The organism is Streptomyces sp. NPDC098789, assembly GCF_044759975.1.
Taxonomy (GTDB): Bacteria; Actinomycetota; Actinomycetes; order Streptomycetales; family Streptomycetaceae; genus Streptomyces.
In genome coordinates this window covers 59,272-115,386 of sequence record NZ_JBIWAJ010000015.1, presented here as the reverse complement: position 1 = coordinate 115,386, position 56,115 = coordinate 59,272, and the positions used below count along the sequence as shown (strand labels likewise).

54 protein-coding genes and 1 pseudogene (2 of these 55 cut by a window edge) are annotated in these 56,115 nt (G+C 71.7%); 30 read left to right on the top strand and 25 right to left on the bottom strand.

What is annotated here, in order from left to right:
* The 3 genes in view from zwf to tkt are tightly spaced (at most 35 nt apart) and all read right to left on the bottom strand, a layout consistent with a single transcriptional unit that may run on beyond the window.
* Positions 1–594 carry the start of a glucose-6-phosphate dehydrogenase gene (gene zwf, locus ACIQWR_RS27630; protein WP_354382306.1) on the bottom strand. Its footprint begins 939 nt before the window's first position, so 594 of the gene's 1,533 nt are visible here — the first part of the coding sequence; its start codon is at positions 592–594; its stop codon lies beyond the left edge, outside the window.
* A gap of 2 nt (positions 595–596) precedes the next feature.
* The gene (tal, locus tag ACIQWR_RS27625; RefSeq protein WP_404014775.1) at positions 597–1,715 is read right to left on the bottom strand and encodes a transaldolase; all 1,119 of its coding nucleotides are present in this window, start codon (positions 1,713–1,715) and stop codon (positions 597–599) included.
* Between the two features lie 35 nt (positions 1,716–1,750).
* Positions 1,751–3,853, bottom strand: a complete 2,103-nt coding sequence (gene tkt / locus ACIQWR_RS27620) for a transketolase (protein WP_404014773.1) — start codon at positions 3,851–3,853, stop codon at positions 1,751–1,753.
* A 280-nt stretch (positions 3,854–4,133) separates the two neighbouring features.
* Here tkt and ACIQWR_RS27615 point away from each other — a divergent pair, with 280 nt between their 5' ends.
* The 3 genes and pseudogenes from ACIQWR_RS27615 (at position 4,134) to ACIQWR_RS27605 (ending at position 7,490) form a co-directional block, all read left to right on the top strand.
* A complete protein-coding gene (locus ACIQWR_RS27615) occupies positions 4,134–5,075 on the top strand; it encodes a heme o synthase (RefSeq protein ID WP_399259176.1) in 942 nt (313 codons plus the stop codon).
* 24 nt (positions 5,076–5,099) lie between these two features.
* Positions 5,100–5,435 (top strand): annotated as a pseudogene (locus tag ACIQWR_RS27610) (hypothetical protein); the annotation flags it as partial.
* Between the two features lie 930 nt (positions 5,436–6,365).
* A complete protein-coding gene (locus ACIQWR_RS27605) occupies positions 6,366–7,490 on the top strand; it encodes an amidohydrolase family protein (protein ID WP_404014770.1) in 1,125 nt (374 codons plus the stop codon).
* A 1-nt stretch (position 7,491) separates the two neighbouring features.
* On the opposite strand, the gene ACIQWR_RS27600 is transcribed toward ACIQWR_RS27605, so the two are convergent.
* The 4 genes from ACIQWR_RS27600 to ACIQWR_RS27585 form a co-directional block, all read right to left on the bottom strand.
* Entirely contained in the window at positions 7,492–8,481 is a 990-nt protein-coding gene (locus ACIQWR_RS27600) for a heme A synthase (RefSeq protein WP_404014767.1), read from the bottom strand.
* Between the two features lie 4 nt (positions 8,482–8,485).
* Positions 8,486–9,643 (bottom strand): hypothetical protein, encoded by a 1,158-nt coding sequence (locus tag ACIQWR_RS27595; protein WP_404014764.1) that lies wholly within the window; start codon positions 9,641–9,643, stop codon positions 8,486–8,488.
* A 124-nt stretch (positions 9,644–9,767) separates the two neighbouring features.
* Positions 9,768–10,535, bottom strand: coding sequence for an ABC transporter permease (locus ACIQWR_RS27590; protein ID WP_404014761.1), 768 nt, complete (start codon positions 10,533–10,535; stop codon positions 9,768–9,770).
* On the bottom strand, positions 10,532–11,458 hold the full coding sequence (locus tag ACIQWR_RS27585; RefSeq protein ID WP_399259171.1) for an ABC transporter ATP-binding protein: 927 nt from the start codon (positions 11,456–11,458) through the stop codon (positions 10,532–10,534). Before ACIQWR_RS27585 ends, ACIQWR_RS27590 begins: the two co-directional genes overlap by 4 nt.
* Before the next feature lie 121 nt (positions 11,459–11,579).
* On the opposite strand from ACIQWR_RS27585, the gene ACIQWR_RS27580 reads away from it, so the two are divergent.
* The 11 genes from ACIQWR_RS27580 to ACIQWR_RS27530 all read left to right on the top strand — a co-directional run bounded on the left by ACIQWR_RS27580 (position 11,580) and on the right by ACIQWR_RS27530 (position 22,217).
* Complete coding sequence (locus tag ACIQWR_RS27580) at positions 11,580–12,371, top strand: formate/nitrite transporter family protein (protein ID WP_404014757.1); 792 nt, start codon at positions 11,580–11,582, stop codon at positions 12,369–12,371.
* A 110-nt stretch (positions 12,372–12,481) separates the two neighbouring features.
* On the top strand, positions 12,482–13,261 hold the full coding sequence (locus ACIQWR_RS27575; protein ID WP_404014754.1) for a helix-turn-helix transcriptional regulator: 780 nt from the start codon (positions 12,482–12,484) through the stop codon (positions 13,259–13,261).
* Positions 13,258–14,673, top strand: coding sequence for a Fe-S cluster assembly protein SufB (gene sufB / locus ACIQWR_RS27570; RefSeq protein ID WP_399259168.1), 1,416 nt, complete (start codon positions 13,258–13,260; stop codon positions 14,671–14,673). Before ACIQWR_RS27575 ends, sufB begins: the two co-directional genes overlap by 4 nt.
* Positions 14,674–14,742: 69 nt before the next feature.
* Positions 14,743–15,954: a Fe-S cluster assembly protein SufD gene (gene sufD / locus ACIQWR_RS27565; protein ID WP_399259167.1), complete on the top strand. Its 1,212-nt coding sequence runs from the start codon at positions 14,743–14,745 to the stop codon at positions 15,952–15,954.
* A complete protein-coding gene (locus tag ACIQWR_RS27560; protein ID WP_404014751.1) occupies positions 15,954–16,283 on the top strand; it encodes a non-heme iron oxygenase ferredoxin subunit in 330 nt (109 codons plus the stop codon). The genes sufD and ACIQWR_RS27560 overlap by 1 nt, the downstream gene beginning before the upstream one ends.
* 7 nt (positions 16,284–16,290) lie before the next feature.
* Entirely contained in the window at positions 16,291–17,058 is a 768-nt protein-coding gene (gene sufC, locus ACIQWR_RS27555) for a Fe-S cluster assembly ATPase SufC (protein WP_404014748.1), read from the top strand.
* A complete protein-coding gene (locus ACIQWR_RS27550; RefSeq protein ID WP_053681641.1) occupies positions 17,055–18,311 on the top strand; it encodes a cysteine desulfurase in 1,257 nt (418 codons plus the stop codon). Before sufC ends, ACIQWR_RS27550 begins: the two co-directional genes overlap by 4 nt.
* 31 nt (positions 18,312–18,342) lie before the next feature.
* The gene (sufU, locus tag ACIQWR_RS27545) at positions 18,343–18,804 is read left to right on the top strand and encodes a Fe-S cluster assembly sulfur transfer protein SufU (protein ID WP_053681643.1); all 462 of its coding nucleotides are present in this window, start codon (positions 18,343–18,345) and stop codon (positions 18,802–18,804) included.
* Positions 18,801–19,145 carry a metal-sulfur cluster assembly factor gene (locus ACIQWR_RS27540; protein WP_053681645.1) on the top strand — a complete coding sequence of 115 codons (345 nt, stop codon included), beginning with the start codon at positions 18,801–18,803 and terminating at the stop codon, positions 19,143–19,145. Before sufU ends, ACIQWR_RS27540 begins: the two co-directional genes overlap by 4 nt.
* Before the next feature lie 259 nt (positions 19,146–19,404).
* On the top strand, positions 19,405–20,826 hold the full coding sequence (locus ACIQWR_RS27535) for a DUF3616 domain-containing protein (RefSeq protein WP_404014743.1): 1,422 nt from the start codon (positions 19,405–19,407) through the stop codon (positions 20,824–20,826).
* Positions 20,827–20,888: 62 nt separating this feature from the next.
* Positions 20,889–22,217 (top strand): hypothetical protein, encoded by a 1,329-nt coding sequence (locus ACIQWR_RS27530; protein WP_404015050.1) that lies wholly within the window; start codon positions 20,889–20,891, stop codon positions 22,215–22,217.
* 254 nt (positions 22,218–22,471) lie between these two features.
* Here ACIQWR_RS27530 and ACIQWR_RS27525 read toward each other — a convergent pair whose 3' ends face one another.
* Positions 22,472–23,371 (bottom strand): GNAT family N-acetyltransferase, encoded by a 900-nt coding sequence (locus ACIQWR_RS27525; RefSeq protein WP_404014740.1) that lies wholly within the window; start codon positions 23,369–23,371, stop codon positions 22,472–22,474.
* A 233-nt stretch (positions 23,372–23,604) separates the two neighbouring features.
* Here ACIQWR_RS27525 and ACIQWR_RS27520 point away from each other — a divergent pair, with 233 nt between their 5' ends.
* A complete protein-coding gene (locus ACIQWR_RS27520) occupies positions 23,605–23,925 on the top strand; it encodes a DMT family transporter (RefSeq protein ID WP_399259162.1) in 321 nt (106 codons plus the stop codon).
* Positions 23,925–24,479, top strand: a complete 555-nt coding sequence (locus tag ACIQWR_RS27515; protein ID WP_404014737.1) for a TetR/AcrR family transcriptional regulator — start codon at positions 23,925–23,927, stop codon at positions 24,477–24,479. Before ACIQWR_RS27520 ends, ACIQWR_RS27515 begins: the two co-directional genes overlap by 1 nt.
* 37 nt (positions 24,480–24,516) lie before the next feature.
* Here ACIQWR_RS27515 and ACIQWR_RS27510 read toward each other — a convergent pair whose 3' ends face one another.
* Positions 24,517–25,392, bottom strand: coding sequence for a winged helix-turn-helix transcriptional regulator (locus tag ACIQWR_RS27510; RefSeq protein ID WP_404014734.1), 876 nt, complete (start codon positions 25,390–25,392; stop codon positions 24,517–24,519).
* A gap of 89 nt (positions 25,393–25,481) precedes the next feature.
* Here ACIQWR_RS27510 and ACIQWR_RS27505 point away from each other — a divergent pair, with 89 nt between their 5' ends.
* The gene (locus tag ACIQWR_RS27505) at positions 25,482–26,702 is read left to right on the top strand and encodes an MFS transporter (RefSeq protein WP_404014731.1); all 1,221 of its coding nucleotides are present in this window, start codon (positions 25,482–25,484) and stop codon (positions 26,700–26,702) included.
* 68 nt (positions 26,703–26,770) lie between these two features.
* On the top strand, positions 26,771–27,751 hold the full coding sequence (gene dapD, locus ACIQWR_RS27500) for a 2,3,4,5-tetrahydropyridine-2,6-dicarboxylate N-succinyltransferase (RefSeq protein ID WP_385776620.1): 981 nt from the start codon (positions 26,771–26,773) through the stop codon (positions 27,749–27,751).
* Between the two features lie 233 nt (positions 27,752–27,984).
* On the opposite strand, the gene ACIQWR_RS27495 is transcribed toward dapD, so the two are convergent.
* Complete coding sequence (locus ACIQWR_RS27495) at positions 27,985–28,239, bottom strand: hypothetical protein (RefSeq protein ID WP_399259157.1); 255 nt, start codon at positions 28,237–28,239, stop codon at positions 27,985–27,987.
* Between the two features lie 309 nt (positions 28,240–28,548).
* The gene (locus tag ACIQWR_RS27490; RefSeq protein ID WP_404014727.1) at positions 28,549–30,393 is read right to left on the bottom strand and encodes an endonuclease/exonuclease/phosphatase family protein; all 1,845 of its coding nucleotides are present in this window, start codon (positions 30,391–30,393) and stop codon (positions 28,549–28,551) included.
* 259 nt (positions 30,394–30,652) lie between these two features.
* Here ACIQWR_RS27490 and ACIQWR_RS27485 point away from each other — a divergent pair, with 259 nt between their 5' ends.
* Positions 30,653–32,287 carry a hypothetical protein gene (locus tag ACIQWR_RS27485; protein WP_404014725.1) on the top strand — a complete coding sequence of 545 codons (1,635 nt, stop codon included), beginning with the start codon at positions 30,653–30,655 and terminating at the stop codon, positions 32,285–32,287.
* 150 nt (positions 32,288–32,437) lie between these two features.
* Entirely contained in the window at positions 32,438–33,877 is a 1,440-nt protein-coding gene (locus tag ACIQWR_RS27480) for an alkaline phosphatase PhoX (protein ID WP_404014723.1), read from the top strand.
* Between the two features lie 137 nt (positions 33,878–34,014).
* Here the strand turns inward: ACIQWR_RS27480 and ACIQWR_RS27475 are convergent, their stop codons facing one another.
* The 4 genes from ACIQWR_RS27475 to ACIQWR_RS27460 all read right to left on the bottom strand — a co-directional run bounded on the left by ACIQWR_RS27475 (position 34,015) and on the right by ACIQWR_RS27460 (position 37,496).
* Positions 34,015–34,194: a hypothetical protein gene (locus ACIQWR_RS27475; protein ID WP_404014721.1), complete on the bottom strand. Its 180-nt coding sequence runs from the start codon at positions 34,192–34,194 to the stop codon at positions 34,015–34,017.
* A 114-nt stretch (positions 34,195–34,308) separates the two neighbouring features.
* Positions 34,309–35,493, bottom strand: a complete 1,185-nt coding sequence (locus tag ACIQWR_RS27470) for a TerD family protein (protein WP_404015048.1) — start codon at positions 35,491–35,493, stop codon at positions 34,309–34,311.
* A 151-nt stretch (positions 35,494–35,644) separates the two neighbouring features.
* Entirely contained in the window at positions 35,645–35,866 is a 222-nt protein-coding gene (locus tag ACIQWR_RS27465; protein WP_399259153.1) for a hypothetical protein, read from the bottom strand.
* An 85-nt stretch (positions 35,867–35,951) separates the two neighbouring features.
* Complete coding sequence (locus tag ACIQWR_RS27460; RefSeq protein ID WP_404014719.1) at positions 35,952–37,496, bottom strand: aldehyde dehydrogenase (NADP(+)); 1,545 nt, start codon at positions 37,494–37,496, stop codon at positions 35,952–35,954.
* Between the two features lie 134 nt (positions 37,497–37,630).
* On the opposite strand from ACIQWR_RS27460, the gene ACIQWR_RS27455 reads away from it, so the two are divergent.
* From ACIQWR_RS27455 to ACIQWR_RS27420, 8 genes are all read left to right on the top strand, one after another.
* Entirely contained in the window at positions 37,631–38,476 is an 846-nt protein-coding gene (locus ACIQWR_RS27455; RefSeq protein WP_404014716.1) for an IclR family transcriptional regulator, read from the top strand.
* 189 nt (positions 38,477–38,665) lie between these two features.
* Entirely contained in the window at positions 38,666–39,634 is a 969-nt protein-coding gene (locus tag ACIQWR_RS27450; protein ID WP_404014714.1) for a hypothetical protein, read from the top strand.
* A 47-nt stretch (positions 39,635–39,681) separates the two neighbouring features.
* A complete protein-coding gene (locus tag ACIQWR_RS27445; protein ID WP_404014711.1) occupies positions 39,682–41,085 on the top strand; it encodes a sensor histidine kinase in 1,404 nt (467 codons plus the stop codon).
* Entirely contained in the window at positions 41,082–41,744 is a 663-nt protein-coding gene (locus tag ACIQWR_RS27440) for a response regulator (protein WP_404014708.1), read from the top strand. Before ACIQWR_RS27445 ends, ACIQWR_RS27440 begins: the two co-directional genes overlap by 4 nt.
* A 62-nt stretch (positions 41,745–41,806) precedes the next feature.
* Entirely contained in the window at positions 41,807–43,264 is a 1,458-nt protein-coding gene (locus ACIQWR_RS27435; RefSeq protein WP_404014706.1) for a peptidoglycan D,D-transpeptidase FtsI family protein, read from the top strand.
* Positions 43,265–43,364: 100 nt separating this feature from the next.
* A complete protein-coding gene (locus tag ACIQWR_RS27430; RefSeq protein WP_404014703.1) occupies positions 43,365–43,916 on the top strand; it encodes a GNAT family N-acetyltransferase in 552 nt (183 codons plus the stop codon).
* 90 nt (positions 43,917–44,006) lie between these two features.
* Complete coding sequence (locus tag ACIQWR_RS27425) at positions 44,007–44,717, top strand: DsbA family oxidoreductase (RefSeq protein ID WP_404014701.1); 711 nt, start codon at positions 44,007–44,009, stop codon at positions 44,715–44,717.
* Between the two features lie 116 nt (positions 44,718–44,833).
* Positions 44,834–45,922 carry an aminotransferase class V-fold PLP-dependent enzyme gene (locus ACIQWR_RS27420; RefSeq protein ID WP_404014699.1) on the top strand — a complete coding sequence of 363 codons (1,089 nt, stop codon included), beginning with the start codon at positions 44,834–44,836 and terminating at the stop codon, positions 45,920–45,922.
* On the opposite strand, the gene ACIQWR_RS27415 is transcribed toward ACIQWR_RS27420, so the two are convergent.
* Positions 45,919–47,019: an aminotransferase class V-fold PLP-dependent enzyme gene (locus tag ACIQWR_RS27415; RefSeq protein ID WP_404014697.1), complete on the bottom strand. Its 1,101-nt coding sequence runs from the start codon at positions 47,017–47,019 to the stop codon at positions 45,919–45,921. The two genes, ACIQWR_RS27420 and ACIQWR_RS27415, sit on opposite strands and share 4 nt — an antisense overlap.
* Positions 47,020–47,083: 64 nt before the next feature.
* Between ACIQWR_RS27415 and ACIQWR_RS27410 the strand changes: the two genes are divergently transcribed.
* On the top strand, positions 47,084–48,178 hold the full coding sequence (locus tag ACIQWR_RS27410; RefSeq protein ID WP_404014695.1) for an amidohydrolase family protein: 1,095 nt from the start codon (positions 47,084–47,086) through the stop codon (positions 48,176–48,178).
* Positions 48,179–48,464: 286 nt separating this feature from the next.
* Complete coding sequence (locus tag ACIQWR_RS27405) at positions 48,465–49,418, top strand: SCO1860 family LAETG-anchored protein (protein WP_404014693.1); 954 nt, start codon at positions 48,465–48,467, stop codon at positions 49,416–49,418.
* A gap of 19 nt (positions 49,419–49,437) precedes the next feature.
* Here ACIQWR_RS27405 and ACIQWR_RS27400 read toward each other — a convergent pair whose 3' ends face one another.
* The 9 genes from ACIQWR_RS27400 to ACIQWR_RS27360 all read right to left on the bottom strand — a co-directional run.
* Positions 49,438–49,746, bottom strand: a complete 309-nt coding sequence (locus ACIQWR_RS27400) for a hypothetical protein (RefSeq protein ID WP_404014690.1) — start codon at positions 49,744–49,746, stop codon at positions 49,438–49,440.
* A 126-nt stretch (positions 49,747–49,872) separates the two neighbouring features.
* The gene (locus ACIQWR_RS27395) at positions 49,873–51,051 is read right to left on the bottom strand and encodes a protein-L-isoaspartate(D-aspartate) O-methyltransferase (RefSeq protein WP_404014687.1); all 1,179 of its coding nucleotides are present in this window, start codon (positions 51,049–51,051) and stop codon (positions 49,873–49,875) included.
* Entirely contained in the window at positions 51,048–51,185 is a 138-nt protein-coding gene (locus ACIQWR_RS27390) for a hypothetical protein (protein WP_404014684.1), read from the bottom strand. Before ACIQWR_RS27390 ends, ACIQWR_RS27395 begins: the two co-directional genes overlap by 4 nt.
* 295 nt (positions 51,186–51,480) lie before the next feature.
* Positions 51,481–51,720, bottom strand: coding sequence for a hypothetical protein (locus tag ACIQWR_RS27385; RefSeq protein WP_404014681.1), 240 nt, complete (start codon positions 51,718–51,720; stop codon positions 51,481–51,483).
* A 282-nt stretch (positions 51,721–52,002) separates the two neighbouring features.
* Positions 52,003–52,857: a helix-turn-helix domain-containing protein gene (locus tag ACIQWR_RS27380; RefSeq protein ID WP_404014678.1), complete on the bottom strand. Its 855-nt coding sequence runs from the start codon at positions 52,855–52,857 to the stop codon at positions 52,003–52,005.
* Positions 52,858–52,872: 15 nt separating this feature from the next.
* Positions 52,873–53,400 (bottom strand): DUF6879 family protein, encoded by a 528-nt coding sequence (locus ACIQWR_RS27375; RefSeq protein WP_404014676.1) that lies wholly within the window; start codon positions 53,398–53,400, stop codon positions 52,873–52,875.
* Positions 53,372–53,659 (bottom strand): hypothetical protein, encoded by a 288-nt coding sequence (locus ACIQWR_RS27370; RefSeq protein WP_404015046.1) that lies wholly within the window; start codon positions 53,657–53,659, stop codon positions 53,372–53,374. The genes ACIQWR_RS27375 and ACIQWR_RS27370 overlap by 29 nt, the downstream gene beginning before the upstream one ends.
* A 1,229-nt stretch (positions 53,660–54,888) precedes the next feature.
* The gene (locus tag ACIQWR_RS27365) at positions 54,889–55,752 is read right to left on the bottom strand and encodes a P22 phage major capsid protein family protein (RefSeq protein WP_404014674.1); all 864 of its coding nucleotides are present in this window, start codon (positions 55,750–55,752) and stop codon (positions 54,889–54,891) included.
* Positions 55,753–55,775: 23 nt separating this feature from the next.
* Positions 55,776–56,115 carry the 3' portion of a hypothetical protein gene (locus tag ACIQWR_RS27360; protein ID WP_404014671.1) on the bottom strand. 53 nt of this gene lie beyond the right edge of the window, so only the last 340 of its 393 coding nucleotides appear in the window; its start codon lies beyond the right edge, outside the window; the stop codon is at positions 55,776–55,778.

Here is a 56,115-nt window from a genome sequence, read left to right as displayed (position 1 = left end):
GAAGACCTCGTTGGGCGGGAAGACGTCGTGCACCAGCTGGTTGAGCTCCTGGGCACTGGTCAGGTCGTGGCCGAACGGCTTCTCGATGACCGCGCGCCGCCAGGAGCCCTCCTTCTGGTCCGCCAGCCCGTGCTTCTTGAGCTGGGCGACGACCTTGGGGAAGAACTTCGGCGGGACGGACAGGTAGAAGGCGAAGTTGCCGCCCGTGCCCTGCGCCTTGTCCAGCTCCTCGATCGTCGACTTCAGCGTCTCGAACGCCTCGTCGTCGTCGAAGTCGCCCTGGACGAACCGGCAGCCCTGAACCAGCTGCTGCCAGACCTCCTCGCGGAAGGGCGTGCGGGCGTGCTCCTTGACCGCGTCGTGCACCTCCTGGGCGAAATCCTCGTCCTGCCATTCCCGCCGGGCGAAACCGATCAGCGAGAAGCCCGGGGGCAGCAGGCCGCGGTTCGCCAGGTCGTAGACGGCGGGCATCAGCTTCTTGCGCGACAGGTCACCCGTAACGCCGAAAATGACCAGGCCGGACGGCCCCGCGATGCGCGGGAGCCGCCGGTCCTGTGCGTCACGAAGCGGGTTCGCTCCGTTCACAGACAAAATTCTCAGGCCTCCGTGGGGGCGAGGCGCTCAAGCTCCGCCTCGGTGGACTTCAGCAGGTCGTTCCAGGACGCCTCGAACTTCTCGACGCCTTCGTCCTCCAGCAGCTGCACCACATCGTCGTACGAGATGCCCAGCTTCGCGACCGCGTCCAGCTCCGCGCGAGCCTGGTCGTAGGTGCCGCGGATGGTGTCACCGGCGACCACGCCGTGGTCGGCGGTGGCCTCCAGGGTGCCCTCCGGCATGGTGTTCACGGTGCCGGGGGCGACCAGGTCCACCACGTACAGGGTGTCCTTGTACGCCGGGTCCTTGACGCCGGTCGAGGCCCACAGCGGACGCTGCTTGTTGGCCTGCGCCTTGTCCAGGGTCGCCCAGCGCTCGCCGGAGAACACTTCTTCGTACGCCTCGTAGGCCAGACGGGCGTTCGCGAGCGCCGCCTTGCCCTTGAGGGCCTTGGCCTCGTCGGTGCCGACGGCGTCCAGGCGCTTGTCGATCTCCGAGTCCACGCGGGACACGAAGAAGGAGGCGACCGAGTGGATCTTGGAGAGGTCCAGGCCGGCGGCCTTCGCCTTCTCCAGACCCGCCAGGTACGCGTCCATGACCTCGCGGTAGCGCTCCAGCGAGAAGATCAGCGTGACGTTGACGCTGATGCCCTTGCCGATGACCTCGGTGATCGCCGGCAGGCCGGCCTTGGTCGCCGGGATCTTGATGAGCGTGTTGGGGCGGTCCACCAGCCAGGCGAGCTGCTTGGCCTCGGCGATGGTCGCCGTGGTCTCGTGCGCCAGACGGGGGTCGACCTCGATCGAGACCCGGCCGTCCTGGCCCTCGGTGGAGTCGTAGACGGGGCGCAGGATGTCGGCGGCGTCGCGGACGTCCGCCGTGGTGATCATGCGGATCGCCTCGTCGACGGTGACCTTGCGGGCGGCGAGGTCGGCGAGCTGCTGCTCGTAGCCGTCACCGCTGCTGATCGCCTTCTGGAAGATCGACGGGTTGGTGGTGACACCGACCACGTGGCTCTGGTCGATGAGCTCGGCCAGGTTGCCGGACGTGATGCGCTTGCGGGACAGGTCGTCCAGCCAGATCGCCACGCCCTCGTCGGAGAGGCGCTTGAGTGCGTCTGTCATGGGAATTGCATCTCCTACTTGTCTTGTTACGGGCGTCAGCGCGCGGCGGCGGCGAGCGATTCCCGGGCGGCCGCGGTGACGGCCTCCGGGGTGAAGCCGAACTCGCGGAACAGCACCTTCGCGTCGGCCGAGGCACCGAAGTGCTCCAGCGAGACGATCCGGCCGGCGTCGCCCACATAACGGTGCCAGGTCAGGCCGATGCCCGCCTCGACGGCGACGCGCGCCTTCACCGACGGCGGCAGGACGCTGTCCTTGTACTCCTGGTCCTGCTCCTCGAACCACTCGACGCACGGCATCGAGACCACGCGGGCCGGGACGCCCTCGGCCTGGAGCGCCTCGCGCGCGGCGACGGCGAGCTGGACCTCGGAACCGGTGCCGATGAGGACGACCTCGGCCGGGACGGCCTCGCCCTCGGGACCCGTCGCGTCGAAGAGGACGTACCCGCCCTTGGCGGCGTCCTCGTCGCGGTCGTAGGTCGGCACGCCCTGGCGGGTCAGCGCCAGGCCGTGCGGGGCGCCCTTGCCGAACACCTTGGTGTGGCGGCGCAGGATCTCGCGCCAGGCGATGGCGGTCTCGTTCGCGTCGGCCGGGCGGACCACGTTCAGGCCCGGGATGGCGCGCAGCGCGGCGACGTGCTCGACCGGCTGGTGCGTCGGGCCGTCCTCGCCGAGGCCGATGGAGTCGTGCGTCCACACGTACGTCACCGGCAGGTGCATCAGCGCGGACAGGCGCACGGCGTTGCGCATGTAGTCGGAGAACACCAGGAAGGTGCCGCCGTAGATGCGGGTGTGGCCGTGCAGCGCGATGCCGTTCATGGCCGCGGCCATGGCGTGCTCGCGGATGCCGAAGTGGATGGTGCGGCCGTACGGGTCGGCCTCCGGCAGCGGGTTGCCCTTCGGCAGGAACGAGGAGTTCTTGTCGATGGTCGTGTTGTTGGAGCCGGCGAGGTCGGCCGAGCCGCCCCACAGCTCCGGGATGACCGCGCCGAGCGCTTCGAGCACCTTGCCGGAGGCGGCGCGGGTGGCGACGCCCTTGCCGGTCTCGAAGGCGGGGATCCGCTCTTCCCAGCCCGCGGGCAGCTCGTTCGCCTGGATGCGGTCGAACTCGGCGGCGCGCTCCGGGTTGGCGGTGCGCCAGGCGGAGAAGTCCTTCTCCCAGGCGGCCTTGGCCTCGCGGCCGCGGTCCAGCGCCTTGCGGGTGTGCGCGATGACCGCGTCCGACACCTCGAAGGTCTGTTCCGGGTCGAAGCCGAGGACGACCTTGGTGGCCGCGATCTCATCGTTGCCGAGGGCCGAGCCGTGCGAGGCCTCGGTGCCCTGCGCGTGCGGCGCGGGCCAGGCGATGATCGAGCGGGCGGCGATGAAGGACGGACGCCCGGTCTCGGCCTTGGCGGCCTCCAGCGCGGCGTACAGGGCCTTCGGGTCGAGGTCGCCGTTCGCCTGCTGGGCGACGCGCTGGACGTGCCAGCCGTACGCCTCGAAGCGCGCGATGGTGTCCTCGGAGACGGCCGTCTCGGTGTCGCCCTCGATGGAGATGTGGTTGTCGTCCCACAGCAGCACGAGGTTGCCGAGCTTCTGGTGGCCGGCCAGCGAGGACGCCTCCGCGGAGATGCCCTCCTGCAGGCAGCCGTCGCCCGCGATCGCGTAGACCATGTGGTCGAACGGGGAGGTGCCCGGGGCGGCCTCCGGGTCGAACAGGCCGCGCTCGTAGCGGGCGGCCATCGCCATGCCCACCGCGTTCGCCACGCCCTGGCCCAGCGGGCCGGTCGTGGTCTCGACGCCCGCCGTGTGCCCGTACTCGGGGTGACCGGGGGTCTTCGAACCCCAGGTGCGGAACGCCTTGAGGTCGTCCAGCTCCAGGCCGAAACCGGCCAGGTAGAGCTGGGTGTAAAGGGTGAGGGACGAGTGCCCCGCGGAGAGCACGAAACGGTCCCGGCCGACCCATTCGGGGTCCGACGGGTCGTGCCGCATCACCTTCTGGAAGAGGGTGTACGCGGCGGGGGCCAGGCTCATGGCCGTACCGGGGTGGCCGTTCCCGACCTTCTGCACCGCGTCAGCGGCGAGAATGCGGGCCGTGTCAACGGCGCGCTGGTCCAGTTCGGTCCACTCGAGCTCTGTGGTCGTCGGCTTGGTGCTCACCGTGGGTCAGGGCTCCTCTCCACATGTCGAATCCCGGTGACGTACCGTGCACCGGCGCGATTCCGAGCCTACCCCCGGCGGGGCGTGCAGCTATTCGAGTGCCTCCACACCGTCACCACCTTGCCACGTCAGGTTCAGCGCGCCGGTGCCGATCGGCCCAACACGGGGCGACCCCCGCGCGGGGCGACGTAAGGGCAACGTCTACAGTGGCGTGGTACGCGCAAGTCTTTACCGGGCCCTCATGTCCGGAGCTTGCTGGGAGTCTCTGTCAGGGGTGTGCGTGACGGCCGTCGAATCCCGTCCAGCGGGGGTGCTCGGTACCCCTTCCGGTCACCGGCCGTTCGGGGCCCGGGCCATGGCCTTCGTGGCGCTGACGAAGCCGCGGATCATCGAGCTGCTGCTCATCACGACCGTGCCGGTGATGTTCCTCGCCGAGCAGGGCGTTCCGTCGATGTGGCTGGTCCTCGTGACCTGCTTCGGCGGCTACCTGTCCGCGGGCGGCGCGAACGCGCTGAACATGTACATCGACCGCGACATCGACGCGTTGATGGACCGGACCTCGCAGCGGCCGCTGGTCACCGGAATGGTCAGTCCGCGGGAATGCCTGGTCTTCGGCATCTCGCTCGGGGTGATCTCCACCCTCTTCTTCGGCCTGCTGGTCAACTGGCTGTCCGCCGCGCTCTCGCTCGGCGCGCTCCTCTTCTACGTCGTGGTCTACACGATGCTGCTGAAGCGGCGCACCTCGCAGAACATCGTGTGGGGCGGCATCGCGGGCTGCATGCCGGTGCTCATCGGCTGGTCGGCGGTCAAGGACGAGGTGTCCTGGGCCGCGGTCATCCTCTTCCTCGTCATCTTCTTCTGGACGCCGCCGCACTACTGGCCGCTGTCCATGAAGGTGAAGGACGACTACGCGCGGGTCGGCGTGCCGATGCTGCCGGTGGTCGCGGGCAACCGGGTCGTGGCGCGCCAGATCGTCCTCTACAGCTGGGTGATGGTGGCGGTCTCGCTGCTGCTGACCCCGCTGGGCTACACCGGGTGGTTCTACACCGCGGTGGCGCTGGTGGCCGGTGGCTGGTGGCTGTGGGAGGCGCACGCGCTGCACGCCCGGGCCAAGTCCGGGGTGACGGGCGCGAAGCTCAAGGAGATGCGGCTGTTCCACTGGTCGATCACCTACGTGTCGCTGCTGTTCGTGGCCGTGGCCGTGGATCCCTTCCTCCGCTGATTACTCACCGGTAGCATGCCGTCCATGGCAGACACCGCAGCAGTCACTCCCGACAAGAAGCAGGACCGCACCGCGGCGAAGCTGGCCAAGCAGATCGACGCCTTCGCCAAGTTGCACGGCGGCGCCGAGGGCCAGCTCGCCCACATCGGCCAGGCGGGCACCCGCATCGTGCTCGTCGGCGCCGACGGCGGCTGGGGCGACCTGGTGGCCCCCGCGTACGAGGTCGCGCAGCTCGCGGCCGAGAAGGCGGGGCTGACGCTCCAGGACGCCTTCGACGGCGAGATGGCGGCGCGGGTGCGGACCGGGCCGTACGAGTGGACCCGGATGGCCGGCATCCAACTGGGCGGCCCCGCGAACCCCGTCGCTGCCGCTGAGCCGGTGGCCGTGGCCGAGCCGGAGGCCGCGAAGCCCGAGGCCGCCCCCGCAGCCCCGCCGAAGCCGGCTCCCACCGCCGCGAAGGCCGCGCCCGCCGCCGAGGCGAAGGCCGCCCCCGCGCCTGCCGCAAAGGCTGCGCCCGCCGCCGAGGCGAAGGTCGAGCCTGCCGAGGTTGCCGCGAAGCCGGCGCCCGTGGTCGAGCCGAAGCCGGCTCCCCTGGCCGAGAAGGCCGCGCCCGCCGCCGCCGCGCCGAAGGCTGCGCCCGCCGCCGAGGCGAAGGCTGCGCCTGCCGTGGAGGCGAAGGCCGAGCCCGAGGCTCCGAAGGCCGCTGCCGCAGCGAAGGCCGAGCCGGTGGCTCCGAGTGCGGCTGCCGCCGCTGAGGCCGAGGACGCTCCCGCTGCCGAGGTGAAGGCCGCCCCCGCCCCCGCCCCCGCCCCCGCGCCTGCGGCGAAGGCTGAGCCCGAGGCCCCGAAGACGGCTGCTGCCGCTGGGGCGAAGGCCGCGCCGACTGCTGAGGCCGAGGCCGCTCCTGCCGTGGAGACGAAGGCTGAGCCCGCTGCCGAGGCTCCGGAGGCCGCTCCCGCTGCCGAGGCGAAGGCCGAGCCCGCGGCTCCGAAGCCCGCTGCCGCCGCTGAGGCGAAGGCCGCGGAGGGCAAGGCCGAGCCCGCTGCCGAGGCGAAGGCCGAGCCCGAGGCCGCGGAGGCCAAGGCCGAGCCCGACGCAGAGGAGGAGGCTCCGGAGGCCGAGGGGATCAAGGCCTCCGAATAGGTCCGGCGGGGCGGGGGTGCGGGCCGGGCCCGCCGCGAGGCGACCGGCTCGGTCAACAGCGCGAGCAACACCTCACACCCCGCTCACCCGTTAGGACGTGTGGAAGCGCACCCGCACGTTCGCCCACGTCCGCAACGGGATGACCGGATGATCGAAACGCCGCCCCTGGTGGACCAGTACTGCCAGGGAGTGCTCCGCACGGAGCTGGGCCTCGGCACCTTCGAGGCCCGCCTCGGCGGGTCGGTGGGACCGGCAGCCGCCGGGACCACCTTCTTCGACACCCAGGCCGGCTTCGCCGTGCGCCGCTGGTGTCCGCCGCTGCTCGGGCTGGAAGCCCACTGCCCGCCCGCCCATTACCTGGCCCGCCGCCGCGAACTGGGCGTCCTGGAGGCGGGGCGGCTGCTGCTGCGGGGCGCCGGAACCGCCACCTTCCTCGTCGACACCGGGGCGTCGGGCGACCTGACGGGTCCCAAGGAGCTCGCGCTCGCCGCGGACGCGGAGGCCCACGAGATCGTCCGGCTGGAGTTACTGGCCGAGCACGTCGCCGACACCTCCGGCACCGCCGAGGGCTTCCTCGCCAATCTCGCCGAGGCCTTCCAGCACGCGGCCGCCGGAGCCCTCGCCTTCACCGCGGGGACCGGTCCGGGCGCCGGTCACGGCGCCGCCCTGGCCTTCGCGCCCGAGCCGCCCGGCCCCGACGAGGTGCGCGGCGCGGCGGCGCGGTGGTTGGCCCGGCGGGTCAAGGGCGGGCCGGTCCGGGACCCCGTACTCGTCCGGCACCTGCTGTGGAGCGCGGTCGGCTCGGGGCTGCCGCTCCAGCTGCACGCCGGCGCGGGGGATCCGCGCGAACGCCTCGACCGCGGCGATCCGGCCCTGCTGACGGACTTCGTCCGGGCGACGGCGGGTCTGGGCACCGACCTGGTGCTGCTGCACGGGTACCCGTACCACCGGCACGCCGCGCACCTGGCGGCCGCCTTCCCGCACGTCTACGCCGACCTCGGTCCGGCCCTCGCCCGCACCGGGGCGGGCGCCGACGCGGTGCTGGCGGAACTGCTGGAGACGGCGCCGTTCGGCAAGCTGCTCTACTCCAGCGGCGGCCGCGAACTGCCCGAACTGCACGTGGTCGCGGCCCGGGTGTTCCGGGAGGCGCTCGGTCGGGTGCTGGGCGGCTGGGTCGCCGACGGCTCCTGGTCCTGGCGGGACGCCGAGCGGGTGGCGGCCCTGCTCGCGGCGGGCAACGCCCGCCGCGTCTACCGCTTGGACCGGCGCTGAATCAGACCGACGCCGGGAGCGCCGATTCCTGGGCCGGGATCTCCGCCCGCGCCTCGGGGCGTTCGCGCAGGCTGAGCGCCACCCGCAGGACGGCGATCCACACGAGGCACGAGCCGAGCATGTGGACGGCGACCAGCACCTCGGGCACCTTGGTGAAGAACTGGACGTAGCCGACGGCCCCCTGGGCGAGCAGCACGACCAGCAGTTCGCGGGCGCGCGCCCGGGTGTCGTCCGGCGCGTCCACCACGCGCAGCACCAGCCACATCGCGACGGCCAGCGCGCACACCAGCCAGGCCGCGATGGCGTGCACGTGCGCGGTGGTGGTCCAGTCGAACGGCATCCGCTTGATGTCGCTGCTGTCACCGGCGTGCGGGCCGGAACCGGTGACGACGGTGCCCGCCGCGATCAGCACCAGGGTCGCCGCGAGCATCGCCCACGACAGCTTGCGCACCGGCGCGGGAACGCGCGGCCGGGGCGCGGTGTCGCCCTCGCGGGTGCGCTGCCAGGTGAGGGTGGTGACCGTGATGAGCGAGGTGGCGAGCAGGAAGTGGCCCGCCACGCTGTAGGGGTTGAGGCCCGTCATCACGGTGATGCCGCCGAGCACGGCGTTCGCCATGACGATGACGAACTGCGTCCACCCGAGCTTCGTCAGCGTCCGGCGCCACGGCACGGCCGAGCGGGCCGCGACGATGCCCCAGCCGACCGCCGCGCACAGGACGTACGTCAGCATGCGGTTGCCGAACTCGATGGCGCCGTGGAAGCCCTGGGCCGGCGTCGCGAACAGGCTGTCGTCGGTGCACTTGGGCCAGGTGTCGCAGCCCAGGCCGGAGCCGGTCAGCCGGACGGCGCCGCCGGTGACGACGATGACCACACTCATCACGAGTGCGGCGAGCGCGGCCCGCTGGACCGTGCGCGGCGACGGCGTCCAGCGGCTGGCGATGTAAGCGAGGGGGGAGAACACGCCCCCTATCGTAGGCGGCGCCTTGTGCAAACTTTCACGAGGGGGTGCCGTCAGGTGTGTCAGGCGCGTCACTTGGAGTCTCGGGGGCGATCATCAGCCGGAACCGGGCGCCCGCCGGGTCCCCTTCCTCCTGCCACCACACCCGGATCCGCCAATGCGCGCCGGGGCCGGGGTAGTCCGGGGATTCGGTGAAGCCGCGGAAGAGGTCGTTCGCCACCTCCTCCGCCGTCCTGTTCGTCACTTCTGCGGCGTTGTGCCAGGGATGTCCCTGTACGTTCCACAGCCCGTCAGGACCTCGGACGTCGAACCGCCACACCGCGAGCCAGGGGAGGGAGCCGAGCGTCTCGGCCACCCGGTCGCCGTCGAGGCGCAGCCCGGCCGCGATCCGCTCCGGCTCCACGCCCTGGATCCGGGCGGCCACCACGGCCTGGGGGAGCAGCCGTTCGGGCAGCAACCCGTCCGCGCGCAGACCCACCAGGGACTCGAAATCGAGGAAGCGCAGCCGCAGTTCCAGCTGGCGCTCGATGTGCGCCAGCGCGTCCTCGGCCTCCTGGGCCTCCGCCGGGCCCGGGCCGACCTGGAGCAGCCGCCGGAAGTCCCGCTCGGCGTCCACCGCCCAGGCCACCGAGTCCTCGGCCAGCCCCAGCTCGGCGAGCCGGTCCCCGAGGAACACCTTGGCCTGGGCCAGGCCGCGCTGGTTGACCGGATCGTGCGGGTCCAACCCCGCCAGCACGTCCACCGCCGAGCGGGTCACGTCCAGGGCCCGCTCGCCGGCGGCCCGTTCCATCGGGCTCGGGCCCTCCTCGGCCGCGGCGCCCAGCGGGTGCCGCGGCAGCCGGTCCGCGTCGCTCAGCGGCCAGGCCAGCCAGACCCCCTGGTTGATCAGACCCCGGGCGTACCAGCGGGCGTACTCCGGGTCGTGCCCGGCGGCCTGCTGCGCGTGTCGCAGCCCCTCCTCCAGGGCCGACAGCGCCCCGGCCCGGTCCCCGTCCGCGAAGCGGCGCCCCGCCAGGTCGCCCAGGCGCAGGCCGAGCCGGGCCGCGCACTCGGGGTCGCTGCGCGCGGGCTCCCGCAGCGCGGAGATCAGCTCGCCCAGCAGGCGCTCGCGCTCACCCGGCTCCGCGTGCGCGGCGCCCGAACGGATCCGGGACCACTGTTCGTCGAGCCGCAGTGCGGCCTCTCGCTGCGCCATGCCCGCCCCCCCCGGCTTCGTGTCGTGTGGAGGCGTCCATCCTTGCGGGAAGGCCGTGGCGGGGGGAAGGTCTTCTCTGCCGGCGCAACAGGAACCGGTCACTCCCGGACGGCCCCCGCTCCGCCTACTCCCAGCGGAAGAACCGCGCCGCGGCGCCCAGACCGAGCGCCGCCCAGGCCGCCAGCACGGCCGCGTCGCCCCACGGCAACGACGCGCCCTCCTGGAGCACCGCCCGCAGTCCGTGGGACAGGGCGGTGATCGGCAGCAGTTCGAGGACCGTGCGCACCGCCTCCGGGAACTTCTCCATCGGCACGATCACCCCGCCGCCGACCAGCAGCAGCAGGAACACCAGGTTCGCGGCGGCCAGCGTCACCTCGGCCTTGAGCGTGCCCGCCATCAGCAGCCCGAGCCCGGAGAAGGCGGCGGTGCCGAGCAGGACCAGTGCGGCCACCGACAGCGGGTCGCCGTGCGGGGACCAGCCGAGCCCGAGGGCGATCACCGACAGCAGGGCGATCTGGAGCACCTCGGTGACCAGGACCGACAGGGTCTTGGCGGCCAGCAGGGCCCAGCGCGGCAGCGGCGAGGCCCCCAGCCGCTTGAGGACCCCGTAGCGGCGGTCGAAGCCGGTGGCGATGGCCTGGCCGGTGAAGGCCGTGGACAGCACCGCGAGGGCCAGGATGCCGGGGGCGAGGAAGTCCACGGACCGCTGGGCGCCCGTGTCGACGATGTCCACGGCCGAGAACAGCACCAGAAGCAGCGCCGGGATGATCACGGTGAGCAGCAGCTGCTCGCCGTTGCGCAGCAGCATCCGGGTCTCCAGCGCGGTCTGCGCGAAGATCATGCGGGACACGGGCGCGGCCCCCGGCCCGGGGGTGAACGTACCGGCGCTCATGCGCGCAGCTCCTTGCCCGTGAGTTCCAGGAAGACGTCTTCGAGCGTGTGCCGCTCGACCGTGAGGCTGTCCGGCATGACCCCGTGCTGGGCGCACCAGGAGGCGACCGTGGCCAGCAGCTGCGGGTCGATGTCGCCGGTGAGGCGGTAGACGCCGGAGGTGGTCTCGGCGGCCTGGGTGCCGTCGGGCAGCGCCTTGAGGAGCGAGGCGAGGTCGAGCGCGGGGCGGCCGGTGAAGCGCAGCGTGTTCTCGGCGCCGCCGCGGCACAGCTGCTCGGGGCTGCCGTGCACGATGACGCGGCCCGCGTCGACGATGGCGACCTCGTCGGCGAGCTGCTCGGCCTCGTCCATGTGGTGGGTGGTGAGCACGACGGTGACCCCGTCGGCGCGCAGTTCCCGTACGAGGTCCCAGGTGGCGCGGCGGGCCTGGGGGTCCAGGCCGGCGGTCGGCTCGTCCAGGAAGACCAGTTCGGGGCGGCCGACGACGGCCATGGCGAGGGACAGGCGCTGCTGCTGGCCGCCGGAGAGGCGGCGGTAGGCGGTGCGGCCGCAGTCGCCGAGCCCGAGCCGTTCCACCAGCATGCCGACGTCGAGGGGGTCGGCGTACAGCGCGGCCATGTGCCGCAGCATCTCGACGGCGCGGGCGCCGGAGTAGATCCCGCCGGACTGGAGCATCACGCCGATCCGCGGGCGCAGGGCCGGGGCGTCGGCGACGGGGTCCAGGCCGAGGACGCGGACGGTTCCGGCGTCGGGGCGGTGGTAGCCCTCGCAGATTTCCACAGTGGTCGTCTTGCCCGCGCCGTTGGGACCTAGGACCGCGGTGACCGAGGCCCTAGGGACGGTGAGGTCGAGGCCGTCCACCGCCGTTTTGGGGCCGTACCGCTTCACCAGTCCGCGGATCTCCACGGCGGGGTCGTTGCTCATGCGGGTGAGTCTACGGAGGCGGCCCGGGGGTCCTAGGTCCCGGGTCCACCGGGTCGCGGGTCCGCCCATTCATGACTTTTTCATACCGAACGGAGCACCGGGGAGGACCTAACTTCGAAAGGTGAACAGCATCGCGCAGAACGTCGAAGCCACCTCGGGGCAGGCCGAGCACAAGGCGCACGATCTCGGGCACCCGACGCGCTATTTCGTTTCGGCGATGCTCGCCGGCGCCTACATCGGGATCGGCGAGATCCTGCTCCTGGTCGCGATCTCACCCTTCGTGGCCAAGGGGTCGGCGGCCGTGAAACTGCTGGAGGGCGCGGTCTTCCCGATCGCGCTGACCATCGTGATGTTCGCCGGCGCCCAGCTCTTCACCAGCAACGTGATGGTCATGCTGGTCGGCGCGCTGTCCGGCCGCACCGGGGTGAAGGACCTGCTCGCCTCCTGGGCGCTCTCGCTGAGCGGCAACCTGGTGGGGGCCTTCGGCTTCGGCGCCATGGTGCACGCCTCGGGCGTGACCTCCTCGCCCTCGGCGCGGGCCATGCTCACCGAGATGGTGCACGGGAAGATGGCGCTCAGCGGCGGTCAGCTCTTCTGGCGCGCGGTGCTCTGCAACATGCTGGTCTGCCTGGCGATCTGGATGTTCACCCGGGCGCGCGGGGACGCGGCGAAGATTTTCGTCCTGTGGCTGCCCGTGGCGGTGTTCGTGGCGGTCGGATTCGAACACTGCGTGGCGAACATGGCGGTCTTCAGCCTGGCGATCCTGGACGGGCGGGCCGGATTCGGTGACCTCCTGCGCAATCTGATGTTCACCGTGCCGGGAAACATCGTCGGCGGAGGCTTGCTGGTGGGGGCCGTGTACTGGTTCACCGGAGGGTCGCGCCGGGATTGCGGAATAGTTGCTTCCAGTTGATCGGCGTCACGCTGCGTCGACAGATTAGGTAACCCTTAGTGATGGAGGCCACCACTGGTGGCCTCCATCACGGCTTGTCGCCCCCCGGGCATTTACGCAACAATGGCGTTGTGAAATACGGCGAACGGCTGACCGAGACCCCCCCGGGGGAACTCGCGACCGGAGAGCGGTCCACCCGCAACCGGGTCGCGCGGTCGATCCTGGACCACGGTCCGTCGACCGTCGCCGACCTGGCCCAGCGGCTCGGCCTCACCCAGGCCGCCGTCCGGCGCCACCTCGACGCGCTCCTCGCGGACGACGTGGTCGCCGCCCGGGAACAGCGGGTGTACGGCGCCCGCACCCGGGGCCGGCCCGCCAAGGTCTTCGCGCTCACCGACTGCGGCCGGGACGCCTTCGACCAGTCCTACGACGCCCTCGCCACCGAGGCCCTGCGCTGGATCGCGCGGGCCGCCGGCGGCGGGGAGCAGGGCGAAGCGGCGGTCGCCGCCTTCGCCCGGGCGAGGATGGACGCGCCGGCGCGGGCCTATCGCGAAGCGGTCGACGCGGCGGACCCCGCGGACCGCACCGAGGCCCTTGCCAGGGCGTTGACCGCGGACGGGTACGCTGCCACGGCGAAGAGCGCCCCGGGACCGCACAGTGGAGAGCAGCTCTGCCAGCACCACTGCCCGGTCGCCCACGTGGCCGAGCAGTTCCCGCAGCTGTGCGAGGCGGAGACCGAGGTCTTCTCCCGCCTGCTCGGGACGCACGTGCAGCGGCTCGCCACCATCGCCCACGGCGACGGGGTGTGCACCACCTTCATCCCGCGCGGCACCGGGCCGGGCGCGCACGCCCCACAGACCGACACATCTGCATCAACTTCTGTACGCACCGCCGGGAGGAACCCCGCATGACCACGGAGATCGCTCACCCTGAGCTGGATGGCCTGGGCACCTACGAATACGGTTGGGCCGACTCCGACACGGCCGGTGCCACGGCCAAGCGGGGTCTGTCCGAGGAGGTCGTCCGCGACATCTCGGCGAAGAAGTCCGAGCCGGAGTGGATGCTGAAGCTCCGCCTCAAGGGCCTCAAGCTCTTCGGCAAGAAGCCCATGCCGAACTGGGGCTCCGACCTCTCCGGCATCGACTTCGACAACATCAAGTACTTCGTGCGTTCGACCGAGAAGCAGGCCGCTTCCTGGGAGGACCTGCCCGAGGACATCAAGAACACGTACGACAGGCTCGGCATCCCGGAGGCGGAGAAGCAGCGCCTCGTCGCCGGTGTCGCGGCCCAGTACGAGTCCGAGGTCGTCTACCACCAGATCCGTGAGGACCTGGAGGAGCAGGGCGTGATCTTCCTCGACACGGACACCGCGCTCAAGGAGCACCCGGAGCTCTTCCAGGAGTACTTCGGCACGGTCATCCCGGTCGGCGACAACAAGTTCGCGTCGCTGAACACCGCCGTGTGGTCGGGCGGCTCGTTCATCTACGTCCCCAAGGGCGTCAAGGTCGACATCCCGCTCCAGGCCTACTTCCGTATCAACACGGAGAACATGGGCCAGTTCGAGCGGACGCTGATCATCGTGGACGAGGACGCCTACGTCCACTACGTCGAGGGCTGCACCGCCCCGATCTACTCCTCGGACTCGCTGCACAGCGCCGTGGTCGAGATCATCGTGAAGAAGGGCGGCCGCTGCCGCTACACGACGATCCAGAACTGGTCGAACAACGTCTACAACCTGGTCACCAAGCGCGCCGTGGCGTACGAGGGCGCGACCATGGAGTGGATCGACGGCAACATCGGTTCCAAGGTCACCATGAAGTACCCGGCCGTCTACCTGATGGGGGAGCACGCCAAGGGCGAGACCCTCTCCATCGCCTTCGCGGGCGAGGGCCAGCACCAGGACGCCGGCTCCAAGATGGTCCACATGGCGCCGAACACCTCCTCGAACATCGTCTCCAAGTCGGTGGCCCGCGGTGGCGGCCGCACCTCGTACCGCGGTCTGGTCGAGATCGGCGAGGGCGCGCACGGCTCCAAGTCGAACGTGCTCTGTGACGCCCTGCTGGTCGACACGATCTCCCGCTCGGACACGTACCCGTACGTGGACGTCCGCGAGGACGACGTCTCCATGGGCCACGAGGCCACCGTCTCCAAGGTCTCCGACGACCAGCTCTTCTACCTGATGAGCCGCGGTCTGACCGAGTTCGAGGCGATGGCGATGATCGTGCGCGGCTTCGTCGAGCCGATCGCGCGCGAGCTGCCGATGGAGTACGCGCTGGAGCTGAACCGGCTGATCGAGCTGCAGATGGAGGGTTCGGTCGGCTAGTCCGACCCACCCGCCCCGCAGCGCAGATCCCTTTGACGCACGACGCAGGAAGAGAGCAAGACGACAGCCATGGCAGAGGCTCAGAGCGCCCCCAAGGACCTGACGGTCCAGGGCGGAACCCCCGCGGTGGGCTCCACCACCGCCGGCGCGATCGCGGTGGCCGCCGAGTCCACCGTCGCCACCCGGATGAGCGCGCCCCCGTCCTTCGACGTGGCGGACTTCCCCGTGCCGCACGGCCGTGAGGAAGAGTGGCGCTTCACCCCGCTGGCCCGCCTGCGTGGTCTCCACGACGGCACCGCGGTCGCCAACGGCACCATGAAGGCGCAGATCGACGCGCCCGAGGGCGTCACCATCGAGTCGGTGGACCGCGACGACGCCCGCGTCGGCAAGGCCGGTACGCCGGTCGACCGCGTCGCGGCCCAGGCGTTCTCGTCGTTCGCCAAGGCCACGGTCGTCACCGTGCCCAAGGAGCAGGTGCTCACCGAGCCGGTGCGCGTCTCGCTGCACGGCGAGGGCGGCACCACCTTCGGCCACACGGTCTTCGACGTGCAGGCCTTCGCCGAAGCGATCATCGTCATCGACCACACCGGTGACGGCGTCCGCGCCGCCAACGTCGACTTCCTGGTCGGCGACGGCGCCAAGCTCACCGTGGTCTCGGTCCAGGACTGGGACGACACCGCCGTCCACTGCTCCCAGCACAACGCGCTGATCGGCCGTGACGCGAGCTTCAAGTCGATCGTGATCACCTTCGGCGGCGACCTCGTCCGACTGCACCCGCGCGTGCACTACGCCGGTCCCGGCGGCGAGGCCGAGCTCCTCGGCCTGTACTTCACCGACAAGGGCCAGCACCAGGAGCACCGCCTCCTGGTCGACCACGTCGCCCCGCACTGCAAGTCCCACGTGGTCTACAAGGGCGCGCTGCAGGGCCAGGACGCGCACGCGGTGTGGATCGGTGACGTCCTCATCGAGAAGACCGCCGAGGGCACCGACACCTACGAGATGAACCGCAACCTCGTCCTCACGGACGGCGCGCGGGTCGACTCGGTGCCGAACCTGGAGATCGAGACCGGCGAGATCGTCGGCGCCGGCCACGCCTCCGCGACCGGCCGCTTCGACGACGAGCAGCTCTTCTACCTCCAGTCCCGCGGCATCCCGGCCGACGAGGCCCGCCGCCTGGTCGTGCGCGGCTTCTTCGCCGAGCTGGTCCAGCAGATCGGTGTCGACGACATCGAGGAGCGCCTGCTGGCGAAGATCGACCTCGAACTGCAGGCGTCGGTCTGATGACCTTCGTCAAGGCCTGCGCGCTGAGCGAGCTGGAGACGGACACCCCCAAGCGGGTGGAACTCGACGGCACGCCGGTGTCCGTCGTCCTCACCGAGGGGGAGGTGTTCGCGATCAACGACATCTGCTCGCACGCGAACGTGTCCCTCTCGGAGGGCGAGGTCGACGACTGCATGATCGAGTGCTGGCTGCACGGCTCGGCGTTCGACCTGCGGACCGGCAAGCCGTCCGGTCTGCCGGCCACGCGGCCCGTACCCGTTTACCCCGTAAAGATCGAAGGGGGCAACGTCCTTGTCGACGTACGCGCCTCCCTCACCCAGGAGTCCTGAGGTATCCATGGCAACGCTTGAAATCCACGACCTGCACGTCTCCGTCGAGGCCGAAAACGGCGCCCGCGAGATCCTCAAGGGCGTCGACCTCACCGTCAAGCAGGGTGAGACGCACGCCATCATGGGTCCGAACGGCTCCGGCAAGTCCACCCTCGCGTACTCGCTCGCCGGTCACCCGAAGTACACCATCACCGGTGGCACCGTGACCCTCGACGGCGAAGACGTCCTGGAGATGTCGGTCGACGAGCGCGCCCGCGCCGGCGTCTTCCTCGCCATGCAGTACCCGGTCGAGGTCCCCGGCGTCTCGGTCTCCAACTTCCTGCGCACCTCCGCCACGGCGATCCGCGGCGAGGCCCCCAAGCTGCGCACCTGGGTGAAGGAGGTCAAGTCCGCGATGGAGCAGCTCCAGATGGACCCGGCCTTCGCCGAGCGCAACGTCAACGAGGGCTTCTCCGGCGGTGAGAAGAAGCGCCACGAGATCCTCCAGCTGGAGCTCCTCAAGCCGAAGATCGCGATCCTCGACGAGACCGACTCCGGCCTCGACGTCGACGCGCTGCGCCAGGTCTCCGAGGGCGTCAACCGCGTCCGCGAGACCGGCGAGGTCGGCACCCTGCTGATCACGCACTACACGCGGATCCTCCGCTACATCAAGCCCGATTTCGTCCACGTCTTCTCCGAAGGCCGCATCGTCGAGTCCGGTGGCGCCGAACTCGCCGACAAGCTGGAGGCCGAGGGTTACGTGGCGTACAGCACGAAGGGTGGCGCTACCGCGTGACACAGCTGCCTGGCCTCCTCGACATCGAGGCGATCCGCAAGGACTTCCCCCTGCTGGATCGTGTGGTCCACGACGGGAAGAAGATCGTTTACCTGGACAACGCGGCGACCTCGCAGAAGCCGCGCCAGGTGCTCGACGCGCTGAACGAGTACTACGAGCAGCACAACGCCAACGTCCACCGCGGCGTGCACGTGCTCGCCGAGGAGGCCACGGCGCTGTACGAGGGCGCCCGCGACAAGGTCGCCGCCTTCATCAACGCGCCGAGCCGCGACGAGGTGATCTTCACGAAGAACGCCTCCGAGTCGCTCAACCTGGTCGCGAACATGCTCGGCTGGGCCGACGAGCCCTACCGGGTCGACCGCGAGACCGAGATCGCCATCACGGAGATGGAGCACCACTCCAACATCGTGCCGTGGCAGCTGCTCTCGCAGCGCACCGGCGCGAAGCTGAAGTGGTTCGGCCTCACCGACGACGGCCGTCTCGACCTGTCCAACATCGAAGAGGTCATCACGGAGAAGACGAAGATCGTCTCCTTCACGCTGGTCTCCAACATCATGGGCACGGTCAACCCGACCGAGGCGATCGTCCGGCGCGCGCAGGAGGTCGGCGCGCTGGTGCTGATCGACGCCTCGCAGGCCGCTCCGCACATGCCGCTCGACGTGCAGGCGCTCGGCGCCGACTTCGTGGCCTTCACCGGTCACAAGATGTGCGGCCCGACCGGCATCGGCGTCCTGTGGGGACGCCAGGAGCTGCTGGAGGACCTGCCCCCGTTCCTCGGTGGCGGCGAGATGATCGAGACCGTGTCGATGCACGCCTCGACCTACGCTCCCGCGCCGCACAAGTTCGAGGCGGGTACGCCCCCGATCGCCCAGGCCGTCGGCCTCGGCGCGGCCGTGGACTACCTGAGCGCGATCGGCATGGACAAGATCGCCGCGCACGAGCACGCGATCACCGAGTACGCGGTCAAGCGCCTGCTCGAAGTCCCCGACCTGCGGATCATCGGCCCCACCACGGCCGAGGACCGCGGCGCGGCCATCTCCTTCACGCTGGGCGACATCCACCCCCACGACGTCGGCCAGGTCCTGGACGAGCAGGGCATCGCGGTCCGCGTGGGACACCACTGCGCGCGCCCCGTCTGCCTGCGCTACGGAATTCCTGCGACCACCCGGGCGTCGTTCTACCTGTACTCCTCTCCGGCCGAGGTCGACGCGCTGATCGACGGGCTGGAGCACGTACGGAACTTCTTCGGATAGTGACGGACATGACGAAGGCGTTGGGGCAGCAGTGAAGCTGGATTCGATGTACCAGGAACTGATCCTGGACCACTACAAGCACCCGCACGGGCGTGGCCTGCGCGACGGCGACGCCGAGGTGCACCACGTCAACCCGACGTGCGGCGACGAGATCACGCTGCGCGTGAAGTACGACGGCGAGACGCTCACCGACGTCTCGTACGAGGGCCAGGGCTGCTCCATCAGCCAGGCCAGCGCGTCCGTGCTGAACGAGCTGCTCGTCGGCAAGGACCTCGCCGACGCGCGCCGGATCCAGGAGACCTTCCTGGAGCTGATGCAGTCGAAGGGCAAGATCGAGCCCGACGAGGCCATGGAAGAGGTGCTGGAGGACGCGGTCGCGTTCGCCGGCGTCGCCAAGTTTCCCGCGCGGGTCAAGTGTGCTCTGCTGAGCTGGATGGCGTGGAAGGACGCGACCGCCCAGGCTCTGGGCGACGCGGAGAGGAAGACGGCATGACCGAGAACGCGACGCCCGAGGCGTCGATCAAGCCGGCCAGCGAGGAAGAGGTCCGCGAGGCCCTCTACGACGTGGTCGACCCCGAGCTGGGCATCGACGTCGTCAACCTGGGCCTGATCTACGGCATCCACGTCGACGACGCGAACATCGCCACCCTCGACATGACGCTGACGTCCGCGGCCTGCCCGCTGACCGACGTGATCGAGGACCAGGCGAAGTCGGCGACGGAGGGCATCGTCAACGAGCTGCGCATCAACTGGGTGTGGATGCCGCCGTGGGGCCCGGACAAGATCACCGACGACGGCCGCGAGCAGCTGCGCGCGCTCGGCTTCAACGTCTGATCCCGTTCGACGGCTGATTCCAGATGTTCCCCACGGAACCCCCCGCACGCGAGTGCGGGGGGTTCCGTGCGTTCCGGGGGCCGCCGTCGGGCCGCCGTTGTTTTCCGGGGTCCGCTGTTATCCCGGCGGACGGATCGCGTGCACCGGGAGTTGGCCACGGTGGCCGAATCTTCTCGACGGCCGTCATGTCATGGCGGCGCCGCAGTCGAGAGGACCCCTTGTGACCGTCAGGCCGTCCAGCCCTTCACCGGCACGCCGTGTGGCCGCCGCGGGAGCCGCCGGGGCCGCGGCCCTGCTCGTCGCGGGGCTCACCGCGCCCGCTTTCGCGGCGCCGGCGCCCGCGCCGTCGGCGCAGGTGGCCGCCCCGACCATCACGCTCTCCGCCGGCTACCTGTCGGGAGCCGTCGGGGCCGTCGGCGACGCGGGCGTGACCGTGCGGGTGGCGCAGGCCGCCGCCACGGGCACCCCGCTGCGGGACGCCGCGCTCAAGGTCGAGGTGATCGCCTCCAGCAATCCGGCGGTCGCCGCGCCCGGCGACGTACGCATCGACCGGACCCGGGGCGGGCGCGAGCTGACCGTGCACCCGCGCGGGCGCGGCTACACCGAGCTGACCGTGCGGGTCACCGGCCGCAGTGGGAAGAGCGCCACCGCCACCCTCGGGTACGCCGCCTCCGCGCGGGTGAGCGGCGGGGCCGCGGGCACGCGCTACCTCACCGGCTCCTCGGACGCCTCGGCGGCCGTGGACGCGGGCGGCGGGTACGCGCTGGTGGCCGACGACGAGTCCAACGTGCTGCGGCTGTACGACCGTTCCCGCTCCGGTGCGCCGGTCAAGACCTGGGACCTCGGCGCCGCCCTCGGGGTGAAGAAGGAAGTCGACATCGAGGCCGCCGCCCGGGTCGGCGACACCGTCTACTGGACCGGTTCGCTCGGCAACAACAAGGACGGCAAGTACAAGGCGGAACGGAACACGGTCTTCACCACGAAGATCACCGGTTCCGGCGCCGCCACCGAGGTCACCTTCACCGCCGCCTACAAGGGGCTGCGCGAGGACCTCATCGCCTGGGACACGGCGAACGGCAACCGCTACGGCTTCGCCGCGGGCACCGCCGCCGGGCAGGTCCCCAAGCGGATCGACGGTTTCAACGTGGAGGGCCTGGAGTTCGCGCCGGGTTCCACGACCACGGCCTACCTGGGCTTCCGTGCGCCGCTGGCGCCGGCCGTGCGCGGCGGGAAGGCGCTGATCGTGCCCGTCACGAACATCGACCAGGTGGTGGCGAAGGGTGCCAAGGCCGTCTTCGGTCCGGGCATCGAGCTGGACCTGGGCGGGCTCGCGATCCGCGACATCCGCAAGAACGCGGCGAACCAGTACCTGATCCTGGCCGGCTCCTGGGCCGCCGACGACAACACCGACCCCTACGCCCTCTACTCCTGGGACGGGGTCGCCGGGCATGCTCCGAAGAAGCGCCTCGACCTGCCCACCACCGACCCCGGCGGCTGGGAAGCCGTGGTCGCCGTACCCGACCTGCGGGCGCCCGGCGCCCGCGTCCAGCTGATCACCGACAGCGGTTCCGCCGACCTGTACGGCGACGGCACCGAGGCCAAGGACCTCGGCCACCCCGAGTGGAAGAAGTCCCGGTCCGCATGGTTCACGCTCGATTCCGTCCGTGGGGGTACCCGATGAAGTCACTGAAGACGCAGAAGCCGATGCGGAAGCAGCTCGGCACGGCGGCGATCGCCGCGCTGATGCTGGCCGGCGTGATGAACATGCCGGCGCAGGCCGCCAGTTACGGCACGCCGACCATCTCGCTGTCCGCCGGCTACCTGTCCGGGGCCGTGGGCGGGGTCGGTGACCCGCTCGTTGACGTCACCGTCGCCCAGAGCGGGGCCGACGTCTCCGCGCTCACCGTGAGCGCCTCCGCGTCGAGCAAGTCCTCGGTGGCCGGGACCGGCGACGTGAGCGTCACCGGAGCCGGAGCGGTCCGCAAGCTCGCCGTCACCGCCCGCGGCCGCGGGTACACCAACCTCACCGTCAAGGTGACCGGCCTGGGCGGCAAGAGCGCGACCAAGACCCTGTCCTACGCCGCCTCGGCGGCCGTGCAGAACCCGGCCGACGCCCGCTACCTCACCGGGTCCGCGGACTCCTCGGCCGCCGTGGACGTCGGGGGCGGCTTCACCGTCGTCGCGGACGACGAGTCCAACGTGCTGCGCCTGTACGACCGTTCCGCGTCCGGCGCGCCCGTCAGGACCTGGGACTTCAGCTCGCAGCTCGGGGTCAGCAAGGAGGTGGACATCGAGGGCGCCACGCGCATCGGCAACACCATCTACTGGACCGGTTCGCTCGGCAACAACAAGGACGGCGAGTACAAGGCCCCCCGCAACACGGTGTTCACCACGACGCTGAGCGGCTCCGGGTCCACCACGCAGCTCGCCTACGGGCGTTCGTACAAGAAGCTCCGCGACGACCTGGTGGCCTGGGACAAGGCGAACGGGAACCGCTACGGCTTCGCGGCGGGCACCGCCGACGGCGAGGCGCCCAAGCAGATCGACGGTTTCAACGTGGAGGGCCTGGAGTTCGCGCCGGGATCCACGACCACGGCCTACCTGGGCTTCCGTGCGCCGCTGGCGCCGGCCGTGCCCGGCGGGAAGGCCCTGATCGTGCCCGTCACCAACTTCGACAAGGTGCTCGCGAGCGGCGCCAAGGCCGTCTTCGGTCCGGGCATCGAGCTGGACCTGGGCGGGCTCGCGATCCGCGACATCCGCAAGAACGCGGCGAACCAGTACCTGATCCTGGCCGGCTCCTGGGCCGCCGACGACAACACCGACCCCTACGCCCTCTACTCCTGGGACGGAGTGGCCGGGCACGCCCCGGTGAAGCGGACCGACCTGCCGACCAGTGACGCGGGCGGCTGGGAGGCCATCGTCGAGGTGCCGGACCTGAGCGTGCCGGGGGCCCGGGTGCAGCTGATCACCGACTGCGGGTCGGCGGACCTGTACGGGGACGGGACCGATGCCAAGGACCTGACCCACGCGGAATGGAAGAAGTCGCGCTCGGGGTGGTTCACGGTCGGCTAGTACGCGGCCGGTGCGTCGCCCGGCGCCGGCGAGCGGCCCGGACCTGCCCAGGAGGGCGGGTCCGGGCCGCTCTTCGTCCGCTACGCCCCGCTAGGGGGTGTCTGACGGATGTCCGTGGCGTCGCGGCGCCCGGCACGCACTCTCGCCGCACCGACCGAAAGCCCAAGTACGTCCAGTACATGGACTTCCGTTCGGCACGCCGAGAGCACGCACCGGACGCCGCTCCTTCACCACGCACATCCGTCAGACACCCCCTAGCCCGCCCGGCCCGCCGGGTGGAAGTTGAGGCGTTCGCGGACGACCGGGAAGCCGGCCTTGGTGAAGTTCGCGGCCATGGGGAAGTTGCCCTGGTCCGTGGCTCCGGTGACGAACTCCGCGCCCCGCTCCACCAGGAAGTGGGTGCACTCGGCGAGGAGGTCGTAGGCGTAGCCGCGCCCGCGCTGCTGCGGGAGGACCCCGATGAAGCCGACGGTCGGGCCGGAGGGGTTGTGGGCCGGGATGTGGATGCCGGCCAGTTCGCCCTCCGGGGTGTGCGCGAGCTGCCACCACTCCCGCGGGGAGGGGCACCAGTGGAAGAAGTCGAGTTCCTCCTGGGCGGCCCGGTCCAAGCCGCCCTCCGCGACGGCCCGTTGCGCGTGGGCGTCCAGGGTGGCGGAGTGGATGCGGCGCAACGCGTCGAAGAACACGGCGTCGTCGGGCTCGGCGCGGAAGCGCAGCCGTCCGGGCCGCTCGGGCAGACCCGATTCCGGGGTCCAGCGGTACAGGAAGCGTTCCACCAGGAGTGCGTACCCGGCGGCCCGCGCGGCGGCGAAGCGGGTCTCGGCGGCGGCGCGCTGGCGGGGTTCCTCCCGCCAGCCACCGGGCAGGTTGATCTCCAGTTCGACCTGCCGGGGAGCGGAGCGCAGGAGCGCGGCCCCGGCCTCCTCCTCGCCCTCGGCCACGTCGAACCAGTTGATGTTGACGGGCTCCGCGTCGTCGGGGCCGCCCCACCACGCGCCGCGTGCGACGACCGCGCCGTCGCGCAGGGCGACGCGCTTCCAGTCGGGGCGGAAGCTGGTGCGCCGATGGGCCTCGCCGGCGGCCAGGGGGTCGGGGAGTGCGTCGAAGAGATGGGCGTCGCTCGCGGAGAGCGTGCGGATGACCGGACCGGTCATGGATTCCTCCGGGAAAAGAGCTGTGCGGAGCGCTCCCGGTCAGAACGGACGAACCACGCCGGGACAGCGGAAGAGGGAGCGCTGGATGGGTGTGAACTGCACGGCACTCGCCTCCTTCCGTCGGTCTCAAGGCGTGGATGCACACGGTATGTGATCTTGCGCGGGTCCGTCCACGGGTTTTCGCCCGGGCTCACTGTGTACGGACGTACGCATCGATGTGTACCCTCGTACGCATGCCCTACGTACTGCTCGCCGCCGCCATCGCCGCCGAGGTGGCCGGGACCACCGCCATGAAGTACAGCGACGGCTTCACCCGGCTGTGGCCCTCGCTCGGGACCCTGCTCGGCTACGTCATCGCCTTCACCCTGCTGGCGCAGACGCTGAAGAGCATGTCGGTCGGGACGGCGTACGCGATATGGGCCGGGGTCGGCACCGCCGCCATCGCCGCGATCGGCATGGTCTTCATGGGCGAACCGGCGACGGCGGCGAAGATCGCCGGGATCGCGCTGGTCATCGGCGGGGTGGTCCTGCTGAACGTGGGCGGTGCGCACTGATGGCGGCGGGCGCGCGCCGCTACGACCCCGAGCGGCGGCAGCGGATCATCGACGCGGCGATCCGGGTCGTGGGCGACAAGGGGATCGCCGGGCTGACGCACCGCAGCGCGGCCGCGGCGGCGGACGTACCGCTCGGCTCGACGACCTACCACTTCAAGACCCTGGACGAGCTCCTGGTCGCGGCCCTGCGCCAGGCCAACGAGGGCTTCGCGCGGGCCCTCGCCGACAGCCCCGCCCTGGCCGATCCGACGGGCGACCTGGCGGGTGCGCTGGCCCGGGTGCTGGGGGAGGCCCTGGCCGCGGACCGGGGGCGGGTGGAGCTGGAGTACGAGCTCTACCTGGCCGCCCTGCGCCGACCCGCGCTGCGGCCGGTGGCCGCGCAGTGGGGCGAGGCGGTCGCCGGGATCCTCGCGCGGCGCACGGACCCGGTGACGGCGCGGGCGCTGGTGGCGGCCTTGGACGGGATCGGCCTCCAGGTGCTCCTGACGGGCTCCGACTACGACGAGGCGTACGCCCGCGAGGTCCTCGCCCGCGTCCTGCGCCCCAGCCGCTGACCCCGGCCCGCCGCGGTGCGCGCACTCCGGCGCGGTGTCAGGGAGCCGAGCGCACCGCCGCGAGGGCCGCCGAGACGCTCGCCTCGATGTCCGTGATCGGGTAGATCGCCTCGACCACCGTCCGGTCCCGGGCCACCACCAGGGTCAGCCGCTTCATCCGACTCACCCCCGCGGCCCGGAAGGTCGGCAGCCGCAGCGCCGCCACCAGGGAGAGCCCCGCGTCCGACAGCAGCGGGAAGCGCAGCCCCTCCGCCTCGGCGAACTCCCGCTGCTCGTCCGGTCGCTGGGTCGAGACCCCGTGCACCGTCGCCCCCGCCGCCGTGAACCGCGCCAGCTGGTCGCGGTAGGTGCACGATTCCAGCGTGCAGCCCTTCGCCCCCGGGATCCCGGCCCAGCCGGGCGGGTAGGACGCGGCGCGGGCGTAGGCCCCCGGGAAGCAGTACAGGACGGTGTACGGGCTGTCCGCGACCGGGTCGCGCGGCTCCCCGGCGGCGTCCTGCAGCAGTAGCTCCGGCACCCGCGTGCCCTTCAGCGCGTGCACCCGGGCCGCCTCCCGCGAAGCCTCTTCGGTGGTCGCCGTCGTCTCTCCCTCTCCCAGGATCCAGGCGTCCCCCCAGTCCTGGAGGGCCACCAGCACCGGCAGCAGCGCCCGCCCGCGCGGGGTGAGCCGGTACTCGTGCCGCACCGGACGTTGCTGGTACGGCTCGCGCGTCAGCACGTCCGCTTCGACGAGCAGCCGCAGTCGCTCGGTCAGCACCTTGCGGGACATGCCGAGCTCCCGCTGGAACGCGTCGAAGCGGGCGACGCCGCGCGCGGCGTCGCGCACGATCAGCAACGTCCACCAGTCGCCCACGACGTCGAGGGCCTGGGCGATGGCGCAGTCGGCGTCACCGAGTTGGGTGCGCTGGGCCATGGGAACTCCTTCGTCCGTTGACCCGAGGCTGTCATGCTGACATAGTCCATTCCCAAAAGGAACTAACTCGATGAGATCCGGGGGCGGACATGCTGCGGGGATTCAAGGACGTGCCGCGCGCGGTGTGGCTCCTGGCGGCGGGGGTGTTCGTCAACGCCGTCGTCAGCTTCACCTTCGTCTTCGTCTTCCTCTATCTGACCGGCCCGCGCGGACTCCCGGTCACCGGAGCCGGCCTGGCCACCGGACTCGGCGGCATCGGCCTGGTCGCCGGGAACTTCACCGGCGGCTGGTACGGCGACCGCTTCGGCCACCGCCGGGTGCTGCTGGCCGCCTCCGCCCTCGGCGGGATCGTCCTGATGACCTTTCCGCTGCTGCCCACCCCGCTGCTGTTCGGCGCCCTGCCGCTGGCCCAATACGCCTCCGGGGTGGTCCGCGCCGCCAACTCCGCGCTGGTCGCGGTGACCGTTCCCGAAGGCTCCCGCCGCCAGGCGTACGCCGTCGTGCGCAGCGCCTCCAACGGCGGCTTCGCCATCGGCCCGCCGCTCGGCGCCCTGGTGGCCACCGGGATCTCGTACGACTGGCTCTTCGTGGCCGACGGCCTCGGCACCCTCTTCTTCGCCCTGTGGACCGCCCGGGCCGTGCCGGCCCGCGGCGCCGCACGCTCCGCCGCGGCCCGGGACGGGGGTCCGGGCCGCGGCGGCCTCTGGTCCGAGCTGCGCGCGCGGCCCGCCGTGCTCCTGCTGCTCGGCGCGATCCTGGTCGTCGACCTCGTCTACCGGCAGCAGTACTCCGCCTTCCCCGTCTTCCTCGCCGACCACGGCTTCGACGCCCGCGTCTTCGGCTTCGCCGTCGCCCTCAACGGCGCCGTCGTCCTGCTGCTGGAGATGCCCGCCGCCGTCGCGCTGCGCGCCCGCCCGCCGCTGCGCGTCATCGGCGCCGGACTGCTCCTGGTGGGGGCGGGGTACGCGATGCTGATGCTGGGCGCCGGCATGGCCAGCGCGGTCGCCATGATGCTGCTGCTGAGCGTCGGCGAGATCCTGTACAAGACCACTGCCACCGCCTACGTCGCGGACCGGGCTCCCGAACACGCCGTGGGCCGCTTCCAGAGCCTGTACGCCGGCGTCTCGGTCAGTGGCGTGGTGCTCGGCCCGCCGCTGGGCGGAGCGCTGTACGACGCCGCGCCCGGCCTGCTGTGGCCGCTCTGCGCCCTGCTCGCGGGCGGCGCGGGGGCGGCCGTCCTGTACGCGTCCGCGCAGGGCGACCGGCCGCGCCGGCGCGCCGGGGCGGCGCACGCCGTGACCGGCACATGAGACGCGCGCCCCGACCGGCACATGAGACCGGTTCGCTCCGGCGGGCCGTCGCCGGTTAGGTTTCGGGCATGACTGCTACGCGTACCACCGGCGCCGTCGCCGCCGGCCTTGCCACCCTCACCGCCGACGGCACCGTCCTCGACACCTGGTTCCCCGCCCCCCAGCTGGTCGCCGAGCCCGGCCCGGCCGGCACCGAGCGCCTCACCGCCGAACAGGCCGTGGAGCTGCTGGGCGCCACCGCGCCCAAGGCGATCCGCCAGGACGCGGTCCGCGGCGTCGAGGTCGTAGCGGTCCGCACCGTGATCTCCTCCCTGGAGGACAAGCCGCTGGACGCGCACGACGCGTACCTGCGCCTGCACCTGCTGAGCCACCGCCTCGTCAAGCCGCACGGCCAGAACCTGGACGGCGTCTTCGGCCTGCTGACCAACGTCGCCTGGACCTCGCTCGGCCCGGTCGCCGTCGACCAGGTCGAGACCGTACGGCTGAACGCGCGCGCCGAGGGCCTGCACCTCCAGGTCACCTCGATCGACAAGTTCCCGCGGATGACGGACTACGTCGCCCCCAAGGGCGTGCGCATCGCCGACGCCGACCGCGTCCGCCTCGGCGCGCACCTCGCCGAGGGCACCACCGTCATGCACGAGGGCTTCGTCAACTTCAACGCCGGCACCCTCGGCACCTCCATGGTCGAGGGCCGCATCTCCGCGGGCGTCGTGGTCGGCGACGGCTCCGACATCGGCGGCGGCGCGTCCACGATGGGCACCCTGTCCGGCGGCGGCAAGCAGATCATCTCGATCGGCGAGCGCACCCTGGTCGGCGCCGAGGCGGGCGTCGGCATCGCGCTGGGCGACGAGTGCATCGTCGAGGCCGGTCTGTACGTGACCGCGGGCACCCGCGTGACCCTCCCGGACGGCCAGATCGTCAAGGCGCTGGAGCTCTCGGGCGCCAGCAACATCCTCTTCCGCCGCAACTCGGTCACCGGCGCCGTCGAGGCCCGCCCGAACAACGCGGTCTGGGGCGGCCTCAACGAGGTCCTGCACAGCCACAACTGACGTTGGTCCGCGGCCCCGGGGGGGCGGCCCCCCCGCGGCCCCCCCCCCCCGGGCGGGGGGGGGGGGGGGGGGGGGGGGGGGGGGGGGGGGGGGGGGGGGGGGGGGGGGGGGGGCCCACACCGGGGCCCGGACCCCCAACACCTGCGGTGGGCCCGCGCCCCGCCCCTCCCCCCGAAGCGGCCCCCGGAATTCCTTCCGGGGGCCGCTTCGGCGTCTGCGCGCTTCGGTGCGTGTCAGTGCAGCGGGATCGTGCGGACCAGGCCCGCGAAGGCCTGCTGTTCCGCCTCGGTCAGCTCGACGCGTTCCAGGGGGTGGGCACTGCAATCGCGCTGGGCCGGGATCACCGCGAGCCCCTCGAAGGCGCCTGGTTCCGGGTGGTGGAACCGGCTGTCGAACATCATGTGGCCGAGGCCGAGGATCCAGACGAAGGCGGCCACGAGCAGGACGGCGATGCCGATTTCCTGCGCGAGGGAGATGGAGGGGAACACGCGGTCCTCCAAGAGTGCGGGGTACAAGATCGGGCGTGGGGATACTCAACACGACAAATCGCGGATTGAGTAGGGGTGTGGCCAGTATCACGCCAGGGCCGAAAGTCCCGACCTGTGGGGTGGAGGGCCCGTCTCGACCGGCTCTCCGGGCCCGCGGAGCCTCCACCGGCGCCCGGAGCACGCGACAGGGGGCCCGGCCGGGACGGCGGCCGGGCCCCCTGCGGATCACGGGGTGTGCGTCAGCCGACGCGGGTCACCCGACGAGGGTCGTGCGACCCGGGTCGTGCGGCGCGCATCGCTCGGCGCGGGTCACGGGCGGAAGCGCAGCACCTGCGGGTCGTGGTCGCTGTTCTGCGCCGAGAACTCGGCGTTGATGTGCACGCTGTCGTAGGTGAAGCCCTTGACCGCCGGGCTGGTCAGGATCTGGTCCAGCACCTGGGCGTTGCCCTGGTAGACGTACGAGTAGCGCTCCGCCTTCGGCAGCGACTGGATCGCCGGGTACAGCGCCCCGCCGTCCGTCAGCCCGGCCGTGGTGCCCGAGAAGTCGAAGTCGTTGATGTCGCCGACCGCGAGGACCTTCGCGTCCTTCTGCGTGGCCAGCAGGCTCTTGACGAAGCCGTTCACGGCCTGCGCCTGGAGCAGCCGCTTGGCCTCCGAGGAGCGCACGGGGGGCTGGTGCACCGAGGTCAGGCCCTCGTCGCCGCCCTTCGAGGAGAAGTGGTTGGCGATCACGAAGACCGTCTTGCCCTGGAAGACGAACTCGCCCGCCAGCGGCTTGCGGCTGTCCGCCCACGCCGCGTTCGACGGGTCGATCCGGCCGGGGGAGTGGGTCAGGGCCGCCTGGCCCTTGTCGCCCGTGGTCACGGCGGTCGCGGTGACCGCGTCACCCGGGGCACGGTCGGTGAAGGAGACGCGCAGCGGGTTGAAGAGGAAGACCTGGCGGATGTTGCCGCCGGGCTCGCCGCCGTCCTTGTTGTTCTCCGGGTTGATCGTGCGCCACTGGTACGCCGGGCCGCCCGCGGCGGCGATGGCCGCGGTGAACTTCGTCAGCGTCTGCTCGGCGGAGACCGTGCCGTCGTTCTTGGCGCCGTTGTCGTCCTGGATCTCCTCCAGGGCGAGGACGTCGGGGGAGGCGAGGTTCTCGACGACGGCCTTCGCCAGGTTGTCGAACTTCGTCTGCGGGTCGGTCGGGTCGAGGTTCTCGACGTTGTACGTCGCCACCGCGAGCTCGCCCGCCGCCTGGGCCTTGGTCTTCTCGGGGGCGAGGGTGCCCGCCTTGACCGTGCCGAGGGTGCGGGCCACCAGGGTGTAGCCGCCGAACTGGTTGAAGTCCAGCGGGCCTTCGGTGGTCCCGGTCAGCTTGTCGCCGACGTTCGCCACGGGGAAGGGCTGGGTGGCGACGGGGGCGAGCTGCTGGACCTGGAGCCGGCCCGTGTTCTGGGACTCGTACGAACCGTAGAGCGTGCCGCCGCGCTTGAGGGTGTTCTCCCAGCCCTTCACGGTGACCCACAGCTCCGAGTACGGGTCGGTCGCGCCGACCACGCGGGAGGTGCCGATCTTGACGTTCATGCCCTCCAGCGACTCGTAGTAGTCCAGGGCGTAGCGCGAGGGGTCCAGGGTCAGCGCGTTGACGCTGCCCGCCGCGGCCGGGTCGCCCGCCGGGGCGTACTCGGCCGGGACCGAGTACTCGTTGATCGAGACGGCCGCGGGGAGCGCGTTGCCGGAGGAGAGCACGGTCACGACCGGCTTGGCGATCTGGGTGACCGACTGGTTGCCGGAGGACGCGCCACCGGGGATGTACTCGCCGACCGTGCCCGAGACCTTCACCGCGTCGCCGACGGCGACGGTCGGCGCGGAGCTGGTGAAGACGAAGACGCCCTCGCTCGTCGCGTCGTTGTCGTCCGCGTCGGGGTCCTGGATCCAGAAGCCGCGCGAGCCGTAGGTGCGGACGCCCGTCACGATTCCGGTGACATCGGCGACCGCCTTGCCGTTCAGCGGCGATATGCGGGTGGTGCCCTGGATGTCGTGGATGCGGACCGCGTCGGCGCTCGCGCCGCCTTCGGCGGCATCGGCGGACCCGGCGAGCAGACCGGTGGCCAGAGCGGTGGCCACGAGGGCCGCGACGGCGGCAGAACGGGGATGCGAGGAGCGCATGGGCAGGAACTCCGGTGTGTGGGTGGGTGGAGCGGAGCGGTCGCGCGATCCGTCCGGGGTCCCTGACGGGACGCCGAACATGTCTACGCACATATCTACGCGCGTCAATTTCGTTCCTGGCCAGCGACGTTGTCAAGGCCTCCAGGGAATACGGCAGCCGACTGTGGGATGAACCAAAGGCGATGCCCCCCGGAGAGCGGCCCCGATGCGTCTACGCTGGTGAGCGCTCTCACACAGTTCACGCGAGGAGAACCACCCCATGTCCGCTGAGGCGCACCCCACGTTGCCGCCGGTCCGGCTGCACTCCGAGGCCGAACTGGCGCGCGACGCCCTCGCCGCACCGCTGTTCGCCCGCGCCGTCCGCCTGGCCCGTTGGACCGCCCCCGGCACCCCCGTCGGCTCCGGCGGCGAACTCCTCGCCGACCGGCTGCCCGAGGCGGTGCGGCTGCTCGGCTTCGAGGGCGACGAGGACGGGGCGGCGTACGCGAGCGAGGCCTGGCGGGTGGCGGTGGACACCGGCCTCGTCGAGGTGACGGACATCGAAGACCTGGCCGAGGGGCGTGGCGAGGGCCCGGCCGACGACCGCGCCGACGACCGCGCCGACGACCGCGATGAGGACCGCGCCGAGGAGCGGGGTGAGGGCCCCGCCGAGGAGCCGGGCGATGGCCCCGCCGCAGAGCACGCCGAGCCGGACGCCGCGGATCTGGCCGACGACGACGGCGTCTTCGGGGTCGCCGGGCCGGGCGAGGACCTGGCCCTGGTGACCGGCGGCGCGCCCGGCGACGTACTGGACCTGTGGCTCGCCGCGCTCGACGCGGTGCTCGCGGACGCGGCCGTGCCCGACCTCGACGACCTCGTCGACGCCCTCGATTCCGGCGGCGAGATCGACTTCACCCGGCTCGACTGGAACCCGCAGCGCGAGGCCGACTTCCTCGACGGGGTGCTCGCCAACCTGTACCTGCTGACCGTCGCGGAGGGCGGCGCCACCGACACGCCCGTGCCGCTGCCCGTCCTGGCCGCTTCGATGGTCGTGCCCGACGGCATGGTCGAGCCCACGAACGAGGTGTTGGAGCAGGTCTCGGACGCGATGATGCGCCTGGACGACCAGTTCCGGCAGCTGGAGCCGATCGGGCTGGTCGACTTCCGCCCGGTCGACGAGGAGCTGATGGCCGAAGCGGACGACGAGGACCTGCTCCCCGCGTCCGACGACCTCGACGACGAGGACGTCTCCCGCTACGGCATGGTCCGGCTGACCCCGCTCGGCCTGTACGGCATCCGCGCCCGCATGCGGGAGGCGGGGGTCGAGGCGCCCGCCATCGGCGACCTGGCCGGCAAGGGCGCGGACGCGCTGCTCGACGCCGTCTCCGGCTACCCCGAGGGCGCCGCGCAGGCCGAGATCGAGCAGTGGATCGAGGGCCGCGAACTGACCGAGGCCGTCGGCGAACTGCTCGCCGCCGCGCGCGGCGGCGACCCCGGCGGGCCGCTGCGGCGGCTGCGCTGCCAGCAGGCCCTCGCCCCCGCCGGACCGGTCGCCGAACCGGTGATCAGGGCGGTCCTGGACGACGCCGAACTCGGCGGGCTCGCCCGGGTCTGGCTCGCCGAGCGCGGCGCGACCGACGTCCCCGCCCCTTCCGAGGCCATGGTCTTCTGGCTGACCGTCGACACGATCGCGGCGCAGCTCGCCGAAGGCGTCGAATCCGACGAACTCCCGTCATTGATGGCTAATCTGACGGCGCATCACACCGGCTTCTTCGACGCGGCGTGGCGGGTGGAGCACCCGTACACGGCGCAGGTGCTGGAGGCGATGGGGCGGCTCCACCCGGATCGCAAGTCGGCGAAGGAGGCCCGCAAGGCCGCCTTCAAGGCGCGCTCGCGGCAGCCCTCCGGGGCGTAACGCGCCGTTCCTGGTCGGGAGTCGGCCAATCGTCGGCGGGACAAGGGGACCACTCCTCTTGGCGGGGAAGTCAGCCGCCGTTCACATGGGGGCGGAATTCTGGCCCCGCCGACCGCACGATTCGAGCCCACTCCCGAGCCTGGAGACCCCATGCCGCTCAGCCGCAGAGACTTCACCGCCCGCACCGTCCTCGCCGGAGCGGGCGTCGCGCTCACCGGTACGGTCGGGGCCCTCGCCACCGCCCCGGGAGCCCTCGCCGCCGACGACACCGACCGCCAGGACGAGCGCGGCCGCCCGGGACGGCCCGGGTACGGCCCGCTCGTCCCGGACCCGGCCGGACTGCTGGCCCTGCCGGCCGGGTTCTCGTACCGCGTGATCACCCGCACCGGCGTGACGAAGCTGGACTCCGGGGAGAGCACCCCGTCCAACCACGACGGCACGGCCGCGTTCGAGGGCCACCGCGGGGTCACCCTGCTGGTCAACAACCACGAGCTGAAGGGCAAGCGGGCCGACTGGCCCCACCCCGTCCCGCTGACCGAGGGCCTCGTCTACGACCCCGCGGCGGCGGGCGGTTGCACGGTCGTCGAGGTCCGGCGCGGCGGCGAGGTCGCCGAATGGGTCGGCGTCGCCGGTACGTCGACCAACTGCGCGGGCGGGGCCACCCCCTGGGACACCTGGCTGACCTGCGAGGAGACCGAGGACCTGGCGGGCAAGAACGGGATGACCAAGGACCATGGCTACGTCTTCGAGGTCGACCCGCACGACCGCCGGGCCAACCGCGACCCGCGCCCGGTGAAGGCCTTCGGCCGCTACGCCCACGAGGCCGTGGTGATCGACCCGCGCAGCGGCCACGCCTACCTCACCGAGGACGCCTCGGGCCCCAACGGGCTGCTGTACCGCTGGACCCCGCCCAAGGGCTTCCGGCACGGGCGCGGCAAGCTGCGTACGCTCGCGGCCGACGCGGGCGTGCTGGCGGCGGCCAAGTGCTTCGACAAGGCCGGGCAGTTCGTGGACGACCTCTCGCGCGCCACCAAGGTCGGGACCGTGTACGGGGTGGACTGGGCGGAGGTCACCGATCGCGACGCGCGCACGCTCTCGGTGCGCAAGCAGTTCGCGACCGGCGCGGTGACCCGGGCGCGGAAGCTGGAGGGCATGTGGTGGGCCGACGGGGGGACGTACTTCGTCTCCTCCTACGCCCGCACGGAGAGCCCGGGCGCGGCGCACGACGGACAGGTGTGGTTCTACGACCCGAAGCGGCGCACGATGAAGCTCGTCGTGATCCTCGGTGTGAACGCCGACCCGGCGGCGGAGGGCGGCCTGGACGGCCCCGACAACATCACGGTCTCGCCGTACGGCGGCCTGATCATCGCGGAGGACGGCAGCGGCCTCCAGCACCTCTTCGGGGCGACGGAGGAGGGGCGCACCTACCCGCTGGCGCGCAACGAGCTGAACATCGGGACCGCGGCGGAGCCCGAGTACTCGGAGTTCACGGGCGTCTGCTTCTCCCCGGACGGGCGGACCCTCTTCGCCAACATCCAGGACCCGGGCATCATGCTGGCCGTCACCGGGCCGTGGCGGCGGGGGCGCTGACGCGGGGAGGCCGCCGGCGGGGGTCGGTCCGGGGCCGCTGTCGGCGGTGGGCTTCGGACGGGGCCGGTGCCGACGGTGGTGCCGGTGCCGGCGGTGGGCAGGGCGCCGTCGCCGGGACCGGGGGAGCGGCGGGTGACCTACAGGGCCGCGGAGCCGACTTCCGCGCGGCTTCCGGCGGCCCATTCGCCGAGGAGGAACTCATACGCCTCGGAGGGCCACTCGCTGTCCACCCCGGTCTCGACGAGGTGCCGTATCGCCTCGTTCGCCTCGGAGGCGGACGGGCGGGCGGGACCCGCGGTCGGGAGTGACTTGTACATGGGGTCAAGGCTACGGGCGGGCACTGACAACAACCTCCGGATTAAGGAGAGCCCGGGGTGGCATGGGTCACCCCGGGCTCCGCGCGCGGAGCGGTCAGTCCCCGCCCACCTGCGTCAGAGCGCCTGAGCGGCGGGCTTGACCATGCCGCGCACTGTGCGGGACTTCACAAACTCTCCGATGGCCGTCATCTCCCACTCGCCGGAGAACTGCTTGATCAGCTTGGCCATCATCACGCCGGTCTGCGGCTCGGCACCGGTGAGGTCGAAGCGGACGAGCTCCTCGCCGCTGGCCGCGTCGATGAGCCGGCAGTAGGCCTTGGCGACCTCGCTGAACTTCTGGCCCGAGAAGGAATTGACGGTGAAGACGAGACCGGTGGCCTCGGCGGGGATGCGGCCGAGGTCCACGACGATGACCTCGTCGTCCCCGGCGCCCTCACCGGTCAGGTTGTCGCCGGAGTGCTTGATGGCGCCGCCCAGGATCGAGAGCTTGCCGAAGTAGCAGCTGTCGATGTGGTTGCGCTGCGGGCCGTACGCGATGACCGAGGCGTCGAGGTCGATGTCCCGGCCGCCGTACGCGGGCTCCCAGCCGAGGCCCATCTTGACCTGGGAGAGCAGCGGGCGACCGCCCTTGACCAGGGAGACGGTCTGGTTCTTCTGGAGGCTGACCCGGCCCTTGTCGAGGTTGACCTTCCCGGCGCCCGGGGCGGGCGCGGCGGGCTGGGCCACGGGCGGGGCGACGGGCGGCGCGGGCGGCGCCGGGGGGAAGGCGGCCGCGGGGACGGGAGCGGGAGCCGGGGCGGCGGGCTCCTCGTCCACGGAGACGCCGAAGTCGGTGGCGATTCCGGCGAGCCCGTTGGCGTAGCCCTGGCCTACGGCGCGGACCTTCCACACGCCGCCCCGCAGGTAGACCTCGACGACGACGAGCGCGGTCTCGGTGCCCAGCTGCGGCGGGGTGAAGCTGGCGATCACCGCGCCGCCGTCGGCGTTGCGCACGGTGGCGGTGGGCTCGACGCCCTGGAAGCTCTGCCCGGCGGCGTCGGGGCTGGCCGTCACCACGATGCGCTCGATGCCGGGCGGGACCGCGGAGGTGTCCACGGTGATCGAGTCCGGCGCCGAACCGCCGCCGGACCGGTAGCTGACACCGGGGGCGGCGGGCTGGTTGTAGAAGATGAAGTCGGCGTCGGAGCGCACCTTGCCGTCCGCGGCGAGCAGGAGCCCGGATACGTCCAGCCGTACCGGAGCAGCCACATCCACCGTCACGCGGACGGCATTGAGCGGCAGGTTCGAACCAGGGGTCATAGCGGTCATGCCCGGAGAACGACCGAAGGCCCTTTGCCGTTCCCTTACCCGCGGGTCCCTTCCCCGAACGGCTGCCGGAGCCGCTGTCCGGCAGCTGCCTTGCTGCTGTCCGGCTGCTGTGCGGCAGCTGTCCGGCTGGCGGAGGGGGTGCCTACCGGCGGTTGCGGGGGTGGTTCTTCGCCATCCGCTCGTTGCCGAACTTGTACGCGCCGGTCCAGCGGGCCATGACCAGCTGGGCGTCCCCCGACTCCACCTCGGCCAGGAACTTCTCCGCCCGGGACCCGCGCAGCGTGCTCGCCTCGCGGCCCTGATGGGTGATGACGACCGTGCCGTCGTGGTGCTGCGCGTACGTGAATCCGTGGGGTCTCGGCATGGCGGCAGCCTGCCCCGCGGGGGGCGGGGCGGGCAACCGCATTTGGCCGGGGCGGCCGGGGGCCGTCCGGCGGTACCGGGCCCCGTCAGGCCGTGGGGGCGCCCGTCACCAGGCGGGGCAGTCCTAGCGGGTTGGCCTCGCGCAGCTCCGGCGGGAGCAAGGGGTCCGGCACCGACTGGTAGGCCACCGGGCGCAGCCACCGCTCGATCGCGGTCCCGCCGACGGAGGTGGAGTGCGAGGTCGCGGCCGGGTACGGGCCGCCGTGGTGCTGGGCCGGCGCCACCGCGACCCCGGTCGGCCAGGCGTTCACCACGACCCGCCCGGCCAGCCGCGTGACCTGCCCGATCAGCTGCTCAGCGGGGGCGGGCGTGGCGTTGTCGCCGGCGCACTCCGCGGCCGACAGCTGGAGGGTGGCCGTGAGGTTGCCGGGGAGCAGGGCCAGTACGGCGGACGCCTCGCCCTGATCGGCGTACCGCACGACGACGGTGACCGGGCCGAAGCACTCCTCCAGCAGCGTCCCGTACGCCCGCGGATCGGCCAGCAGACCGCGCGCGGCGAGGGTCAGGTAGCCCGCGCCGACCGTGTGCTCGCCGCCGGCGCCGGGCGTGACCGGTGCGACGACCCCGGGCAGCGCCGCCCGCTCGCCGACCCCGGCGACGAAGCCGTCCCGCATCCGGTGGTCGAGCAGGACCCCCGGCTCGGTCTCCCCGAGCGCCTTGGTGAGCGCACCGGTGAGCCGGTCGCCGTCCGCTCCTTCGGGTACGAGCACCAGCCCGGGCTTGACGCAGAACTGGCCGACGCCGAGCGTCACCGAGCCCGCGAGACCGGCGCCGATCTCCTCGGCGCGCTCGGCGGCCGCCGCGGGCGTGACCACGACGGGGTTGAGGGAGCCGAGTTCGCCGTGGAAGGGGATGGGGACCGGGCGGGCGGCGGCCGCGTCGAACAGGGCCCGGCCGCCACGGATGGACCCGGTGAACCCGGCAGCCGCGACGAGCGGGTGACGGATCAGCTCCAGGCCCGCGTCGAAACCGTGCACGACGGACACGACGTCCGCCGGCAGCCCGCTGTCCTCGGCGGCGCGGCGCAGCAGCGAGGCGCACAGCTCGGAGGTGGCCGGGTGGTCGGGGTGGATCTTGACCACGACGGGGCAGCCCGCGCCGAGCGCGCTGGCGGTGTCGCCGCCCGGGACGGAGAAGGCGAGCGGGAAGTTGGAGGCGGCATAGACCGCGACGACGCCCAGCGGCACCTTGTAGCGGCGCAGATCGGGGCGGGGCGGGGCGAGCGCGGGGTCGGCGCGGTCGATCCGGACGTCGAGGTACGCGCCGTCCTCGACGGCGTCGGCGACCGCCCGCAGCTGGTACGTCGTGCGGGCCAGCTCGCCGGTGAGGCGGCCGGGGCCGAGCGCCGTCTCGGCGTCGGCCGCCTCGACGACGTGCGCGGCGGAAGCGTCCAGCAGGTCGGCGGCGGCGCGCAGGAAGACGATGCGGGCGGCGCGGTCGGCGAGTGCGCCGCGGGCGGCGTCCGCCGCCCGTACGGCCCGGTCCACCTCGCTCGGGGTGGCCTCGACCGCGACCTGCTCGCGCTGCTTCCCGGTACGGGGGTCCACACTCCAGACTGGTGTTCCTGCCATGACGCAATGCCTCCTGGGCTGGAGAGGGATCGTTCAGTATTCTGAACGCCGTTCCGGTGGATGAATGATCACATCCGCTGTGGACTCTATTTCCGTGTCTTCGGGGTTGACAAGGCAGAGGGGCGATAACGCGCATGACGACAGCCGAGTCGGGGGTCGAGGCGCCGGGTGCACCGGGTGCGTTGGGTGCGTTGGGCGAGCCGGGTGCACCGGGTGCGCCAGGTGCTCCAGGTGCTCCGGTGAAGTCCGCGGTGCGGACGGTGCAGTTGCTGGAGCACTTCGCGGCGCGGCCCGGGCTGCACAGCCTGGCGGACATCCAGCACGACCTCGCACTGCCCAAGTCCAGCCTGTACATGCTGCTGCGCACGCTGGTGGGCATGGGGTGGGTGGAGACGGACGCCCAGGGGACCCGGTACGGGATCGGCGTACGGGCGCTGCTGGTCGGCAGTTCGTACATCGACGGGGACGAGGTGGTCGCGGCCGCCCGGCCGGCCCTGGACCGGCTCTCGGACGGGACCACCGAGACCATCCACCTGGCCCGGCTCGACGAGACGAGCGTGGTCTACCTCGCCACCCGGCAGTCCCAGCACTACCTGCGGCCCTTCACCCGGGTCGGTCGGCGGCTGCCCGTGCACTCGACCGCGCTCGGCAAGGCGCTGCTGGCCACGCACACGGACGAGGAGGTGCGGCTGCTGCTGCCGGAGCGGTTGCAGGCCGTCACGCAGCACACGATCACGGACCGGGAGGTGCTGATCGAGGAGCTGGCGCTGGTGCGCGAGCAGGGGTACGCGGTGGACCGGGAGGAGAACACGCTGGGGCTGTGCTGCTTCGGGGTGGCCGTGCCGTACCGCACTCCGGCGCGGGACGCGGTGAGCTGCTCGGTGCCGTTGGCACGACTGACGCCGGGGCACGAACGGGCGATCAAGGCGGCGCTGTTCGAGGCGCGGGACCGGTTGACGGTCGTGACGCGCCGGATGTGATCCGTCTCCCCCGGGCGGGGGAGACGGATCACCTTCGCGGGGGAGGTGGCGGGGCGGCCGGGACGGGACCGTTGAGCCATGAACACGAGAGCCGTGCAAGCGAGAAGCGTGGACGCGAGTGCCGTGGACGCGAGGGCTGTGGACACGGGCGCCGCCCCCGCGTTGGGGACCGTCCGAAGGGTCCTGCGGGTGGCGGCCCTTGTCGCCACCGTGCCGTACATGGTGCTCAAAGCCGCCTGGCTGGGTGGGAGCAGGATCGGGATACCGGAAGGGAGCGTGCTGCTGGATCCCGGGCCCTTCTTCGTCGTGGCCAACTCCGTCACGGTGGCGATGGACGCGTGCGTCATCGTGCTCGCGCTCGTGCTCACCCGGCCCTGGGGGCTGCGGGTGCCGGGCTGGTTGTTGATCGTCCCCGCCTTCGTCGCCACCGGGTTGCTGACGCCCATCCTCACCGGGTACCCGGGGCAGTTGCTCATACGGGCGCTGGGGGTGGAGACGGACACGGCCGCGGCCCGGGCCGTCCGCAAGCCCTTCCTCGAACCGTGGGTGTTCGACCTCGTCTACGGCGGCTTCATCGTTCAAGGACTCGCCCTCGCCGGATTGTTCGTGCCCTACGCGCGCCAGCGCTGGGGACACCGGTGGCAGGGCGTGCCGGGTCAGCGGCTCCCGTCGCACACGGGGGTGGTGGCGGGAGCCGCGGCGGTGGCCGGCCTGGTGGTGGGCGCGGCGTATCTGTACTGGGGGTTCGGGGGCTCGGCCGGACTGTCCGCGCTCCAGCGGGCCGAGCGCACCGCGGACTGGACCGTGGTGTCGGTGATCCACGCGGCGTGCGCGTTCGGTGCCGGTCTGGGGGCGGTGTCGCTGGCGCGGGGCCGGAGCTGGGGCCGGGGCGCGATGGTGTGGCCGCTGGCCGTCGCGTGGACCGGGTCGGCGGCGGCGCTCAGCTGGGGGGCGTGGCTCGTGATCGCCGCGCTGGGAGGGGAGTTCGAGGGTGCGGGGGCCACGAGCAGCAACTGGCTCACCTACGCTGGCCAGATGATCACCGGGCTGCTCGGGGTCGCCGTCATCACGCGGTTCCTCATGGCGCACCGTATAGCCGACTTCATGGCGCATCGCATGGCGCGCCGCACGGCGCGCCGAGCGGACCGGCCGATGTGAGGCCGACCGGCTCGCGGGGGCGGGGCCGACCAGGGCGGGGGAGCGAGATGGAGCTGGGTACGGGGCGGTCGCGCGCGGTGGGACCCGCCGGAGCGCGGCCCGGTGGGTGGGGGCCGAAACGGCTCGGGCTGACCCGGGCCGGGCTGGCGAAGGCGGGGCTGCGCTGGGTGCACCTGGTCCTCGGCGGGGCGTTACTGATGCCCTACTTCCTGCTGGCCGAGGTGGTGGTGGGGTCCGCCGAGGGCGGGGTCAACGCGCTCAACTCGTTCCCGCTGATGCTGATCTCCTATGCGGCGGCGCTGCCGCTGGTGGCCGTCAGCGGGGTGTTCCCCCTGACCAGGCCGATGTCGGTGGCCGCGGTCCGGGCCCTGTGCGGGGTGCCGGGAGAGCTGTTGGCACAGGGGCCCGGGCGGTCCTGGGCGGCGCGGGGCCGGGCCTCGGCGTGGTGGACCCTGCACCTGGGGCTCGGGGCGGTGGTGAGCGGGATGACCCTCGCGGTTCCGCCGATGGGGGTGGTGCTGATCGCCCTGCCGTTCATGACCCTGCTGGCCGACAGCACCCCGCAGGGACTCGGCTGGGCCGCCACCGGGGCCGGGGTGTACGTCGCCCCGCTGCTCGGGGTCGCCGTGCTCGGCGCGCTGGCGCTCTGCGCGGCGGGGGCCGGGGCGCTGCTGGCCCGGCTGGCGCCCGTACTGCTCGGGCCGACCGGCGCGGACCGGCTGGCCGCGGCCGAGGAGCGGGCGGCCGACCTGGCCGTGCGCAACCGACTGGCCCGGGAACTGCACGACGCGGTGGGGCACGCGCTCAGCGCGGTCACCCTCCAGGCGGGGGCGGCCCGGCGGGTGCTGGAGACGGACCCGGAGTTCGTCCGCGAGGCGCTGGCCGCGATCGAGGACACCACCCGGCGCACGGTGGGGGAGCTGGACGCGGTCCTCGGCCTGCTGCGGGAGGGCGACGGGGTGGGCGAGCGGCCCGGCGCGGCGCCCGCGCCGACCCTGGCCGCCGACCTGGAGGGGCTGCTGGCCCGCAGCCGGGCGGGGGGCGTCCGGATCACGGCCCGCCAGGATCCGGGACCCGTGGGCGACTGGGGGCAGCTGCCCGCGATCGTCTCCCGGGAGGCGTACCGGATCGTCCAGGAGGGGCTCAGCAACGCGCTGCGGCACGGTGGCGGCCCGATCGACCTCCGGCTGCGCGTCCACCGGCAGCGCGTCCATGGGCCCGGCCGCCCGCGCGGCGGTGACCACGTACACGACGGATCCCGCGAACTGGAGTTGATCATGACGAACCCCTTGGCCGAGGACACCGGGCGCGGGACCCGCACCGGTGGCGGCCTGGGACTGCGCGGCGCCGCCGAGCGGGCGGTGCTGCTCGGCGGGGTCGTGGAGGCGGGCGAGCTGGGCGGGCAGTGGCGACTGCGCGCCGTCCTGCCGCTGGGCGGTGGTCCCCGGTGAACCGCCCGCCGCTGCGCATCGTGGTCGTGGACGACGAGCGGATGGTCCGCACCGCCCTGCGGGCCATCCTCGACGCCGAGCCGGACCTGGAGGTGGTGGGCGAGGCGGCCTCCGGCGCCGAGGCCGTCTCCCTGGTCCGGGCCGAGGCTCCCGACGTGGTCCTCATGGATGTCCGGATGCCGGAGATCGACGGCATCCGGGCCACCGAGCAGATCCTCGCCACCATGGCGGAGCCGCCCCGGATCCTGGTGGTCACCACCTTCGAGAACGACTCGTACGTGTACGACGCGCTGCGTGCGGGCGCCGCCGGGTTCCTGCTCAAGCGCGCCCACGCCGAGGAGCTGATCGGCGCGGTCCGGCTGGTCGCCCGCGGCGATTCGCTGCTCTTCCCGGCAGCGGTCCGCGCGCTGGCCGCCGCCCACGACCCGGGGCCGGCCGCCGTCGCCGCCTGGGCCAAGCGGCTGACCGAGCGCGAGGCCGACGTGCTGCGGCTGATGGCGAGCGGGCTGTCGAACCACGAGATCGGCGAGCGGCTCGGCGTCGGCCCGCAGACGGTGAAGACCCACGTCGGGGCGGTCCTGGCCAAGACCGGCTCCCGGGACCGGACCCAGGCGGTCATCGCCGCCTACGAAGGGGGCTTCCTCATGAAGAAAGGCTGAGAACCCCGCCACAATCGGGGCACAGTGGAACGCCCGGGACCGCTGGTGCGTCCTTTTCAGAGATGAACAAGACGATCAGGCGCGCGTCGGTCTTCTGTCTGCTTCTGGTGCTTGCCCTGTTGGTGCGGGTCACATGGGTGCAGGCGTACCAAGGCCAGGCGCTCGCAGACGACAAGAACAACCGGCGGAACATCATCGGGCAGTACGCGAACCCGCTGGGCAACATCATCGTGGGCGGTGAGGCGATCACCGGCTCGGTGAAGACCGAGGGGAGCAAGGACTTCGCGTACAAGCGGACGTACACCGACGGCCCGCTGTACGCGCCGATCACCGGCCACACCTCCCAGGTGTACACCTCCACCATGCTGGAGGGGATCTACAAGAACATCCTGAACGGCTCGGACAACCGGCTGAAGTCGTTCATGGACATCCTCACGAACAAGCGGGCCGAGCCCGGGAACGTCCTGACGACGATCGACAAGGACGTCCAGAAGGCCGGCTTCGACGCGCTCCAGGGCAAGCAGGGCGCCGCCGTCGCGATCGACCCGGACTCCGGCGAGATCCTCGGCGTCGTGAACAACCCGACCTACGACCCGGGCAGCATCACCGGCAGCGGCAAGGACGCCGAGGCGGCCTGGGTGAAGCTCTCGGAGAACCAGGGCGCGCCCATGCTGAACACGGCGCTGCGCAAGCCCCAGGCCCCCGGGTCCACCTTCAAGCTGGTCACCCTGGCGGCGGCGCTGGAGGACGGGATGTTCAGCTCGATCGACACGCCCACGGGCATCGCGGACCCCTACACGATCCCCGGCACCACGACCCCGCTGAAGAGCGAGGTCCCGACCCCCGGCTGCAACAACGTGACCCTGCGCGACGGTCTCAAGAAGTCCTGCAACAACGTCTTCGCGGAGCTGGCCCACCGGCTCGGCCAGGACAAGATGCGGGCGATGGCGGAGAAGCTCGGCTTCAACACGGACGCCAAGATCCCGATCGGGACCACTCCGACGAGCAAGTACCCGTCGAAGAAGATGTCCAAGGACCAGGTCGCGCAGACGGGCATCGGCCAGTTCGACGTCCAGGCCACCCCGCTCCAGATGGCGATGGTGACGGCGGCGATCGAGAACGGCGGCAAGCTGGTCGCCCCGCACGTGGTCTCCGAGGTCACCGACTCCAGTGGCAACGTCCTGGAGAGCCTCAAGGACCCGAAATCCAAGCAGGTCATGAGCGAGAAGACGGCCTCGATGATCCGCGACGCGATGCGGACCGTGGTCTCCGACGGCGGTGGCAAGCCCGCGCAGGTCTCGGGCGCCGAGGTCGGCGGCAAGACCGGCACCGCCCAGCGCGGTGTGAACAACAGCCTCCCTCCGCTCGCCTGGTTCACCTCGTACGGCAAGACGAGCGGCAAGCAGATCGTGGTCGCCGTGGTCATCGAGAACTCGGACACGGACCGGTCCGAGATCGGTGGCGGGAAGCTGGCCGCGCCCGTGGCCCAGAAGATGATGGACGCGTGGCTCAAGAAGTAGCCACCGCCTGACCGCCGACCCGACCGTCGACCGCACGATCGACGTACGGAAGTACGAACGCGCCGGGAACCAGCGAGGTCCCCGGCGCGTTCTCTTTCCCATGATCAGGACCGCACTCCCCACCGATCTCGACGCGATCGCCGCCCTGCACAGCCGCGCCCGCGCCACCTACTACCGCGACCGGCTCCCCGAGGACGCCTACGCGGGCGAGGACGAGCTGGCCCGCAGCCGCGAGGGCTGGTCGCACGCCGTCGCCCGCAGCGACGGCAGCGACGGCGGCGATGGCAGCGATGGCAGCGGCGGCAAGGGTGCCGGCGGCGGCAGCGGCGGTGCCGGGGAGACCGGCGGGGTGCTCTGCGCCGAGCAGGACGGCGAGCTGACCGGGGTCGCCGCCTTCCGGACCGTGGCCGGTGAGACCACGCTCACCCAGCTGCACGTCGACCCCGCCCACTGGCGCCGCGGCACCGGCGCCGCCCTGCACGCCGCCTGCCTGGAGCGCTGGCGCCGGGCGGGCGTGCCGCGGGTCCGACTGGAGGTCTACGAGCACAACCTGCGGGCCCAGGCCTTCTACGCGGCCCACGGTTGGCGCCCCGACCCGCTCGCCCCGCGCGCCGGATCCCACCACGTCCTCTGGCTGACGGTCGGGGAATGAGGGACGGGGGGTGGGCGTTGTGCCCCTGGGACGACGGAGGGGACCCCTCCGCGCCCAGAGCCCACCCCGGACCCGGAGAGAAGAAGGATCATGCGCGTCGAGATCTGGAGCGACATCGCCTGCCCCTGGTGCTACATAGGCAAGGCCCGTTTCGAGAAGGGGCTGGCCGCCTTCGCGCACCGCGACGAGGTCGAGGTGGTCCACCGCTCCTTCGAGCTCGACCCGAACGGCGCCAAGGGCGCCGTCGCCCCCGTCGTGGAGATGCTGGCCAAGAAGTACGGCCGCACCCTCGACGAGGCGCGCGGCATGGAGGAGCACGTGGCGGCCAGTGCGCGCGCCGAGGGGCTGGAGTACCGCACCGAGGGCCGCGACCACGGCAACACCTTCGACATCCACCGCCTCCTGCACCTGGCCGCCGCCCGCGGCCGCCAGGACGAGCTGCTGGACCTCGCCTACCGGGCCAACTTCGCCGAGGAGCGGTCCGTCTTCGACTCCGGGACCCTGCTGGTGCTCGCCGTCGAGGCCGGGCTGGACGAGGCGGAGGCGGCCGCGGTGCTCGCCGATCCCACCGCCTACGCCGACGCCGTGCGCGCCGACGAGCGGGAGGCGGCCGAACTGGGCGCGAACGCCGTGCCGTTCTTCGTCCTGGACCGCCGCTTCGGGGTCTCCGGCGGGCAGCCCGCCGAGGTCTTCACCCAGGCGCTGGAGCAGGCGTGGGCCGGGCGCGAGAGCGTCGACACCTCGCCCGAGGCGCCCGCCTGCGAGCCGGACGGCGCGTGCGCGGTGCCGGACCGGGCCTGAGCCCGAGCCCGCCCCGACCCCCGGCCGTCCGGCCGAACCGGCAATGGACGGAGGGTCGTTGCTGAAGCAGAGTGGGTCCCATGGATCTTCCCGGTACTGAAGAGACCCCTGCCGATGTGACCTCTGCCGGAGCGGCGACCTCGGCCGCGCGGGCGGCGCTCGTCGCCGCGGCCCGTGCCGAGTTCGGGCACACCACCGCCTACCTCAACACCGCGACCTGCGGCGTCTTCCCGCGCGCCGCGGTGGCGGCCGTGCACGCCATGGCGGACGCGGCCGGGGCCGGGGATCCGGCCGGTTTCGGGGACCTCGCCATCGCCGGCCGGGTGCGCGAGGGCTTCGCGCGCCTGGCCGGGGTCGCGCCCTCGCGGGTGGCCCTCGGTTCGGCCGTGGCCACCCACGTCGGGCTGGTCGCCGCCGCGCTGCCCGCCGGGGCCGAGGTCCTCTGCGTCGAGGACGACTTCGCCTCGGTGATGAACCCCTTCGTGGTGCGGGGGGACCTGGCGCTGCGCTTCGTCCCCCTGGAGTCGGTCGCCGAAGCCGTCCGCGCACGGACGGCGCTGGTCGCGCTGAGCGCCGTACAGTCCGCGGACGGGCGGACGGCCGACCTCGCGGCGATCCGTGCGGCCACTGCCGCGCACGGGGCGCGGATGCTGGTGGACGCCTCGCAGACGATCGGCTGGCTGCCCTTCGACGCGACGCCCTACGACTACACCGTGACCGCCGGGTTCAAGTGGCTGCTCGCCTCGCGCGGGGTCTCGTACCTGACGGTCTCGGAGGAGGCGCAGGAGACGCTGGTCCCGCTGCACGCGGGGTGGACGGCCGCCCGACCCGGGCGCGACTCCTTCTACGGGCCGATGGTCGAACTGGCCGAGGACGCGCGGCGGTTCGACGAGTCCCCGGCCTTCCTCGCCTACCACGCGGCCGAGCCGTCGCTGGCCCTGCTGGAACGGGTCGGCATCGAGGCGGTGCACGCCCACGACACGGCGCTGGCCGACCGCTTCCGGGCCGGGCTCGCCGACCTCGGACACGAGCCCGTCCCGGGCCGCGCCCCGATCGTCTCGGTCCCGGGCCTGGCCGACCGCCAGCCCGCGCTGCTGGCGGCGGGCATTCCGACGGCCGCCCGCGCGGGCGCCCTCCGGGCCTCCTTCCACCTGTACAACACGGAGGCGGACGTGGACCGCGCCCTCGACGCCCTCTCGGACTAGGAGGCCGCGGTGGCCCCGTCCCAGGCCGTGGTGGCCGCCTTCAGGGCGCCGGTCGGCGGCACGGACAGGGCCGTGGCCAGGGCCGTCAGCGAGGCGTGCACCGCGGGGAGCGCGGCCGCCGGGCCGTAGTGGTTGACCCGGACCATCTCCTGGGCCAGCGCGCCGCCGCCCGCGGCCAGCGGGGCCTCGGGGTCGGCGGCGAGGGCCCGCGCCACCACCGCCGAGGCCTCCGGCACGCGCAGGGTGGTGGCCACCGGGGCCGCGTCCGCCGCGTCGACGACGTACGGCGCCACCCCCAGCTCGACCGCTCCCGCCCGGGTCGCCGCCGCGGCCGCCGCGTGGCGGGCCATCAGGGCCGCCGGGCCCTCCTCGGCGATCCGGGCCAGGCAGGCCTCCAGCGCGAGCATCTCCAGCTGCGCGGGAGCGTGCAGCAGCGTCCTGCGCCCGCCGTCGATCCAGCGCTCCTTCCAGTCCAGGAGGGAGAGGTAGGAGCGGCGCGGCGCCGACGCGTTCCCGGCGAACCGTTCCCACGCGCGCTGCGAGACCGACACGGCCGACACGCCGGCCGGGCCGCCCATCGCCTTCTGCGCCCCGATCACGCACAGGTCCACGCCCCACGCGTCCGGCAGCAGCGGCTCCGCGCCCACCGACGCCACCGCGTCGAGCATGAACAGCGCGCCGTGCGCCCGGACGACCTCGCCGATCTCCGCGACCGGGTTGGTGTTCCCGGTCGCCGCTTCCGCGTGCACCAGCGAGACGAAGTCGATCTCCGGGTGCGCGGCCAGCGCCCGCGCGACCTGCGCCGCGCTCACGGCGGTGTCGAAGGGCACGGCCAGGTCCACCACCGTCGCGCCGCAGTCCCGCAGCCAGTTGCCGAAGGTGGTCCCGTACGGGCCCGTCACGATGTTCAGCGCCGTCGAACCGGGCCGCGCGCCGGAGCGGATGCAGCCCTCCAGCGGGAGCAGCGCCTCGCCCTGGGTGATCACCACGTCCTGGCGGGTGGAGAGGAGGTCCGCGACCCCCCGTTCGATCGACGCGAACCGCTCCGCGGTCAGCGGCGGCAGGTCAAGGAGGGGGTGGGGCGCAGTGCTGGTCACCGAGGTGCTCTCTTCGTTCGAGGGTACGGACAGAGCGTACCGAGCGGGTGGCTACAGTGCGGCCATGAGCGATGTGCTGCACGTGAAGGGGCGGGTGCTCGTCGGACCGGACGAGGTCCGCGACGAGTTGTGGGTCGTCGGTGGCCGGATCTCGTACGAGCGCCCGCGCGCCGGGGCGGGCGCGCACGAGGTCACCACCGTGACCGGTTGGGTGCTGCCGGGGCTGGTCGACGCGCACTGCCACGTGGGCCTGGACGCCCACGGCCCCGTCGACGACGCGACCAGCGAGAAGCAGGCACTGGCCGACCGGGAGGCGGGCACCCTGCTGCTCCGGGACGCCGGTTCGCCCTCCGACACCCGCTGGATCGACGCGCGCGAGGACCTGCCCGAGGTGATCCGCGCCGGCCGGCACATCGCCCGCACCCGTCGCTACATCCGCAACTACGCGCACGAGATCGAGCCCGCCGACCTCGTCGAGTACGTCGGCCGCGAGGCGCGGCGCGGCGACGGCTGGGTGAAGCTGGTCGGCGACTGGATCGACCGCGAGGTGGGCGACCTGACGGCCTGTTGGCCGCGCGCCGAGGTCGAGGCGGCGATCGCCGAGGCGCACCGGCTCGGGGCCCGGGTGACCGCCCACTGCTTCGCCGAGGACTCGCTGCGCGACCTCGTGGAGGCGGGCATCGACTGCGTCGAGCACGCCACCGGCCTGACCGAGGACACCATTCCGCTCTTCGCCGAGCGCGGGGTGGCGATCGTGCCGACGCTGGTGAACATCGCGACCTTCCCGAAGCTGGCGACGGGCGGCGAGGCCAAGTTCCCCCGCTGGTCGGCCCATCTGCGGCGGCTGCACGAGCGGCGCTACGACACGGTGCGCTCGGCGTACGACGCGGGCGTGCCGGTCTACGTCGGTACGGACGCGGGCGGTTCGCTGCCGCACGGGCTGGTCGCCGCCGAGGTGGCCGAGCTGGTGAAGGCCGGGATCCCGGCGTCGGCCGCGCTGTCGGCGACGACGTGGGGGGCCCGTGCGTGGCTGGGGCGCCCCGGTCTGGAGGAGGGCGCCCGGGCGGACCTGGTGGTCTACGGCGAGGACCCGCGGGCGGACGTGTCCGTGCTGGCCGACCCGCGCCGGGTGGTGCTGGCGGGGCGGATCCGGGGCTGAGCGCGTGGAGTTGACCGGGGCGTGACACGGTCGTGCGTCCGGTCGTTAGGTGTGGCCGAAACCTGTGGACCATGAGGTTTCGGCGCACCTCCGTGCCGCGTGAGGCGCACTCCCGTGCCATCAGAATCGAATATGTGCGTGGAAACCACCCTTTGGGGTGAACTCACGTCAGGTCGTCACGCGTTCACTCTCCGTGCGTAAAGATTCCGGGGTCCAGGCCGTCGGCGCGCGCGATGTCCCCCATTGGCGGCGCGACGGCTCCCACCTCCCTGGGGGTTCCACCACCTTGAACAGCAACACCTTCCGCATGCCCGCGGCCGCCCTGCTCGCCGCCGGAGCGGTCGCCCTGCTCACCGCACCCGCCGCCCACGCCACGGGCGGCTCCGGAGCCGCGGGCACGGGCAGCGCGGGCGGCTCCGGCAAGGCCGGCGCCGCCGTCCTGCGCGCCGGGCTCGACGTGGGCCTGCTCAACAAGACCGTCCACGTACCGCTCACGGCCACCTTGAACGAGGTCAGCGCGCCCGCCGACGCCGCGAAGACCGCCCTGACCGTCACCCTCGACGGGGTCGACAAGGGGCAGCCGGTGAACGTCCTGCGCGCCGACGTCGCGACCTCGAAGGCGACGGCGGACAGGACCGGGGCGCGGGCCGAGGCGAACCTGGTCCACGCCAAGGTCCACGTCCCCGGACTGCCCGCGCTCTCCCTGATCGAGGTGGAGAAGGTCACCTCGAAGGCCGTGTGCGAGCCGGGGAAGAAGCCGGTGGCCAGCTCCAACGTGCTCGGCACGGTGACCGCGCTCGGCAAGAGGATCACCCTCTCCGCGGGCGGCCCGACCAGGATCGCCGTCCCGGGCGTGGGCGAGGTCGACATGGAGCTCTCCGGTACGCAGACCACCTCGACCACCGCCGCGGCCGCCGCCCTGCGGCTCAAGGTGTCGGTGAACCCCGGCAACCTCAACGTCGCCCAGGTGACCGGCGAGGTGGTCCTGGCCGAGGCGCACTGCGAGGGTCCCGGCGGCATCGCGCCGTCGCCCTCCACCGCGCCCTCGACGCAGGTCTCCGCGAAGCCGGCCGCCGTCGCGGACGTCAAGCCCCAGTCCGCCGGTGACCAGGCCAACCTGGCGGAGACCGGGGCCGGTTCGGTCACCCCGTACGTGACGGGCGGCGCGCTGCTGCTGCTCGGCATGGGCGCCGCGGCCCTCGTCGTGACCCGCGGCCGGGGCCGCGGCCGGATCCAGTAGGCAGCGCCGAGCCGAGCCGCTAGCGGGTGGCGTGCGTCAGACCCTGTTCGCCGGCCCCGCGCGACAGCACGGCCTCCGTCACCTGCCGGTCGACGGCCGCGTACTCCGCCCGCTTCGCGGCGCCCAGAGCGGCGTCCGAGGCGGCGCAGGCGGCGCACACCACGCGGAACGGCGGGGTCATGTCCGAGTACTCGGTGAGGAACTCGGCCTTCGTCACCTCCCAGCGGCCCGGCCGCTCGGTCGACGGGGTGAAGGTGAAGCGCGGGATCGAGCCCATGTTGCCGCGCTTCATCTCCGGCGGCACGAAGCTGGCGACCTGGTCGCCCATCCCGTAGACCACCCAAGTAGTTAGTACACGGGTAACCCTATATTGACCAGCGGAAACCTCCGGGCACGGAAGGGCCCCGGCCAGCACTCGCGGAGGAGTGGCAGCCAGGGCCCTTTGTGGTCCGTCTCAGAGTCCCCTTACGGGTACCCAGTTGCCGGGCCGGTCGAGCCACACGCACTCGCCGTCGTCGTCCACGGTGAGCCCGAACCGGTCGAAGCCCGGACGGTCCCGAGCGACCCACCAGCGGAACGCCGTCTCCAGCTCATCCCAGAGCCGCCGGGGACCGTGCTGCACCACCGGGAAGGATGTGTGACCGGGCCGGTATTCCGCTGTCGCCCACGCCGTTACGCCCGTGTCCATGAGCCGCAACCGGTACGCCTCGCCGTCCAGGTTCTCGACCCGACAGAACAGGTCGGGTACCTGCACCCCGATGGCGAACATGTGAACCCAGTCGCCGACGTCGTCCGGGGACAGTGTGGTGTCCGAGTGCACGTCCTCGCCGGGGATTGCCTCCCCGTCCGTGAACGCGCTCGTCGGCGGTAGCTGCTTGCGCTGGTGACTCATCCGCATGAACGCCGATGACGCGACGAACGGGCCGCTCGCCGTGCCGTCCTCAGCGACCGTGAGACGCGCTACCGCCTCACCGCCGTACGTCGGCCCCCACGGGGTCACGATGACGCCCCCAGTGACCGTCTGTTCCCTCCAGGCGGCCGGGACGCTGCCGACTGAACAGGTGGCGATCCACCGGTCGTAGGGGGCGCGGTCGGCGTACCCCTCGGCCCCGTCGCCGGTGACGACCAGCGGAGCGAGTCCGGCCGCCGCCAGGCGGTTGCGCGCGTCGGCGGCCGTGCCGGGGTCCAGCTCGATGGAGACGACGTTCTCGCCGCCGAGCTGCCAGGCCATGAGCCCCGCGTTCCACCCCGTGCCCGCGCCGACTTCCGCGACCTTGTGGCCGCGCCGGGCGTCCAGCACGCGAAGCATCGTGAACACCATCTTCGGCATGGAATTGGAGCTTGTCGGCGTGCGGCCCTTCTTCGGGCCGGTGTACGCGCCGCCGTCCCACTGGGTGGTGATCGGCGCGTCACGGTAGACGGCCTTCCACCACAGTTCGGGGTGTTCGGTCATGGTCACGCGGTCGTCCTGGCGGTTCATGCCCGCCTGCCCCGGCCAGATGGTTTCGGGGACGAACAGGTGACGCGGTACCGCCTCGTAGGCGGGGAGCCATTCAGGTGTGAGCGCGCCCGACTCCAAGAGCACGGAGGCGAGCCCCTTAGAGCCCGCCTCCTTCAGTTCGTGCGCGGTCACTTGCCGTCCGTCGGCTGCGAGCCGTCCGACGTGTTGCCGCCCTCGTCGGAGCCGCCCCCGCCGTGCTTGTTGCCGCTGTCGCTGTCGTCCTGCGGGTTCCCGCCGTCGGCCTCGGTGATCCACCAAGCCTTCATTGCAGTACCTCCTTTGAGCGCCCGTCAGCCTTGGGACCTTAGTCCAGCCGGCCGGAGGGCCTTTGGTCCCTCAACCCGTATGAGTCAAGGGAGTTGTACTCCGCCCCTGCCCGGTGGGGTCTGACAGGCAGGGACGGGAATCCGGGGAAGGGTTACAGGGCCTCTCGCGTCGGTGCGCCATGCGCTTCGACGCGGGCAGCTCGGCGGGCCTGCGCGTCCCTGACTACCTCGTCGCACGTCCGGAGCTCACGGGCCCGGAATAGAATCCAGGCGCGTATCCGGCGCTCCTCGAACGTCAGAGCTCGAAGCATCGAACGACCCCTATCGCGTGACTGGCACTCAGGTGGATCTGCAACACGACGTTGCAGTCGGACACCTTGGACTTGTCGCCAACGGCCCGTGCCGCGCGCCGGGCCCGCTCGATCCGCTCGCAGTCGCCGAACTCGCAGTCGGGTACGCCCATGGGCTCCACTACGCCGCCACGTAGAGGCAGGTCGACGGCGAGCGGGAGCGGGGCGGGAGTCGTGGGTGCCATGACTACAGCCCGATGGGGGTGTTGAGCAGGCGAGCCCGCGCGAGCTCCGCCGAGTCGGGGTCTCGTAGATCGTCGAGGTCGGCGACCCACTCAACCCCACCGCCGGGCGGCCGGAGCCACACGGTTCCAGTCGGGTCTTGCTCGACTACCGCGCCGAGCTTGCCCGAGCCATCCACCTTGTACCTGGTCTCACACATGACGCCTCGCCGTCCGTCGCTTCGTCGCCTGTTTGACGACGGTAGAGACGGGCGAGAGGCAACGACTAGGCATTTCTACAGAGTTCTATGCCGGTTCCAGCGCGTCAGCGGCTGCGGTGACCAGCGCGCGAGCCTCCGCCCCATAGACGGCCAGCTTGGCGTACTCGCCGAAGGCCTTCAGGTACTGGCGCACTTCAGTCGGGGCTGTCACGTTCACCTGAGCCGTAAGCAGCTCGACTTGGGCCTGTTCCTCGTCGTAGACACTGAACGTCTCGATCACCCACATACGGCGGTCGGAGCTGAAGGGGATTACCCCGAAGGAGACGCGCGGATACGACATCACGGTCAGCAGGTGGTCGAGCTGCCCGGCCATTGTGTCCACGTCGCCAACACGGTGCCGCAGGGCAGCCTCCTCGACCAACAGGGAGAACCTGTGGTTCCCCTCCCGGATCACGCGGGAGCGCTCCAGTCGGGCCGCCACAGCTTCCTCAATGTCGTTGCGGGTACCCCTGAACTCGGAGATGGATGACAGCAGTGCGGCGACGTAGGGGCCCGTCTGAAGGAGTCCCGGAATGACGTTGGAGCTGTAGACCCGGAACGTCCTGGTGCGCTCGAACAGAGGCACGTACGACTCTTGGAGCCGACGCATACCCGTTCGCTGCAACCGCCGCCACTCCACGTATGCGTTCTCGGCCGTCCGGGATGCGGCGATGACATCGGCCGCCTGGTCTTCTGCCTCGCAGGCGCGGCACCACGCCCGAATGTCGTCATCACTCGGGGGCGTGGTGCCGCTTTGGAGCCGCGACACCTTGGACGCATACCAGCCCGTCCGCCCTGCCACGTCCTTGACTTGCAGGCCAGCATCCCGGCGGATCTCGCGCAGCATGTCGGCGACACGTTTGCGGGCCGCCTCAGCGCTGGTGGATGGTGATCCGGTCATGTGCTGGTCGGACCTTCAGATCCTGTACTCCTCGTGGGGCGTGGCCCGTTCCCATACCGCTTCGAAGGCGTCAGCGCAGAGCTTGGCCACGTGTGGCTCGTCGGTCACGTCGTCGCCGAGGTATGTGCCCTCACCCGAGAAGTACCCGAAGCGGACTAGCTGACCATCGAACGCCCAGTAATCGTTGCCAGGCAGCGCGAGGTCAGATGCCTTCCGGCGCGGTAGCCAGCGGATTTGTTCGCCCGCCGCCACGTTGGTGAACGTCCCGTCGTACAGGTAGCGGGTGTAGTCGCTGACCGGTTCGGAGACGATCCGGGCCCGGCGGATGACGACCCCACGGGCCACGGTCTCAGCGACCATGTCGAGCCAGGGCCGCCACCACGTCGAGCGGTCGGCACTCGGGTCCGGCCGATGACCAGCCGTCCACGCCGCAACGCGCGGAGCCTCGTCGGGATCGTCGTAGTGATCCCTCATCTCAAGGTGTACTGCGGACCGCTGACAGCCAGCCAGCAGCTCACCGAACGGCGGCGCGCTCCGCCACATCACAAGCCTCCCTCAGAGCACGGATCATCCGGAACGGAATCCGCACCACACCTTCGCCGTCGGGGATGGGACCCGTCTCCAGACACTTGGCCAGCATGGCCTCATCCGGGTTCCAGCCCTGCACCAGGATCTCTTGCCGTACGTCCTCGACCCACACCGTTGGGCAGTTCGCCCCGTCGGTGTTCGGATCCCTAGCGATAAAGACTAGGCCCATGACTGCCTCCCGTGCGCTGCCGCTTCTATATCGTTCTACGACCATCACCCTCACGTGATCACTCGTCAAGAGTGCTTCCAGCCGGGCCAGTACAAGCCCGCGGAGGGACCTTGGCCCCGTGGCCGGCGGGGACCTTGGTCCCGAACGAAGAAAGGCCCCGTCCATTCCAGTGAGGAACGGACGGGGCCTTGGTGCTCATGGAGCGGGCTGCACGCGTCGGCGGGCGGTGTACGGACGGTGCCAGATGCCCGCCGCGTCCTGCCGCATGCCCAGGGTGGCCGGGTCGACGCAGTGCCGGTCTCCGGGGCCGCCCTGGCGGTGCATGTCGCCCGCACGGGTTCCGCCGAAGGAGCGGTGACAGTTCGGGCAATGCTCTCGGCTCGCACCGGTCCACGACTGCCCGCACGCGGGATGGGTAATGATCACTTTTCAGCTCCTGGTGCCGGGGCGGCTCTGTCGCGGCCTGTCGGCCGGGGTCTGGGGTGATTACCGAAGGAAGGGGCGAGAGACCGCGTACGGGCTCAGGCGGCAACGGGAAACGGCAAGCGCGTGGCGGGTCTCCACGCGTGCGCGTCGCGCGCCCGCGCCGCCCGTGCACCCGCGCGTGGCAACCCCGGATGCCGGGGGCCAGATTGGGTCAAACTCACAGGCCACAGCGGGTGACGGCGGCCGGAGACGAAATGTCCCAGACCCGTACACGCCCGCTCGTGCTATTGGCCCCCGGGCGTGGAGAGGGATCCGAAGGGAGTACCCCGCCACCCTCTGTGACGACTCCGTGAACTAGGTCGCGCGTTTCAACACGCTGCGGAGGCACCCAGGTTGCACCTCATCAACACAGTTGATGTTGTGTCACTTCAGCTCGACTCGACGCGTCGGCGCGATTCAAGCTTTGACGTACGCGGCCATCAGTTCATGGAAAGCGACCTTCGCATCGTCTCCGAACCGCCGATTCGCATCCAACTCGTTGGACAGCCACAACATTTGATCCTCATCGCGCCCAGCATCTCGCCCCATTGCAGCACCGCCCGCCGCCAGGGCCTTGGCTATACGCTCCCAGTCACGACAGTTGCACGAGCAGTGGGGTCTACGACGCCACGAACTGCGACTCACCCGGAACTCCCGAGTGCGCTCACGCTCGCAACTCGCGCGCCGACAAACTGTGTTCCAGCCATCCAAGTGTTTCACTGAAGTATCTCCCACCCCCCATTCCAGCCCCCCGCCATTCGCCGGTCAGGCATTCACGGGGGGGGTGTACTTGATATCGAGTACGAATATCAAGCTGCGGCCTTAAATGCCACACAGCGATCCGCGTCAATGAGAGTCGACCCAGAGTATGCCTTCACCATCGAGACATCAGAATGCACCGACTGGTCCCAAGCCTTGGTCTGGAGGAATGCATAACCATCCTTGGATACCGACTGAGCGAATGCGACACCGTCAGGCACACCCGGAGCCATTACAGCGAGCGCGAAGGCTTCGGGAACGAATGCGACGGCACCCCCCTTGATCTCGTTCGACTCAACGATAGTAAACCCATATACGCTGGCAATCTGCCCATTGCGAAGGGTAGTTGCATCGCCAGAGCGGTCAGCATCGCGCAGCTCCGGAGACTTCCGGAGCATGTTCGAGATCTCAGGCGAGACGGCGAGGAATCGGTTAGTCGTCGGTACGTCCTTCTGAGGCAGCGCCATCGCTGCATCCGAGATCCAGTCCAGGGGCTTCGCCTTGTCGATGCTCTCCTTGGATCCCGCAATCTGGGCATTCATCGGCTTGGCGGTGCAGCGCTCCAGGGCGCGGGCAACGCCGTCCACCTGAGGGCCAAAGACCTGCACGGCGAAGTCCCTGATATCCAGGGTTGCTTCCTGCTGGGTAATCGGGACGGAGCTGTAAGGGCTCTCGGTGATCTCCAGGGTAACGAGGCGCTCACTGGCAGCCGACTTCTCGTCAGTTCCCTTGAAGTCCTTGGCTTCAATTCGCTGCGGTACAGGGATAGTTACCTTCGTGCCGCTGCCCCCTCCGAAACTCGTCTCCGCCTTGCGGAATACGAGGGGGGCCAGGACACCGGCCTGCGCGAGGTAGGTAACGCCAGTCTCTGCGATTCGGGATTCAGTGCCGAAGGTGTTGTTGGTGGTCTGCATGATGCAGTCTCCTTACTGGGTGGTCACTTGGGGGAAAGTCGGGCGGCCATCGCCTTGGCGAGCTTCAGCGGGTCCAGGGATTCAATCCCGGAGGCCGCCTCTTGGCCAGTCTTGATGTGCGCCACTGGCCGCGCTGGAATGCGCCTAAGGGCGTGCGTCGACAGCAGTTCTGCCAGCCTCACGGCATTCGTGTTCAGCTCGTCCGCTGTCTCTCCCGCAAGGAGCGAAACGGCATTCAGGGAGAGGCCGTTGGAGATTCCAGCTCGGAGCTTGGCAAGCTCCAGAGAGTCGCCCTTGAGCCGCGTCGGGGAGCCTTCGGCCCTCTCTTCGCGCTTGGCTGTGTTCTGTTCAGTCATTTCTTCC

Coding starts and splice junctions, on each gene's coding strand:
- tal (WP_404014775.1), bottom strand. CDS start 1,715: ATGACAGACGCACTCAAGCGCCTCTCCGACGAGGGCGTGGCGATCTGG.
- ACIQWR_RS27605 (WP_404014770.1), top strand. CDS start 6,366: ATGATCGAAACGCCGCCCCTGGTGGACCAGTACTGCCAGGGAGTGCTC.
- ACIQWR_RS27595 (WP_404014764.1), bottom strand. CDS start 9,643: ATGGCGCAGCGAGAGGCCGCACTGCGGCTCGACGAACAGTGGTCCCGG.
- ACIQWR_RS27590 (WP_404014761.1), bottom strand. CDS start 10,535: ATGAGCGCCGGTACGTTCACCCCCGGGCCGGGGGCCGCGCCCGTGTCC.
- ACIQWR_RS27585 (WP_399259171.1), bottom strand. CDS start 11,458: ATGAGCAACGACCCCGCCGTGGAGATCCGCGGACTGGTGAAGCGGTAC.
- sufB (WP_399259168.1), top strand. CDS start 13,258: ATGACCACGGAGATCGCTCACCCTGAGCTGGATGGCCTGGGCACCTAC.
- sufD (WP_399259167.1), top strand. CDS start 14,743: ATGGCAGAGGCTCAGAGCGCCCCCAAGGACCTGACGGTCCAGGGCGGA.
- ACIQWR_RS27560 (WP_404014751.1), top strand. CDS start 15,954: ATGACCTTCGTCAAGGCCTGCGCGCTGAGCGAGCTGGAGACGGACACC.
- sufC (WP_404014748.1), top strand. CDS start 16,291: ATGGCAACGCTTGAAATCCACGACCTGCACGTCTCCGTCGAGGCCGAA.
- ACIQWR_RS27540 (WP_053681645.1), top strand. CDS start 18,801: ATGACCGAGAACGCGACGCCCGAGGCGTCGATCAAGCCGGCCAGCGAG.
- ACIQWR_RS27530 (WP_404015050.1), top strand. CDS start 20,889: ATGCTGGCCGGCGTGATGAACATGCCGGCGCAGGCCGCCAGTTACGGC.
- ACIQWR_RS27525 (WP_404014740.1), bottom strand. CDS start 23,371: ATGACCGGTCCGGTCATCCGCACGCTCTCCGCGAGCGACGCCCATCTC.
- ACIQWR_RS27520 (WP_399259162.1), top strand. CDS start 23,605: ATGCCCTACGTACTGCTCGCCGCCGCCATCGCCGCCGAGGTGGCCGGG.
- ACIQWR_RS27515 (WP_404014737.1), top strand. CDS start 23,925: ATGGCGGCGGGCGCGCGCCGCTACGACCCCGAGCGGCGGCAGCGGATC.
- ACIQWR_RS27510 (WP_404014734.1), bottom strand. CDS start 25,392: ATGGCCCAGCGCACCCAACTCGGTGACGCCGACTGCGCCATCGCCCAG.
- ACIQWR_RS27505 (WP_404014731.1), top strand. CDS start 25,482: ATGCTGCGGGGATTCAAGGACGTGCCGCGCGCGGTGTGGCTCCTGGCG.
- dapD (WP_385776620.1), top strand. CDS start 26,771: ATGACTGCTACGCGTACCACCGGCGCCGTCGCCGCCGGCCTTGCCACC.
- ACIQWR_RS27490 (WP_404014727.1), bottom strand. CDS start 30,393: ATGCGCTCCTCGCATCCCCGTTCTGCCGCCGTCGCGGCCCTCGTGGCC.
- ACIQWR_RS27485 (WP_404014725.1), top strand. CDS start 30,653: ATGTCCGCTGAGGCGCACCCCACGTTGCCGCCGGTCCGGCTGCACTCC.
- ACIQWR_RS27480 (WP_404014723.1), top strand. CDS start 32,438: ATGCCGCTCAGCCGCAGAGACTTCACCGCCCGCACCGTCCTCGCCGGA.
- ACIQWR_RS27475 (WP_404014721.1), bottom strand. CDS start 34,194: ATGTACAAGTCACTCCCGACCGCGGGTCCCGCCCGCCCGTCCGCCTCC.
- ACIQWR_RS27470 (WP_404015048.1), bottom strand. CDS start 35,493: ATGACCCCTGGTTCGAACCTGCCGCTCAATGCCGTCCGCGTGACGGTG.
- ACIQWR_RS27465 (WP_399259153.1), bottom strand. CDS start 35,866: ATGCCGAGACCCCACGGATTCACGTACGCGCAGCACCACGACGGCACG.
- ACIQWR_RS27460 (WP_404014719.1), bottom strand. CDS start 37,496: ATGGCAGGAACACCAGTCTGGAGTGTGGACCCCCGTACCGGGAAGCAG.
- ACIQWR_RS27455 (WP_404014716.1), top strand. CDS start 37,631: ATGACGACAGCCGAGTCGGGGGTCGAGGCGCCGGGTGCACCGGGTGCG.
- ACIQWR_RS27445 (WP_404014711.1), top strand. CDS start 39,682: ATGGAGCTGGGTACGGGGCGGTCGCGCGCGGTGGGACCCGCCGGAGCG.
- ACIQWR_RS27435 (WP_404014706.1), top strand. CDS start 41,807: ATGAACAAGACGATCAGGCGCGCGTCGGTCTTCTGTCTGCTTCTGGTG.
- ACIQWR_RS27430 (WP_404014703.1), top strand. CDS start 43,365: ATGATCAGGACCGCACTCCCCACCGATCTCGACGCGATCGCCGCCCTG.
- ACIQWR_RS27425 (WP_404014701.1), top strand. CDS start 44,007: ATGCGCGTCGAGATCTGGAGCGACATCGCCTGCCCCTGGTGCTACATA.
- ACIQWR_RS27410 (WP_404014695.1), top strand. CDS start 47,084: ATGAGCGATGTGCTGCACGTGAAGGGGCGGGTGCTCGTCGGACCGGAC.
- ACIQWR_RS27400 (WP_404014690.1), bottom strand. CDS start 49,746: ATGGGCGACCAGGTCGCCAGCTTCGTGCCGCCGGAGATGAAGCGCGGC.
- ACIQWR_RS27390 (WP_404014684.1), bottom strand. CDS start 51,185: ATGAAGGCTTGGTGGATCACCGAGGCCGACGGCGGGAACCCGCAGGAC.
- ACIQWR_RS27385 (WP_404014681.1), bottom strand. CDS start 51,720: ATGGCACCCACGACTCCCGCCCCGCTCCCGCTCGCCGTCGACCTGCCT.
- ACIQWR_RS27380 (WP_404014678.1), bottom strand. CDS start 52,857: ATGACCGGATCACCATCCACCAGCGCTGAGGCGGCCCGCAAACGTGTC.
- ACIQWR_RS27375 (WP_404014676.1), bottom strand. CDS start 53,400: ATGTGGCGGAGCGCGCCGCCGTTCGGTGAGCTGCTGGCTGGCTGTCAG.
- ACIQWR_RS27370 (WP_404015046.1), bottom strand. CDS start 53,659: ATGGTCGTAGAACGATATAGAAGCGGCAGCGCACGGGAGGCAGTCATG.
- ACIQWR_RS27365 (WP_404014674.1), bottom strand. CDS start 55,752: ATGCAGACCACCAACAACACCTTCGGCACTGAATCCCGAATCGCAGAG.